Source organism: Caulobacter sp. 10L414 (assembly GCF_056395525.1).
Map to the genome: position 1 here is coordinate 1 of NZ_JBFTJR010000032.1, position 57271 is coordinate 57271.

44 protein-coding genes, 2 tRNA genes and 1 other annotated feature are annotated in these 57271 nt (G+C 70.1%); of the genes, 16 read left to right on the forward strand and 30 right to left on the reverse strand.

The annotated features are described in order from the left end of the window. The 3 genes from AC1DCG_RS14050 to AC1DCG_RS14060 all read right to left on the reverse strand — a co-directional run. A partial coding sequence (locus AC1DCG_RS14050; RefSeq protein WP_477028999.1) for a GTP-binding protein occupies nt 1-148 on the reverse strand: 148 nt, incomplete at its 3' end. Nucleotides 149-203: 55 nt separating this feature from the next. Beyond that, nucleotides 204-277: transfer RNA gene (locus AC1DCG_RS14055), tRNA-Gly, on the reverse strand. Between the two features lie 106 nt (nt 278-383). Continuing rightward, a tRNA-Tyr gene (locus tag AC1DCG_RS14060) sits at nt 384-467 on the reverse strand. 175 nt (nt 468-642) lie between these two features. Here AC1DCG_RS14060 and rlmB point away from each other — a divergent pair. The 5 genes from rlmB (at nt 643) to AC1DCG_RS14085 (ending at nt 5607) form a co-directional block, all read left to right on the forward strand. Next, on the forward strand, nt 643-1479 hold the full coding sequence (gene rlmB / locus AC1DCG_RS14065) for a 23S rRNA (guanosine(2251)-2'-O)-methyltransferase RlmB (RefSeq protein WP_165260266.1): 837 nt from the start codon (nt 643-645) through the stop codon (nt 1477-1479). Nucleotides 1480-1570: 91 nt separating this feature from the next. Continuing rightward, nucleotides 1571-3154 (forward strand): stalk-specific protein StpX, encoded by a 1584-nt coding sequence (stpX, locus tag AC1DCG_RS14070; RefSeq protein ID WP_477028910.1) that lies wholly within the window; start codon nt 1571-1573, stop codon nt 3152-3154. A 115-nt stretch (nt 3155-3269) separates the two neighbouring features. Continuing rightward, the gene (locus AC1DCG_RS14075; protein ID WP_477028911.1) at nt 3270-3998 is read left to right on the forward strand and encodes a TerC family protein; all 729 of its coding nucleotides are present in this window, start codon (nt 3270-3272) and stop codon (nt 3996-3998) included. Nucleotides 3999-4002: 4 nt separating this feature from the next. Next, nucleotides 4003-4386 (forward strand): DUF423 domain-containing protein, encoded by a 384-nt coding sequence (locus AC1DCG_RS14080; RefSeq protein ID WP_477028912.1) that lies wholly within the window; start codon nt 4003-4005, stop codon nt 4384-4386. A gap of 78 nt (nt 4387-4464) precedes the next feature. Then, a complete protein-coding gene (locus AC1DCG_RS14085) occupies nt 4465-5607 on the forward strand; it encodes a hypothetical protein (protein WP_477028913.1) in 1143 nt (380 codons plus the stop codon). 165 nt (nt 5608-5772) lie between these two features. Here AC1DCG_RS14085 and AC1DCG_RS14090 read toward each other — a convergent pair whose 3' ends face one another. After that, a complete protein-coding gene (locus tag AC1DCG_RS14090) occupies nt 5773-6987 on the reverse strand; it encodes a multidrug effflux MFS transporter (protein ID WP_477028914.1) in 1215 nt (404 codons plus the stop codon). Between the two features lie 105 nt (nt 6988-7092). Here AC1DCG_RS14090 and AC1DCG_RS14095 point away from each other — a divergent pair, with 105 nt between their 5' ends. Beyond that, nucleotides 7093-8076: an alpha/beta fold hydrolase gene (locus AC1DCG_RS14095; protein ID WP_477028915.1), complete on the forward strand. Its 984-nt coding sequence runs from the start codon at nt 7093-7095 to the stop codon at nt 8074-8076. A gap of 167 nt (nt 8077-8243) precedes the next feature. Here AC1DCG_RS14095 and AC1DCG_RS14100 read toward each other — a convergent pair whose 3' ends face one another. After that, nucleotides 8244-10496 (reverse strand): TonB-dependent receptor, encoded by a 2253-nt coding sequence (locus AC1DCG_RS14100; RefSeq protein WP_477028916.1) that lies wholly within the window; start codon nt 10494-10496, stop codon nt 8244-8246. A gap of 148 nt (nt 10497-10644) precedes the next feature. Here AC1DCG_RS14100 and AC1DCG_RS14105 point away from each other — a divergent pair, with 148 nt between their 5' ends. Next, nucleotides 10645-12864 (forward strand): S9 family peptidase, encoded by a 2220-nt coding sequence (locus tag AC1DCG_RS14105; RefSeq protein WP_477041526.1) that lies wholly within the window; start codon nt 10645-10647, stop codon nt 12862-12864. Nucleotides 12865-12931: 67 nt separating this feature from the next. Continuing rightward, nucleotides 12932-14563 carry an amidase gene (locus AC1DCG_RS14110; protein ID WP_477028918.1) on the forward strand — a complete coding sequence of 544 codons (1632 nt, stop codon included), beginning with the start codon at nt 12932-12934 and terminating at the stop codon, nt 14561-14563. A gap of 376 nt (nt 14564-14939) precedes the next feature. Here AC1DCG_RS14110 and AC1DCG_RS14115 read toward each other — a convergent pair whose 3' ends face one another. From AC1DCG_RS14115 to AC1DCG_RS14145, 7 genes are all read right to left on the reverse strand, one after another. Further along, the gene (locus tag AC1DCG_RS14115; RefSeq protein WP_165260284.1) at nt 14940-15089 is read right to left on the reverse strand and encodes a hypothetical protein; all 150 of its coding nucleotides are present in this window, start codon (nt 15087-15089) and stop codon (nt 14940-14942) included. Further along, a complete protein-coding gene (locus AC1DCG_RS14120) occupies nt 15083-15574 on the reverse strand; it encodes a hypothetical protein (RefSeq protein ID WP_477028919.1) in 492 nt (163 codons plus the stop codon). Before AC1DCG_RS14120 ends, AC1DCG_RS14115 begins: the two co-directional genes overlap by 7 nt. After that, complete coding sequence (locus AC1DCG_RS14125) at nt 15571-16992, reverse strand: hypothetical protein (protein ID WP_477036973.1); 1422 nt, start codon at nt 16990-16992, stop codon at nt 15571-15573. The genes AC1DCG_RS14120 and AC1DCG_RS14125 overlap by 4 nt, the downstream gene beginning before the upstream one ends. Next, nucleotides 16989-18584: a tetratricopeptide repeat protein gene (locus tag AC1DCG_RS14130; RefSeq protein WP_477028921.1), complete on the reverse strand. Its 1596-nt coding sequence runs from the start codon at nt 18582-18584 to the stop codon at nt 16989-16991. The genes AC1DCG_RS14125 and AC1DCG_RS14130 overlap by 4 nt, the downstream gene beginning before the upstream one ends. A 176-nt stretch (nt 18585-18760) precedes the next feature. Beyond that, nucleotides 18761-19228 (reverse strand): hypothetical protein, encoded by a 468-nt coding sequence (locus AC1DCG_RS14135; protein WP_477028922.1) that lies wholly within the window; start codon nt 19226-19228, stop codon nt 18761-18763. Nucleotides 19229-19246: 18 nt separating this feature from the next. Continuing rightward, entirely contained in the window at nt 19247-20467 is a 1221-nt protein-coding gene (locus tag AC1DCG_RS14140) for an acyl-CoA dehydrogenase family protein (RefSeq protein ID WP_477028923.1), read from the reverse strand. A 14-nt stretch (nt 20468-20481) separates the two neighbouring features. Next, nucleotides 20482-21597 carry an acyl-CoA dehydrogenase family protein gene (locus AC1DCG_RS14145; protein WP_477028924.1) on the reverse strand — a complete coding sequence of 372 codons (1116 nt, stop codon included), beginning with the start codon at nt 21595-21597 and terminating at the stop codon, nt 20482-20484. Nucleotides 21598-21743: 146 nt separating this feature from the next. Between AC1DCG_RS14145 and AC1DCG_RS14150 the strand changes: the two genes are divergently transcribed. After that, nucleotides 21744-22295: a hypothetical protein gene (locus AC1DCG_RS14150; protein ID WP_165260298.1), complete on the forward strand. Its 552-nt coding sequence runs from the start codon at nt 21744-21746 to the stop codon at nt 22293-22295. Nucleotides 22296-22310: 15 nt separating this feature from the next. On the opposite strand, the gene AC1DCG_RS14155 is transcribed toward AC1DCG_RS14150, so the two are convergent. The 3 genes from AC1DCG_RS14155 to AC1DCG_RS14165 form a co-directional block, all read right to left on the reverse strand. Beyond that, on the reverse strand, nt 22311-22964 hold the full coding sequence (locus AC1DCG_RS14155; protein WP_477028925.1) for an OmpW/AlkL family protein: 654 nt from the start codon (nt 22962-22964) through the stop codon (nt 22311-22313). Nucleotides 22965-23048: 84 nt separating this feature from the next. Beyond that, entirely contained in the window at nt 23049-23885 is an 837-nt protein-coding gene (locus tag AC1DCG_RS14160; RefSeq protein WP_477028926.1) for a hypothetical protein, read from the reverse strand. A gap of 17 nt (nt 23886-23902) precedes the next feature. After that, nucleotides 23903-24739, reverse strand: coding sequence for a hypothetical protein (locus AC1DCG_RS14165; RefSeq protein WP_477028927.1), 837 nt, complete (start codon nt 24737-24739; stop codon nt 23903-23905). Between the two features lie 179 nt (nt 24740-24918). Between AC1DCG_RS14165 and pepN the strand changes: the two genes are divergently transcribed. The 3 genes from pepN (at nt 24919) to AC1DCG_RS14180 (ending at nt 30773) form a co-directional block, all read left to right on the forward strand. Beyond that, nucleotides 24919-27510, forward strand: a complete 2592-nt coding sequence (pepN, locus tag AC1DCG_RS14170; protein WP_477028928.1) for an aminopeptidase N — start codon at nt 24919-24921, stop codon at nt 27508-27510. Nucleotides 27511-27806: 296 nt separating this feature from the next. After that, nucleotides 27807-30344, forward strand: coding sequence for a cell cycle histidine kinase PleC (gene pleC, locus AC1DCG_RS14175; RefSeq protein ID WP_165260308.1), 2538 nt, complete (start codon nt 27807-27809; stop codon nt 30342-30344). Between the two features lie 51 nt (nt 30345-30395). Further along, entirely contained in the window at nt 30396-30773 is a 378-nt protein-coding gene (locus AC1DCG_RS14180; RefSeq protein ID WP_477028930.1) for a VOC family protein, read from the forward strand. A gap of 7 nt (nt 30774-30780) precedes the next feature. On the opposite strand, the gene AC1DCG_RS14185 is transcribed toward AC1DCG_RS14180, so the two are convergent. Further along, nucleotides 30781-32229 carry a SulP family inorganic anion transporter gene (locus AC1DCG_RS14185; protein WP_477036959.1) on the reverse strand — a complete coding sequence of 483 codons (1449 nt, stop codon included), beginning with the start codon at nt 32227-32229 and terminating at the stop codon, nt 30781-30783. Between the two features lie 45 nt (nt 32230-32274). Beyond that, nucleotides 32275-32328: a sequence feature (sul1 is cis-regulatory element that is thought to sense ions involved in sulfur or methionine metabolism; They are found in Alphaproteobacteria), on the reverse strand. 150 nt (nt 32329-32478) lie between these two features. Here AC1DCG_RS14185 and AC1DCG_RS14190 point away from each other — a divergent pair. Then, nucleotides 32479-35262, forward strand: coding sequence for a M14 family metallopeptidase (locus tag AC1DCG_RS14190; protein ID WP_477041527.1), 2784 nt, complete (start codon nt 32479-32481; stop codon nt 35260-35262). A gap of 180 nt (nt 35263-35442) precedes the next feature. On the opposite strand, the gene AC1DCG_RS14195 is transcribed toward AC1DCG_RS14190, so the two are convergent. The 7 genes from AC1DCG_RS14195 to AC1DCG_RS14225 all read right to left on the reverse strand — a co-directional run bounded on the left by AC1DCG_RS14195 (nt 35443) and on the right by AC1DCG_RS14225 (nt 45118). After that, complete coding sequence (locus AC1DCG_RS14195; RefSeq protein WP_477028933.1) at nt 35443-36549, reverse strand: PfkB family carbohydrate kinase; 1107 nt, start codon at nt 36547-36549, stop codon at nt 35443-35445. Beyond that, nucleotides 36549-37223: a bifunctional 4-hydroxy-2-oxoglutarate aldolase/2-dehydro-3-deoxy-phosphogluconate aldolase gene (locus tag AC1DCG_RS14200; RefSeq protein WP_058348668.1), complete on the reverse strand. Its 675-nt coding sequence runs from the start codon at nt 37221-37223 to the stop codon at nt 36549-36551. The genes AC1DCG_RS14195 and AC1DCG_RS14200 overlap by 1 nt, the downstream gene beginning before the upstream one ends. 473 nt (nt 37224-37696) lie before the next feature. Beyond that, the gene (ppc, locus tag AC1DCG_RS14205; RefSeq protein WP_477028934.1) at nt 37697-40423 is read right to left on the reverse strand and encodes a phosphoenolpyruvate carboxylase; all 2727 of its coding nucleotides are present in this window, start codon (nt 40421-40423) and stop codon (nt 37697-37699) included. Between the two features lie 286 nt (nt 40424-40709). After that, entirely contained in the window at nt 40710-41465 is a 756-nt protein-coding gene (gene kduD / locus AC1DCG_RS14210; RefSeq protein WP_165260320.1) for a 2-dehydro-3-deoxy-D-gluconate 5-dehydrogenase KduD, read from the reverse strand. A gap of 142 nt (nt 41466-41607) precedes the next feature. Further along, nucleotides 41608-42450, reverse strand: a complete 843-nt coding sequence (kduI, locus tag AC1DCG_RS14215; protein ID WP_477041528.1) for a 5-dehydro-4-deoxy-D-glucuronate isomerase — start codon at nt 42448-42450, stop codon at nt 41608-41610. A 25-nt stretch (nt 42451-42475) separates the two neighbouring features. Next, nucleotides 42476-43930, reverse strand: coding sequence for a glucuronate isomerase (gene uxaC, locus AC1DCG_RS14220; protein WP_477028935.1), 1455 nt, complete (start codon nt 43928-43930; stop codon nt 42476-42478). Nucleotides 43931-44035: 105 nt separating this feature from the next. Continuing rightward, nucleotides 44036-45118, reverse strand: a complete 1083-nt coding sequence (locus tag AC1DCG_RS14225; RefSeq protein ID WP_165260326.1) for a substrate-binding domain-containing protein — start codon at nt 45116-45118, stop codon at nt 44036-44038. A gap of 162 nt (nt 45119-45280) precedes the next feature. On the opposite strand from AC1DCG_RS14225, the gene AC1DCG_RS14230 reads away from it, so the two are divergent. After that, nucleotides 45281-46789, forward strand: coding sequence for a UxaA family hydrolase (locus AC1DCG_RS14230; protein WP_477028936.1), 1509 nt, complete (start codon nt 45281-45283; stop codon nt 46787-46789). Here AC1DCG_RS14230 and AC1DCG_RS14235 read toward each other — a convergent pair whose 3' ends face one another. The 4 genes from AC1DCG_RS14235 to AC1DCG_RS14250 all read right to left on the reverse strand — a co-directional run bounded on the left by AC1DCG_RS14235 (nt 46790) and on the right by AC1DCG_RS14250 (nt 51781). Next, entirely contained in the window at nt 46790-48181 is a 1392-nt protein-coding gene (locus tag AC1DCG_RS14235; RefSeq protein WP_477028937.1) for a serine hydrolase, read from the reverse strand. Continuing rightward, nucleotides 48178-49710, reverse strand: coding sequence for a M20/M25/M40 family metallo-hydrolase (locus tag AC1DCG_RS14240; RefSeq protein WP_477028938.1), 1533 nt, complete (start codon nt 49708-49710; stop codon nt 48178-48180). Before AC1DCG_RS14240 ends, AC1DCG_RS14235 begins: the two co-directional genes overlap by 4 nt. 67 nt (nt 49711-49777) lie before the next feature. Then, nucleotides 49778-51379, reverse strand: coding sequence for an FAD-binding oxidoreductase (locus AC1DCG_RS14245; RefSeq protein WP_477041529.1), 1602 nt, complete (start codon nt 51377-51379; stop codon nt 49778-49780). 51 nt (nt 51380-51430) lie between these two features. Continuing rightward, nucleotides 51431-51781: a hypothetical protein gene (locus AC1DCG_RS14250; protein ID WP_477028940.1), complete on the reverse strand. Its 351-nt coding sequence runs from the start codon at nt 51779-51781 to the stop codon at nt 51431-51433. 200 nt (nt 51782-51981) lie between these two features. Between AC1DCG_RS14250 and AC1DCG_RS14255 the strand changes: the two genes are divergently transcribed. Continuing rightward, nucleotides 51982-53430, forward strand: a complete 1449-nt coding sequence (locus AC1DCG_RS14255) for a mannitol dehydrogenase family protein (RefSeq protein ID WP_477028941.1) — start codon at nt 51982-51984, stop codon at nt 53428-53430. A gap of 29 nt (nt 53431-53459) precedes the next feature. Here AC1DCG_RS14255 and AC1DCG_RS14260 read toward each other — a convergent pair whose 3' ends face one another. After that, entirely contained in the window at nt 53460-53828 is a 369-nt protein-coding gene (locus tag AC1DCG_RS14260; protein ID WP_477028942.1) for a PRC-barrel domain-containing protein, read from the reverse strand. A gap of 165 nt (nt 53829-53993) precedes the next feature. Here AC1DCG_RS14260 and AC1DCG_RS14265 point away from each other — a divergent pair, with 165 nt between their 5' ends. Further along, complete coding sequence (locus AC1DCG_RS14265; RefSeq protein WP_477041530.1) at nt 53994-54266, forward strand: hypothetical protein; 273 nt, start codon at nt 53994-53996, stop codon at nt 54264-54266. Here AC1DCG_RS14265 and AC1DCG_RS14270 read toward each other — a convergent pair. Together AC1DCG_RS14270 and AC1DCG_RS14275 are read right to left on the reverse strand one after the other, a co-directional pair. Next, entirely contained in the window at nt 54263-54823 is a 561-nt protein-coding gene (locus AC1DCG_RS14270; RefSeq protein WP_165260579.1) for a sugar transferase, read from the reverse strand. The genes AC1DCG_RS14265 and AC1DCG_RS14270 overlap by 4 nt on opposite strands. A 7-nt stretch (nt 54824-54830) precedes the next feature. Continuing rightward, a partial coding sequence (locus AC1DCG_RS14275) for a coiled-coil domain-containing protein (RefSeq protein ID WP_477041531.1) occupies nt 54831-57271 on the reverse strand: 2441 nt, incomplete at its 5' end.

Genomic DNA, 57271 nt, shown 5'->3' on the forward strand with positions numbered 1-57271 from the left:
TGTCGGCGTAGTTCTTGGCGGTCGCGCCGCCCGACTTCGCCAGCGTGATCGTGATCGCGGCCGTCAGCGTCGTCTTGCCATGGTCAACGTGACCGATGGTGCCGATGTTGCAGTGCGGCTTAGTGCGTTCGAACTTTTCCTTGGCCATCGTCTCTACCTTCGCGCCGGCGGCTGATTGATTACGTCTAACTTTTCGGGGGAGCTGGAGCGGGTAGCGGGAATCGAACCCGCATCCTCAGCTTGGAAGGCTGCTGCACTACCATTGTGCTATACCCGCCCTGGTAAGCTAGACTTGGGCCTAGCTGTAACTGGCAGCGGGGTCGCGTCGGCTCCCGTCTCTTGGCTCGGGGGCCTCAAGCCCTCCTTCCGGTGTTCATCGCGCGTGGTGGGGGAAGAAGGACTCGAACCTTCGAAGCTTTCGCAGCGGATTTACAGTCCGCCCCCTTTGCCGCTCGGGACATTCCCCCACGGCGCGATGTGAACTACCGGAAGAGGCGGCCATATCTTCGATCTTCGCGGCCGTGTCAAACGGCTACTGTGGATCGAGGAACAAAAGCTCTTTGAGCAGGAACGGACTGTGCTTAAGCACCGCCGGACCGGCTCGCGGAACCTCGTGGCCCCCAAATCGGAGCGCGTCTTATAGTGTCCTCTCATTCTGAACGCAACGACCGTAGAAGGCCAAAAGCGCCAGAACGTGAAAATCGCTCCAAGCCTCAGAAAACCAAGACCTTTTCCAAGCCGGCCGGCGACGACAAGGAATGGATCTGGGGGAATCACGCGGTCGAAGCGGCGCTTTCGAACCCCGCCAGGCCGCCCGCCAAGCGCCTTTTGGTGACGCCGGAGCGGGCCAAGCGACTCGCGCCGAATCTCCAGCGCCACCCCGCGCTGCAGATCCTGGAGACGGGCGACATCGCCAGGCTTCTGCCGCAGGGCGCGGTGCACCAGGGCATCGCCATGAAGGTCGCCGAGCCCGAACCGCTGTCGCTGGCCGAACTGGGCACGCCGGCCCAGGGCGTGATCGTCATGCTCGACCAGATCACCGACCCGCAGAACGTCGGCGCGATCTTCCGCTCGGCCGCCGCGTTCGGCGTGAAGGGCGCGGTGCTGCAGGACCGCCACGCCCCCGCCCTCTCCGGCGTGCTGGCCAAGACCGCCGTCGGCGCGGTCGACAAGGTGCCCTACGCGCGCGTGGTCAATCTTTCGCGGGCTCTCGAGGAACTGGCGGACCTGGGCTGGCGGGCCGTGGCCCTGGCCGGCGAGGCCGAGGCCAGCTTGGAGGAGGTGCTGGACGGCGGTCCGACCGTGCTGGTGCTGGGTTCGGAAGGCGAAGGCGTGCGCCGCCTGGTGGCCGAGCACTGCGACGCGATGGGAAAAATCCCCATGCCGGGCGGCTTCGAGAGCCTGAACGTGTCCGCCGCGGCGGCGATCGCGCTCTATGAAACGTCACGAGTTCGCCTGAAGGGGGAAATCGGTTCGTGAATCCCGATTAACCGTTTTGATTTCGTCGCAACGACGTGTTTTCCTCGCGGACGAGTAACTTCGCGAGCCTTGCCCGCGAAGGATTTGAAGCATGGGATCGGGGGACCCGATGTTGCAGATGAAGTTCCGGACGGCGGCCCTGGCCTCGTCCGCCGTTGTCGTGCTGGCGCTGGCAGGGTGCGGCGCCAAGCAGCCGGCCGACACGTCGTCGGCCTTGAACGAGCCGGCGCCGCCGCCGCCCGTCGAGAAATCCGAACTGCTGGGCGCGCCGCCGGCGATGGCCGAGGCCCCGCCGGCCGACGGCCTGCTTGGCGGTCCGATCGCCCAGCCCAAGCCGGTCGCGGTCACCAGCGGCGATTCGCGCCTGAAGACCTGGCGCCGGCCCGACGGCACGCTGGTCACCGCCATGCGCCCGATCGCCAATCCGCGTGAGGGCAAGCCGGCGGCCCGTCCGCATCCCAAGCCGCACCACCCCCGTCCGGCCCAGGTCGCCGCCGCGCGTCCCGCGCCGGTCGCGGCCAAGCCGGCTCCGATCGCAGCCAAGCCCGCGCCCAAGCCCGCCGTCGTCGCCGCAAAGCCGGCGCCGGTGAAGGCCGCGCCCGTCGCGCCGGCGCCCAAGGCCGTGGCCCAGGCCCCGGCGCTGAAGCCGGTCGCGCCGCCGGCCAAGCCGGAGAAGCTGGCCAAGGCCCCGACGCCCGTCGTCGTCCCGGCCGCGCCCGCCGCCGCCAAGCTGTCGCCCAAGGTCGAGAAGCTGCAGGCCGCCGTCGCCCCCGCCGCCACCAGCGGCGCGGTGCTGGCCACCGCCGAAAGCCTGAAGACCGGCAAGGAAGGCCAGGTCACCCTGTCGCTGCCGGCCACGCTGGGCGACATGATCAAGCAGCAGGCCGCCAAGCTGGGCATCGGCAAGCCGGCCAAGAAGGTCAGCGCCTATGCCGACCTCGAGGGCAAGGGCTACGAGATCACCCCGAACGGCCGCCAGACCGCGACCGTCAAGCCGGGCGAGCCGACCACCTTCGCCTGGCAGGTCAAGCCGACGCCCGAGGCCAACGGCCAACTGACCACCTCGTTCGGCGCCTCGCTGGACGGCGCCAAGCCCGCCCAGCCGTTCTCGCTGGGCACGATCAGCAAGCAGGTCGCCGCCGCGCCCGCGAAGGCCAAGGAAGCGGTCGAGGGCTTCAAGCTGCCGGCCTTCCTGGACACCCAGTACGAGGTGCCGGGCATCGGCAAGATTCCGGGCAAGTCGCTGCTGGGCGCGGGCCTGGTTCTGCTGGCGCTGATCATCCTGGTGGCGATCTCGCGCAACGCGGCCAAGGCCAAGGAACGGGCCGAGCGTCGCCGCAAGTTCCGCACCCTGACCGACTACGGCCGCAACGAGCCGGAGTTCGACACGCCCAAGTCGCAGGACGTGGCCTATGTGAACCCGATGGTGGCCGCCGCCGGCGGCGCGATCGCCGGGGCCGCGGCCACGGCGATGTTCAACCACAACCAGGAAGCCAAGGCCGAGGAGGCCGCCGCCCAGGCGACCGAGCACGAGCCCTTCCCCGCCCCCGCCGACGACAGCCCGCAGGTGCAGCACGTCAGCGAACAGGCCCATGTCGAGCCGGCGGCCGAACCGGTCGTCCACGCCGAGCCGGCCAGCGAGGAAACCCATCGCGAGCCCGAGCCGGTCCACTAGGATCGGCGCTTTCGACGGCTTCAGCGGCGCGTCCCTGACCGGGGCGCGCCGCTTTCGTTTCCGGCCCCTTTTTCCAACCCTTGCCAGGGCGCGCCGCCTGCCCCATTGAGACCGCATGCTCGAAACGCTCTTCACGCCCGACGGCCCCGCCGCCGCCTTCCTCCAGGTCCTGATGATCGACCTCGTCCTGGCCGGCGACAACGCCGTGGCCGTGGGCCTGGCCGCCGGCGGCCTGCCGGTGAAGGACCGCAAGAAGGTCATCCTCTACGGGCTGGGCGCGGCCGTGGTGCTGCGCATCGGTTTCGCGCTGATCACCACCTGGCTGCTGGGCGTGGTGGGCCTGCTGCTGGCCGGCGGCTTCCTGCTCTTGTGGGTGTGCTGGAAGATGTGGCGCGAGATGCGCGACCAGGCGCACCACGACGAGGCCGACGCGGCCGCCGTGCTCGACAGCGACCCGACCACCGAACCACGCGCCAGGCCGGCCAAGAGCTTCAAGAGCGCCTTCCTGCAGGTGCTGATCGCCGACGTCTCGATGTCGCTGGACAACGTGCTGGCCGTGGCCGGCGCCGCCCGCGAGCACCCGGGCATCCTGGTGTTCGGCCTCCTGCTGTCGATCGCCCTGATGGGCCTGGCCGCCAACGCCATCGCCAAGCTGCTGCACAAGCACCGCTGGATCGGCTTCGTGGGCCTGGCCATCGTGCTGTACGTCGCCCTGCACATGATCTGGGAAGGCCACCGCAGCGTCGTCATGGACCTGCACAAGACCGAGCAATACAACGCCGTCGCGCCGAGCGTGATCGACATCAAGCCCGACGAAGTGACCCAGCACGAGAAGCACCGCTAGGCCCATGGCGAAGATCTGGACCCCGAAGCTGTACCTGCGCCTGGCCGCCCTCAGCGGCTTCGTCTCGGTGGCCGTCGGGGCCTTCGCCGCCCATGGCGTGCACGAGGCGCGCCCCGCCGAACTGCTGAAGACCGGCGCGCTCTACGAGATGACCCACGCGCTGGCGGTGTTCGCCGCCTTCGCCGTGGCGCGGGCCACGGGACGCTGCGGCGGCCTGGTCGCCGGCCTCTTCCTGCTGGGGACGCTGGTGTTCTCGGGCACGCTGTACGCCATGGCCTTCGGCGGCCCGCGCATCCTGGGGGCGATCACGCCGATCGGGGGCGTGGCCTTCCTGGCCGGCTGGCTGGCCCTGGCCTGGAGCGCCGGCAAGGTCGCCGACCAGGCCTAGCCACGCTTGCAAAGGCGCGGATAGATCATTCTAAGTTGCACGAGGCGACGTGAACTCCACCCAGGGAGGACAGGCTTCATGCGACCGATCCGGACACTCCAGGGCTGCGCCGCCCTTCTGCTGGCCTCGACCACGCTGACCACCCAGGCCTGTTCGCAGGCGGGGCCGGACCTTCAGGCCTACGACCAGGGCCGCTTCATCCCCTTCACGCCCTGGGCGGCCGGGCCGTTCGACGGCCCGCCGACCGTGTCGCTGCGGCTGGACGGACCGCTGGGCGCCTATGCCCCGCCGCCGGTGGTGATGGACACCGGCTCGACAGGGGTGGTGATCTCGGCCATCGACCTGCCCGGCTGGTCGGCCGACAAGGCCAAGGCCTATCCGCGCGGCTGGGAGTTCCTGAGCAGCAGCAAGCGGCTGTGGGTGGGCCACTGGGTCCCCACCAGCGTCGCCTTCGTCGACGCGGCGGGAGCGGAGCTGGCGCGGGCGCAGGTTCCGATCCTGGTGGTCGACACCGAACACGACTGCCCCGGCTACGACGTGAAGACCTCGCCGGGAACCTGCGCGGCGCCGAAGGCCACGATCACCATGCCCAGGGGCATCGCCTATATGGGCGTCGGTTTCGGGCGCGAGGGCAACGGCCAGACCCAGGGCACGCCGCAGAAGAACCCGCTGCTGAACCTCGTGGCCATCGACGGCCGGCCCATCGCGCCGAAGACCTATCGCCGGGGCTATGTGGTGACCCAGGGCGGCGTGCACGTGGGCCTGACCCCGGCCAACACCGGCGGCTTCCGGTTCGTGAAGCTGGGCAGGCAGGGTCCCAACGGCGCCATGGACTGGCCGCAGGCGCCGATGCAGGTGGCGGCCGGCGGCCTGCCCGCCCAGCCCGGCGCGCTGCTGATCGATACCGGCATCCCGACCATGTACCTGGGCGTGGCCGATCCCGCCGCCCTGCAGACGCGCACCCAGACCAACAACAACGACAAGGCCCAGTCGACGGTGCTGGCGGACGGCCAGACGGTGACCATCACCGTGCCCACCGCCCCGGCCACGACCCTGGCCTTCACGACGGGCCAGGGCGACGCGATCGCGCCGACCCAGGTGCTGGTCAATTCGCCGATGCCGACGGCGTTCGTGAACACCGGCCGCCACGCGCTGCGCCGCATCGATGTGCTTTTCGACGCCGACGGCGGCTGGTTCGGGTTGCGGCCGACGGGGCCTTAGGGATCATCGCCCCGCCCCAACTCCGAGCATCCCCGCGAAGGCGGGGACCCAAGCTGGCTTTCAGGAAACGGCGCAGCCGTGGACAGTCCGCCGACTCGGCTTGGTTCCCCGCCTTCGCGGGGATGCTCGCTGAAGAGAAGCCGAAGTGAGTGAGAAGCGGCTCGCCTAAACCGCCGCCTTCTTCGGCACGGCCAGCAGGAAGATCGCCAGGCTGGAGCCCACGAGGCAGGCGAACATCACGATCGCCACCGGGCGCGGGGTGCCGTCGTGCAGCAGGCCGCCGGCCCAGGCGGCCACGGCGCCGGCGCCGAACGAGGTGCCGCCCATCAGGGCCGAGATCGAGCCGGCCCGGCGCGGGTCGACGCTGAGCGCGCCGGCCATGGTGTTGCCCGACATCAGGCCGTAGGTCGACAGCGCCAGGAACAGGACCGGCAGCACCGTCCACTCGCCGCCTAGGCCCGTCCAGGCGAAGAAACTCAGCACCAGGGCCAGGGTCGTGGAGGCCAGGCTGGCGCGGGTCAGCACCTCGTCGGGCTTGAAGCGGCGCAGCAGCAGGCGGTTGACCTGGCTGGCGCCGATGATGCCCACGGCGTTCAGCGCGAAGACGATGTTGAAGACCAGCGGCGAGTGGCCGTAGGTGCCCATCACCAGGTCGGGCGAGGTCGAGATGTAGGTGAACAGCACCGAGCCGTTCAGCGCCCCGGCGATGCCGTAGCCCAGGAGGCGCTTTTCGCGCAGCAGCAGGGCGAAGGCGCGCAGCGGGTTCTCGGCGCGGGCCTGGGCGGCGGTCTCTTCGGAGCGCGACTCCTTGAGGCCCAGAAGCACCCACAGGCCGATGGCCAGGCCGAACAGCGCCATCACCCCGAACACCGCCCGCCAGCCGGCCAGGGCGAAGATCAGGCCGCCCAGCTGCGGCGCCAGCACCGGCGCCAGGCCCATGATCAGGGTCATCAGCGACAGCACCCGGGCCGTCTCGGCATGGTCGAAGCGGTCACGCACTACCGCGCGGGCCACCACCGCCCCGGCGCAGCCGCCCAGGGCCTGGACGAAGCGTGCGCCCAGCAGCACCTCGATGTTCGGCGCGAGCGCGCAGGTCACCGAGGCGACGGTGTAGATGACCACGCCCAGCAGGATCGGCGCGCGCCGGCCCAGGCGGTCGGACGCCGGGCCATAGAGGAACTGGCCGATGGCCATGCCGGCGAAGAAGGTCGCCAGGGTCAGCTGAACCTGCTCGGGACCCGCCTTCAGCGTCTGGCCGATGGCCGGGAAGCTGGACAGGTACATGTCGATCGACATCGGCGCGAAGGCCGTCAGCGCCCCCAAAAGCAGGACGAGCCGCCAGGGCGTGGCGGAGGGGGAAGCGGAAGCGGCGGAAGTCATGGGCGCCTTCTACTCCCGTCCGCCGCGACGGAAACCCTTTATCGCTTGCCCGGTCGATCACGCCCCCGCAATCTGACCGCTGATAACATAACAAGGGAGACGCCGATGGCCGCCGCGCAGACCTGGCCGCAGCCGCAGTTCGCCGACATCAACGGCTTGCGGATGGCCTATTACGAGGCCGGATCGCGCCAGGGCGTTCCCATCGTCTTCTCCCACGGCTTTCCCGAACTGGCCTATTCGTGGCGACATCAGGTCGCAGCCCTCGCGCAGGCCGGATACTGGGTGATCGCCCCCGACCAGCGCGGTTACGGCCTGACGGGCAAGCCCGACGCCGTCACCGACTACGACATGGAGCACCTGACGGGCGACCTCGTCGGCCTGCTCGATCACCTGGGCGTGGAGAAGGCGGTGTTCTGCGGCCACGACTGGGGCGGCATCGTCGTCTGGGCCATGCCGCTGCTGCATCCGACGCGCGTGGCCGGGATCATCGGGCTGAACACCCCGTTCGTGCCGCGCCTGCCGATCGACCCCATCGAGATGTTCAAGGCCGCCTACGGGCCGGACATGTACATCGTGCACTTCCAGACGCCCGGCGCGGCCGACGCCCTGTTCGCCCAGGACGTCGACAAGACCATGCGCTTCTTCATGCGCCTGCCCGGCGACAGCGTGGTCGGCTTCTCCTCGCGCCCAGCCGAGCGGCGCTCGCTGGCCCTGCAGCTGGCGCTGGAGCACTACGATCCCGCGACCGACGACAAGCAGTTCCTCAGCGACGAGGAACGGGGCGTCTATGTGGAGGCGTTTGAGGCGGGCGGCTTCACCGGACCGATCAACTGGTACCGCAACTTCACCCGCAACTGGGAGCGGTCCGAGCCCCTGCCCCGCCGCATCGACGGCGTTCCCTGCCTGATGATCATGGCCGAGCACGACGTGGTGCTGCCGCCGAGCCTGGCCGACCGCATGGGCGACCAGATCGACGACCTGGAGAAGGTGCTGGTCGAGGGCAGCGGCCACTGGACCCAGCAGGAAAAGCCGGAGGCGGTGAACGCGGCGATCATCGACTGGCTGGGACGGCGGTTTGCGAGGGGGTGAGGGGCGCCGTGGGTTCAATCTCACGTCCCTTTACGGTGTCATCCCGGCCGAAGGAGCGCATAGCGCTCCGTAGAGCCGGGATCTCCCGCGCCGCCCCCTCGCAACCGTAGGAGATCCCGGCGCTCCGCTTCGCTACGGCCGGGATGACAATGGTTTAGGTCAGGACGTCAGAACCGCGCTCTCAGCCCCACGCGCGCCGCCCGGCCCGCCATCGGCGCCCGGTAGCGCAGGAACGAGTTGTGGGCCCGGGCCTCCTCGTCGAGCAGGTTGGTCGCGTCGACGAAGGCCTCCCACTTGGCGCCGCGCGCTTCGAAGGCGTAGGCGGCGTGGGCGTCGACCAGGGTGTAGGCGGCGCTCGGCGCCTCGCTCTTGGCGACCCGGTCCTGCTTCTCGTAGCGGACGGCGCCCAGGCTGGCGCTCCAGACGCCCCGCGACCATGACACGTCGCCGCCGAAGCGCGAGACCGGCATCCGCGGCAGGTAGTCGCCGTCGAGGTTGCGGCGGAAATACTCCTTGTCCCACTCGGCCGTGGTCTTGGACGAGGTGAAGGGGCTGTAGCCGTCCGGCAGGGTGAAGCGGGGCTTGCTGCGCACCCGGTCGACGAAGCCGCCGAGCACGACGTCGCCGACGGGCGTGCCGCGGAAGGCGACCGAGCCCTCGATCTCCAGTCCCTCGATCCGGGTGTCGCCCTGGCGCCATTCGCGCACCGGCAGGGTTCGCGAGACCCCGGTGTTCCCGAGATAGAGGTAGTTGTCGTAGTCGGTGCGGTAAGCCGCCGCCGTCAGGCGATAGCGGCCGCGCTGGAAGCCCGCGCCCAGCTCGGCGGTCTTGGCCCGCTCGACCTTCAGACGGGCGTCGCCCTGCTCTTCGGTGAGGATGCCGAAGTGGTCGCCGTTGGCGTAGAGCTCGATCAGCGACGGCGCGCGCTCGGTCTCGTCGTAGCGAGCCTCGACGAACAGGCCCTCGATCACGTCGTAGCGCAGCGAGCCCGACAGGTCGGTCGTCGAGTAGTCGCGATCCTTGGCCAGCGAGCCCAGGCCGCGGCCCGGACGGATGGAGGCCTCGTCGACGTCGTAGCGCGTGCGGCCCGCGCGAGCGCCGGCCTTCACGGTCAGGGCGCGCCAGGCGAACTGCTCGGTCCAGTAGATGGCGTCCTCGCGGGTGGCGACCGACGGCAGGTAGGCCTTGGCCCCGTCGGTGACCAGATCGCGCTGGCTGGCCTGCACGCCGACCAAACCAGAGAAGCCCGCGAAGGGCTTGTGGGTCACGTCGATGCGCAGGTCGTCGGCCGTGGTGCGAAGGCGGGTGTGGGGCTGGCCATCGATCACCTCGCGATCGTCGCCTTCGGTGCGGGCCAGGGCGAAATCGATCCGCGCCACGCCCAGGGCGTCGGGCGTCAGGCCGCCCTTGACGTCGAACCGCGTCGAGCGGACCTGCAGGGCGATCGGCGACGGCTGCGGATGGCTGGAGGTGATGTAGGCGAAGCCCGGCACGCCGTAGTCGCTGACATAGCGCTGCACGGCCGCGCCGAAATAGCCGTCGGCAGTGATGCGGCTGGCGCCCAGCGTGGCGACCTTCGTCGTCAGGCCGCTGTTGGACAGCCGCCCCTCTGCGCCGGGATAGCGGTCGGTGATCACCTGGCGCTCGGGCGGGGTGGCGTCGACCCAGAGGCCCGTGGCCGGATCGCGCACCCAGGTCGGGTTGGACAGGCGCACCTGGCACAGGGTCTGGGCGTAGACATTGGACACCAGCGTCTTCCAGGTGCGGCAGGCCGCGTCCTTGGAGCCGCCGGGAATGCGCAGGTCGGGAACGTCGCGATAGAGGGCGTCGAAATGCCAGGCCCACTCGCCCTGGCCCCCGTCTAGCCTGGCCATGGCGGCCGAGCCGGTGTTGTAGCCGCCGCTGATCTCGGCCCGGCCCGAGAAGGCCTGGGCCGGAACGCTGGCGGGGATGCGGCCGTCGCTCACATCGACCGCGCCGCCGACCGCCTGACCACCGTTCAGCACCGAAGCCGGGCCCTTGGAGACGACAATGCGGTCGGCCAGGAACGGCTCGATCGGGGCGGCGTGATCGCCCGACAGGGTCGAGGCGTCGCGCGAGGGCATGCCGTTGACCAGCAGCGCCACGCGCGGCCCCGACTGGCCGCGGATCTCGGGGCGTCCGGCGGCCGGGCCGAAGGCGCTGTTCTGCACGCCCGGGGTCTTGGCCAGGGTCTCGCCCAGGCTCGCGGCGCGCACGCGGGCCAGCGTCTCGCCGGCCAGAACCGAGCGCGAGGCGGTCAGGACGGGGCCCAGCTCGTCCTGGGCGCCCTCGACGAGGACGGGCTCAACGGCGGTGGGGCTCTCGCCCCCCTCCTCGGCATGGGCGGGGACGGCCGCGAGCGGCAGGAGCGAGGCGAAGGCGAGCAGAAATCTACGCATGGGGGCACGCTGTCCGGGATGGAAATGACGATGGGGGACGCGGCAGGTCGGTGAGACCGATCCGCGCTGCGCATTTCTGTTATGTTATATTGTAACGATTCTCAAGCGGAGCTTGGCAACGCACGTGCGGGGCTCTAGCGTCCGCGCCATGATCCGTCCCTCGCTCATGGCCCTCTCGGCCTGTCTCGCCCTGGCCTCTCCCGTGATGGCCGAAAAACTCACCCCCGAGCGCCTGTTCTCCGATCCGGACATCAACGGGCCGACCGCCAAGGGCGTGGCGCTGTCGCCGGACGGCAAGCGGGTGACCTACCTGAAGGCCAAGGCCGAGGCCGCCAACGTGCAGGACCTGTGGGCGGTGGACGTGAAAGGCGGCGAGCCCTACCGGCTGATCGACGCCACCGCCCTGTCGTCGGGCGACAAGGCGCTGTCGGAAGCCGAGATCGCCCGTCGCGAGCGCGCCCGGGTGCTGGCCCGCGGCGTCGTCGAATACAGCTGGGACAGCGAGGGCCGCTTCGTGCTCGTGCCGCTGGACGGCGACCTCTATGTCGACAGCGTCGCCGACGGCAAGGTGACCCGCCTGACCCAGACCCCGGGCGACGAGGTCGACGCCAAGGTCTCGCCCAAGGGCAGGTTCGTCTCCTATGTCCGCGACCAGAACCTCTATGTGCGCCCGCTGACCGGCGGCGAGGAGACGGCGGTGACCGCCGAGGGCAAGGGCGCCCTGTCGTTCGGCGTGGCCGAGTTCATCGCCCAGGAGGAGATGGACCGCAACACCGGCTACTGGTGGTCGCCGGACGAACGCCTGATCGCCTACACCCGCGTCGACGAGAGCGGCGTCGACATCGTGCCGCGCGCCGACATCGGCCCGGCCGGCGCGACCGTGATCGACCAGCGCTATCCCCGCGCCGGCCGTCCGAACGCCGTCGTCGACCTGTTCGTCAAGGACCTGGCCTCGGGCAAGGTGGTGCAGATCGACCTGGGCGCCGACAAGGACATCTACCTGGCCCGCGTGGCCTGGGCCAAGGACGGCAAGACCCTCTACGTCCAGCGCCAGAGCCGCGACCAGAAKACCCTCGACCTGATCGCCTTCGACCCGGCCAAGGGCTCGGGCAAGACGATCCTGACCGAGACGGACCCGCACTGGGTGGAGCTGCACGACGACTTCCGCCCGCTGAAGGACGGCAGTTTCCTTTGGTCGTCGGAGAAGTCGGGCAACAAGCACCTCTACCACTACGCCGCCGACGGCAAGCTGCTGGCGCAGGTGACCAAGGGCGACTGGCCGGTCGACAAGATCGAGGCTGTCAACGACGTCGACGAGAAGCGCGGCCTGGTGTTCTTCAGCGCCTCGATCGAAACGCCGATCGAGCGCCGGCTCTATTCGGTCTCCTACATCAAGCCCGCCGCGCCCAAGGCCCTGACCCCGGCCGGCGGCTGGTGGACGACCAAGGTCGCCGCCACCGGCGCCTTCGTCGGCTCGTACTCGGATCCGAAGACCCCGCCGCAGACGGCGCTGTACGACCCGACCGGAAAGCGCGTGCGCTGGATCGAGGAGAACAGGCTCGACGCCGCCCACCCCTACGCGCCCTACGCCGCCAACCACCTGGTTCCGGAGTTCGGCACGCTGAAGGCCGCCGACGGCCAGGTGCTGCACTACTCACTGCTGAAGCCGGCGAACTTCGACGCGGCCAGGAAGTATCCGGTGATCGTCTCTGTGTATGGCGGCCCGCACGCCCAGCGCGTGACCAAGAGCTGGGGCGTCAACGACGAGGCCTTCGCCAACGCCGGCTACGTGGTGTTCAAGCTGGACAACCGCGGCTCGTCCAACCGCTCGACGGCGTTCAAGACGGCGCTGGACCGCCGCATGGGCACGGTCGAGGTCGAGGACCAGTTCGTCGGCGCGGCCTTCCTGAAGACCCTGCCCTATGTCGATCCCGAGCGCCTGGGCGTGATGGGCTGGTCGTACGGCGGCTTCATGACCCTGATGATGCTGACCGCCGAGGGCACGCCCTTCAAGGCCGGCGTCTCGGGCGCGCCGCCGACCGAGTGGGGCCTCTACGACACCCACTACACCGAGCAGTTCATGGGCAAGCCCGACGAGAACAAGGCCGGCTATGCGGCCTCGGACTTCCTGGGCCGCGTCGACAAGCTCAAGCCCGACAGCCTGATGCTGATCCACGGCATGGCCGACGACAACGTGATCTTCGAGAACAGCACCCGCGTGCTGGCGGCGCTGCAGAAGAAGGGGATCGCCTTCGAGACCATGCTGTACCCGGGCGAGCGCCACAGCGTCATCCGCAGCCGCTCCAAGGGCCTGCACGTGATGAAGACGCACCTCGACTTCTTCGACCGCAAGCTCAAGGGCGAGTGATCGATCAGCGGCCCCGACTTCACGGTCGGGGCCGTTTCTGCATGTGACAGGGGGACGGATCGTGGGGATGAAGCGTCTGTTGCTGGCCGGCGGGGCCGCGTTGCTGCTGGCCGGTCCGGCCCTGGCCGCGCCGGAGGCGGCAAGGCCGCAGACGCCGGCCGAGTACCTCGCCTCGCTTTCGAAGGACGCCGAGGACGAGGTCGCGCACGTCGCCTTCGTCGGCCCGCAGATCACCCTCGCCGACGAACAGGCCCTGCAGGCCTCCGGCGAGCTGACCGCCGAGGACGCCGTACTGGGCCGCCTGACCGTGCAGCACTACTTCGGCGACCGGACCAACGCCGTGCTGGCCTTCAATCCCGACGCCCTGAAGATCGCCCGCGCCCTCGACGCCGAGCGCAAGGCGGGCAAGACGCGCGGCCCGCTGCACGGCCTGCCGATCCTGATCAAGGACAACATCGAGACCGCCGACCCGATGGCCACCACCGCCGGCTCGCTGGCGCTGAAGGACAATATCACCGGCCGCGACGCCCCGCTGGTCGCCCGGCTGCGCGCGGCCGGCATGGTGGTGCTGGGCAAGGCCAACCTGTCGGAATGGGCCAACATCCGCTCGTCGCGCTCGACCAGCGGCTGGAGCGCCGTGGGCGGCCTGACCCGCAATCCCTACGCGCTGGACCGCAGCGCCTGCGGCTCGTCCAGCGGTTCGGGCGCGGCGGTGGCGTCGGGCCTGGCGACGGCCGCGATCGGCACCGAGACCGACGGCTCGATCACCTGCCCCGCCGCCATGAACGGCCTGGTGGGCCTGAAGCCGACGGTGGGCCTGGTTTCGCGCACCCACGTCGTGCCGATCAGCCACAGCCAGGACACGGCCGGCCCGATGACCACCACGGTGCGCGACGCGGCCTTGCTGCTGACCGCCATGGCCGGCTCGGATCCCGCCGATCCGGCGACCCTGGAGGCCGACGCCCGCAGGAGCGACTACGCCGCGGGCCTGTCGAAGACGTCGCTGAAGGGCGTCACCCTGGCGGTGGCGCGGTTCTACACCGGAGATTCCCCCAGGACCGACGCGGTGTTCGAGCAGGCGCTGAAGGACCTGTCGGCCCAGGGCGCCAAGCTGGTCGAGGTGAAGGCCTTCGACGAGGGCCCGGTCGGCAAGGCCGAGGGGCTGGTGCTGTTCACCGAGTTCAAGGCCGATATCGCCGCCTACCTGGCCTCGACCGACCCGAAGAAGGTTCAGGCCCGCACCCTGGCCGACCTGATCGCCTTCAACGCCGCCAGCCCGGAGGAACTGCGCTGGTTCGGCCAGGAGACCTTCGAGCGGGCGCAGGCGACCAAGGGCCTGGATGATCCCGACTACCTGAAGGCCAAGGCCGACGCCAAGCGCTTGGCGGGGCCGGAAGGGATCGACCGGATCCTCAAGGAAACCGGCGCGGTCGCCATCGTCGCCCCGACCACCGGGCCAGCCTGGACCATCGATCCTGTCAACGGCGACCACTACGGCGCCTCGGCCACCACCCTGCCCGCGGTGGCCGGCTATCCGCACCTGACCGTGCCCATGGGCCAGGTCGAGGGCCTGCCGGTGGGGCTGTCGTTCATCGGCCCGGCCTGGAGCGAAGCCCGCCTGCTGAGCCTGGGTTACGCCTACGAGCAGGCGACGATGCGCAGGCGGCCGCCGGAAATGAAGGCGACGGTGGGGCCTTGAAGGAAACCCTCTCTCTTTGAGAGAGGGAGGGACCCATGGCGCAGCCATGGGAGGGTGAGAGGTGACAAACTCACCGAATGTAGCGCGGCTGGCCCCGCCTCGAAACTCAACGCGCCTCCCGTCGTCATCCCGGAAAGTGCGTAGCGCTTATCCGGGACCTAGGGGACTGGGCTCAGTCGACGACGCGGCAACTTGGCGGCGGCAAACGCGATGCGGCGGCTCCTGGGTCCCGGCTCTACGCGCTATGCGCTTCGGCCGGGATGACGACACGGGGGAGCGGAAAAGCCCGAGGTCAGCCGGCCAGCGGTGAAACCTCTCACCCTCCCACCGCTTCGCGGCGGGCCCCTCCCTCTCTCGAAGAGAGAGGGATTTCTGATCACACCTTCGGGCGGATCGCCTCGATCGGCGGGGGCGGCGGCGTGACTTGCGAGGGATGCGGCGGCGGGGGCGGACGGTGGCCGTGCGGCGTGGCGCAGGCGGTCAGGACGACAGCGGCCAGGCCCAGCAGCGAAAGCCGGCTCAGCATCCGCGCGCGCCGGGGAAGATGCCCAGGCTGCCGCGGAAGCAGCGGTGCTCGCCGCGCGGATCCCAGTATTCGGTCGTGCCGTCCGAGCGCTTGATCGCCCAGCGCTCGCCGGTCTGGCCGTCCCGGCCGACCACGGCGATGTCGCCCGGCCCGCGCGAGGTCACCGCATAGCCGTCGCCGGTCAGGGCGTCGGAGGCGCAGGCCTCGGTCACGCCGGGCTTGGAGAGATCGCCCCGCATCCCCGCCGACGAGCCGGTGCGCTGGTTGAAGGCCGACACCTCGGTCCCGCCCTGGCCGCTGACGAACACCTGGGTGCCGCTGGCGCGGTCATAGGTCATGACATCGGGCGCCTGGCCGGTCAGGGGCGCGCCGCAAGGGCCGCCGCGACCGCCCGGTCCGGGCCGCTTGCCGGCCGTCGGCTGGGCCTGGACCGCGCCGGCGACAAGCGCCAGGGCCAGGACGCTGGATGCGAACAGGCGGATCATCGCGGACCTCCTTGCGGGCGGATGGGCGTGCCGGTGGACGGACCAACCGGACCGCCGGCGGCAGCCGAGGCCTCGTAGGGATCGGCGGGGCCGCCGGCCAGGGCGCCCGACGGCGGTCCCGAGAGCACCGCCACCGCGCCGGCCGGCCAGTAGCTGTCGTAGTCGACGCGGGCCCGGTCGCGCGGCGTGCGGAACAGCTCCGGCGCCTCGAACCACGGACGGCAGGTCAGCGCGCCGTCGAAATAGCCGGTGACCAGGGCCTCGCAGCCGCCCGGATGGGCGAAGACCCGGTTGTCGCGGGCGCGGATCTGGGCCCCGCTGTCGGCGAACAGCCCCGCGCGCATCACCCCGGCGATGGCGTTGTCCGAGGCGTAGACCACGCCCGAGGCGGCGTAGATGCCGACGTCGGCGGCTTCGAGCCGGCCGTCCAGCACGCGCAGGTCGGCGCCTTCCAGCACCACCGCCCAGTCGCTGTCGCGCACGACGGGGCGCTGCAGGGTGGTTTCGCCGCCGCTGATGTAGATGCCGCGCGAGAAGCCGTCGGTCGACAGGCCGTCGATCTGCACCAGCTGGTCGCGGTTGACGCCTGTCAGCACGAAGCCGGCCGAGTTGCGGGTGCGCGAGGAGCCGCTCCAGTCGCCCAGGCGCACCACACGAATGTCGCGCAGGCGGCTGTCGCGGCCGGTCTCGACGGCCATGCCGATGGCGGTGGCGGCCACGTCGATGTCCTGGGCCTGCAGGCTGCCCGACAGCTTGACCACCGGCGCGCGAGTGCGGCCGACGAAGGCCGTTTCGATCATCTCCACCCGACTGTCGGCGACGTCGATGGCCGAGGCCTCGCCGTCGTAGCGCACGACCACGCCCTTCAAGGCCAGCTCGGTGGCGCGGCCGACGATGCAGGAGGCCGAACCGCCGCGCGAGGCTTCCAGGCCCAGGTTCTGCAGCACCACGAAGGCCACGCCCGGAGCGATGCGGATGCACGGCTGGTCGGCCGGCGCGATCAGGATCGGCCGGGTGCGCGAGGGGCTGTAGTCACGGGCGGTGATCACCACCGAGCGGGTGACGCTGAGCGACTCCAGGCAGGCTCCGCCGTTGCGCGAGACCAGGGTCAGGGTGTCGCCGTCATAGAGACGCGACAGCACCTCGTTCACCTCGCCCGGATAGGCGACGTCACAGTCGACCACCGTGCGGTACGGCCCGTAGCCGCCGCCGGGATAGTAGGGCCGGCGCGGCGGCTTGCGCTTGATCGGCCGGCGCACGCCGCAACCCTTCGACAGGTTGGGCTCGAGCAGCAGGCCAAAGCACGGACGGATCTGCTGGTCGACCTTGGCGTCGGGCGAGGCCAGGGCGACCTGCGGCGCGGCGCCCGCCAGGCCCAGGACGACGAGGGCCGCCGCGAAGGGGGCGAGGCGCTTCATCGATAGTCCCTTTCAGCATCGGGGCGGGCGGCGTCGCCGCGAGGGGCGTTAATGGGCACGGCCTCGACCGGTCCGGCGCTGGCCGGGGCCACATAGGCCCGCGCCGCATAGGGCTGGGGCCGCTCGCCCGGGCCGCGCGGCGGGCGCGAGACCTGGGCCAGCAACTGCTGCAGCCTCCAGGCCGACGGCTTGAAGCCGGCCAGGGCCGCGTCCAGCTGGTAGACCACCGCCTTGGCCCGGTCCTGGTCGGCCACGCCCTGCAGGCCCAGCGAGAAGAAGGTCGACATGGCGTACTTGGCCTCGGGCGAACCCTGGCGCTCGGCCTCCTCGTACCAGTGATAGGCCCGGGCGTAGTCGCGCGGCACGCCGACGCCCTCGGAGTACATCACCGCCAGAACGAGCTGGGCCTTGGACGAGCCGTTGACGGCCGCGTACTGCACCGCCCTCACCTTCTCGATCGGCGTCAGGCGGCCGGTCGTGGGCCGGCCGATCGAGGCCTGGAAGGTCTGGGCGTCGTTGAGCGACAGCAGCCGCTCGTCGAGCAGCGGCGCGGGGATGATCCTAAGGTACGACAGCGCCTCGCCGATGTGCACGAACGGCAGTTCGTGCAGGCGGGCCAGCGCGGCTTCCTTGGCCTCGCCGGCCGGATCGCTCTCGTCGGAATGCGGCACGCCGGAATCGGGCGAATCCGGCGGATAGAACTCGTAAGGCGGGATCCAGCGCTTGGCCTTGGTCTCGACGAAACCGCCGTACGAGGCCCGCTGCGGCGAGGAACGCTCGAAGTCCTTGAGCATCACATAGGCCGACACGTCGCCGGTCTGCACCGCCAGGTAGTTGTAGAGATAGGCGTCGATGTCGTTGCGGCGGAACAGGTCCAACGCCGCCGGCGCGCCGATGCGCTTGCGGTCGCCATAGGCCTCGACGGCCTGCAGGTTGTCGGACGGCTCGCCATAGGGTCCGAAATAGCCGTCGTGCATCCGCGCCAGGGTGCGATAGCCGTCGGCCCCCTGGGTCGACAGGATGTAGATCACCCGGTTCCTGACCTGCTCGCGCTCCTCGGTCGACATCCGCGACAGCTGGCGGTCGAGCGCGCCATAGGCGGCGTGGCGCTCGAAGGCGCGGCAGTCGTCGAAGCGCGACAGCGCCTTGCCCGGCTTGCCGCGCGGCTCGTAGGCGGCGATCGGCGCGTAGCCGGACGGATTGGCCAGCGCCATGGCGTACCAGGCGGCCGCCTCGACCGGATCGTCGAGGTTCTTGTCGCTGGTCCGCTGGCCCTCGTAGCGGCGGGCCAGCTCCAGCTGGGCGAAGAAGTCGCCGCGAAAGCCGCCCTGGCGCAGGTTGCGGATCTCGATCTGCTGCTGGTTGAACTGGCCCGAGGCGCCTTGCGCCACCTGCGGGCGCGGACAGGCCGTCGCCCGCTTGGCGAACAGCTGCGGCGCGGAGAAGTCGCAGCCGAACAACGGCAGCACGGCCACGGCCGCCACCGCGCCCAGCGGAACCCGGCGGATCAGACGACGCCTGTTTTCGAGGAGGTGGGCGCTCGCGCGCCTCAGCCTGCGGAGGAGCGCAACAGCATCGCCGGCCTCGTGCATCGCTCCCCCTCCCGCACGCCGTTAACCATGATCGGAGAGTCGTTCATGAGCCGCCCGCCCCGAGACTGTCAAGCTCGCCGACCGACGTTCATCAACTCTTGTTTGACGTGCCTGAAATGGAACGGGTTTTGGCAGGCGGAAGGTGGCGAAGTCCGTGTATTTTCACGGTTTCTAGTTCAACCGCGCTCGCGTCTCACCCGCTCGACGGCCCGCAGGATGTCGTCCCGATTCTTCGCCGACTTGGCCCAGGCCGGCAGCCGCGAGACGACAGTCCGGTTGCGCGGCCCGGCGGCATCGGCCGGCCTCTGCTCCACCCTGATGCGGCCCGACAGGTAGGTTTCGAGATAGTCGAGATGATCCTCGTTCCAGGCCACGAGGTCGCCATGACGGGTCACCGCGCGGAAGCGGGGCGCCAGGCCCATGAACGGGTCGATCGGCGCGCCGTTCGGCGTCTGCGGCCGTTCCCGCGTCGCCCCGCAGTCGCGACAGACCATCCGGCGCGCGGCGGACGCCTGCACGTCGGACGGATCGCGCGGCAGGATAACCGCGAACCCGCCGCATGCCGGGCAGTCGACGACAAGCCGCCCCAGAAAGTCGTCGGGCAGCCGGGCGGGAACCACCGAACGTCCGTCGCCGCCCGCCATGCCTGCTCCTGTCGCCCCTTACCTTCCCGTCGGCATATCCTTGAACGCCACGTCCTTGTCGACCCGCACGTCGCCGGGCAGGCCCAGCACCCGTTCGGCGATGATGTTCTTGAGGATCTCGTCGGTGCCGCCGGCGATGCGCAGGCCCGGCGCCCACATCAGGCTTTGCTGGAAGGCCGCGCCGGCGGCGGCTTCGGGGCCGGTGAGGATGCCGTACTCGCCCTGCATCTCGACGGCGGTGTTGGCCAGATCCTGCAGCTGGTTGGCCGAGATGATCTTGCCGATCGAGCTTTCCGGCCCCGGCGTCTGGCCGCGCGACAGGGCGGTCATGGTGCGGAAACGGGTGAACTTCAGCCCCTGCGAGGCCACGAACCAGTCGGCCAGCTTCTCGCGGAAGGCGTCGTTGGACAGCGCCGGACCGTCCTCGCCCGGCAGGGCGCGGGCCAACTCCATGACCTCGCGGTAGTTGGGGCCGGCCGAACCGCCGACGGCCAGGCGCTCGTTCATCAGGGTGACCAGGGCCACCTGCCAGCCCTGGCCGACCTCGCCCAGGCGCTGGCTGTCCTTGACCCGCAGGTCGCTGAAATAGACCTCGTTGAACTCGCGCCCGCCCGACATCTGGTGGATCGGCCGGCACTCCACGGCCGGATCGCGCATGTCGATCCAGAACATGGTCAGGCCCTTGTGCTTGGGCACGTCGGGATCCGTCCGGGTAAGGAGGATGCCGAAGTCGCTGTAGTGGGCGCCGGTGGTCCAGACCTTCTGGCCGTTGATCACCCAGTCCTCGCCGTCACGTACCGCCCGCGTGCGCAGGGCCGCGACGTCGGAGCCGCCGGCCGGCTCGGAGAACAGCTGGCACCAGATCTCCTGGCCCTTCACGGCCGGCGAGACGAAGCGCTTCTTGGTGTCGGTGTCGGAGAAGGCCATGACCGTCGGCACGCACATGCCAAGGCCGATGGTGAAGTAGCCATAGGCGACGCCGGCCTTGCCTTCTTCCTGGCCGAAGATGACGGATTCGATCGGCGTGCCGCCGCCCCCGCCCACGGCCGCGGGCCAGGTGATGCAGGCGTAGCCGGCGGCGGCCTTGCGGGCCTGCCAGGCCTTGGCGGCGGCCATGTGCTCGGGCGTGTTGGCCTTGGGCTCGCCATGCTCGGCGCGATGAGCGGCGGCGGCCTCTTCCAGCCAGGCGCGGGCCTTTTCGCGATAGGCGGCTTCGGCGGGGGAGTCGTTGAAGTCCATTGTCCTGTTCTCCCTTAAGCCGCGTTCTTCTTCTCGAGCTCGCTGACCAGCCGCTCCTTCCAGAGCCTCGGCGAGCCGGCGACCAGGGAGAGCTGCCGCGAGCGGCGGTAGTAGAGGTGGCAGTCCACCTCCCAGGTGAAGCCCATGCCGCCGTGCACCTGGACGCTTTCCTTGCTGGCGAACCAGAACGCCTCGGAGGCGGCGATGCGGGCGGCGGCGGCGGCCGTGGGCAGCTCGGGAGCGTCGTCGTTGAGCGCCCAGGCGCCGTAATAGGCGTTGGAGCGGGCGACCTCGTTCTTGACGTACATGTCGGCCAGCTTGTGCTTGATGGCCTGGTAGCCGGCGATCACGCGCCCGAAGGCGTAGCGGCCCAGGGCGTACTCCTTGGCCATCTCCAGGCAGCGATCTGCGCCGCCCAGTTGTTCGAAGGCCAGCAGCACGGCGGCGCGGTCGAGAATGGCCTGCACGAGGTCGAAGCCCTCGCCCGCCCCGCCCAGCCGCTCGGCGGCCGCGCCGTCGAAGGTGAGCCGGGCCACGCTGCGGGTGGGGTCCAGGCTCTCCAGGGTCTCGCGCTTCACGCCGGGGCCGGTCAGGTCGACCAGGAAGAGGCCGGGCTTGCCGCCCTCGCCGGCCAGGACGATGGCGGTGTGGGCGACGTCGCCGTCGGTGACGGGAATCTTCACGCCCGAAAGCCTGCCGCCCTCTACCCGGGCCGACAGGGCCGAGGGGGTGAGCACGCCGGGGCCCTCGCTGACGGCCAGAGCCCCGATCAGCTCGCCCGCGGCGACGCGGGGCAGGATGGCGGCCTTCTGGGCGGCGGCGCCGTGGGCCATGACGGCCTCGGCCAGGATGTAGACGGTGGAGGCGAAGGGGATCGGAGCGACGGCGCGCCCCAGCTCCTCGGCGATGGCGCAAAGCTCGACCCGGCCAAGGCCCAGGCCGCCGTGCTCCTCGGGAATGGCCGCGCCCAGCCAGCCCTGCTCGGCCACCGCGGCCCACAGAGGCGCATCATAGCTCCTGGCCGGATCGTCGAGCACGCCGCGCACCACCGCGGGCGGACAGCGGCCGCCCAGGAACTTGCGGGCCTCGTCCTTGAGGAACTTCTGGTCGTCGGAATAGTCGAAATCCACGGCCGTTTCTCCCTGCGGCCGCTCTTGGCGACGGCCGTTGAAGAGACGATGACCCAGGTCGAAACGCCTGGAAAGATTGACCCGGCGTCAAGGATTTCGAGATTTTATAGCCGCTTATCGCGAGTCAGCCGCCGTTTCGGAGTCCCATGGCCAAGACCGTCTTCCAGCGGAACCAGAAGGTGTGGGTCGAGAGCGTCGGCGCCTGGGCGACGATCGAGAAGATCGTGCCCATCTGGGCCAAGGGCTTCGACGAGCCGGTGCGGGTGACCTACGACGTGGGTCTGGGCCGCGAATTCCTGGCCCATGAACTCAAGCCCGAAGACAGGATGGACCCGCAGGAAGGCGGCGTGCTGTCGAACTGGCGCGTGCTGCGGGCCCGCAACAAGTGGCAGCAGGAGGGCGACTGCCTGCACCACCCCTTCCCCGGCACCTATCCGGTCGTGGTCACCGACACCAACGACTGGGGCGGCTGGCGCACGCCCGGGGCCGAGTACGACCGCGACCCGCGCAAGATCGAGTTCCAAGCCAAGCTGATCGCCGCCGCCCCGCGCCTGCACGCCCTTTCGCGCGAGATCATGACGCTGGTCGGCGACCATCCCGAAGACGCCCCCCCCGCCCTGCTGGCCCTGGCCCAGAAGGCTGCGGCCATCGAGCGGGAACTGCACGAGACCCCGGCGGCGGGAACGGTGGAGGGCTGAGGCCCGGAGCGTCCGCTAGAACCGCCGCCCCACGCCCACCGACACCACCATCGGATCCAGGTTCACCTTCGACTTCAGCGCGCCGCCGTTGATCTTGGCGTCGGTCTCGAACCACACCTTCTTGACGTCGACATTGATGACGTAGGGGCCCTTCACGGCGATGTCGGCGCCCGCCTGCAGCGCGTAGCCGAAGCCGTCGTCGAGATCGACGGTGAAGCCGTTACGGTCCTTGCCGCTGTAGAAGATCATGTAGTTCAGCCCCGCGCCGACATAGGGGTTGAAACGGGCCTTGGGCGCGAAATGGTACTGGGCCGAGACCACCGGCGGCAGCACCCAGGTCTTGTGCACCACCACGTCGGTCCCAGGCCCCACGGCCTTGACGGTGTGCTGGGTCGTGCCGGCGATCACCTCGACGGCGAGTTTGTCGGTCAGGAAGTAGGAGACCCCCAGCGTCGGCTTGACGTCATCCTTGACGTCGGCCTTCAGGCCGCTGGCGACCCCGGCCGAGGTAACGATCGGGTCGCCCGCGTCGGGCGCGACGCTGGTGGCGCGCAGGTTGAACTGCCAGGTCCCCTTGGCGGCGGGCGTGAAGGCCTCCTGGGCGTGGGCGCCGGTCGCGGCGGCGGCGAGCGTCAGGCCGGCGGCGAGAGCGAGGCGGAGGGCGGTCATTGGTCTTATCCCCTTGGATCGGCGACGCATCGAGGCGTCGACAGGGGTGATGCGCCCGCCCGCGCATCCGGACATTGATCCGCCTCAAGCCCTCGAGAAGCGGCCCTCCTTCCAGGCGCGCCAGGTCAGCCAGACGACGGCCAGGACGCAGCCCGCCAGCAGGGGGACCGAGCTTTCCGGGCCGCCCTCGCCTCTCAGCCAGGCGATCAGCACGCCTCGCCCCGGCTCGTAGATGAAGGCCTCGGTAGAGTCGTAGCCGCACTGCAGCGAATAACCGCCGATGACCGCGCCCACCAGCGCGCCCCAGCCCATGAACAGGCCCAGCCCCAGCCACAACCGCCGGCGTCGCAGCCAGACGAGGGCGAGGATCGCCCCGCCCAGGGCCGCGTTCGCGCGCTGGATCGGCGGATGCTCCACGTCAAACGAAAGGATCCAGAAAGCGGCGAGCGCCGCGAGCACGACGCCCACGGCCGGTCCCAGCGCCTGCGAGCCCAGCCGCGCGATCCCACCCTGCACCACCAGGCCCAGCAACAGCCCCCCGAACGCTCCCTGGGAAAGGCCGGTGGCCAGCGCCCAGCGCCAGTCGACGAGAGGCGGCGGCCGCCAGACCACGCCGCCGCTCAGGGTGAGCACGCCCATCAACAGGCCGAAGGCGAGCACGGCCAAGGCGATCCCACGCCCCAGCTCGGGAAGCGCCGAGGCCAGGGCCAGCTCGGACGGCCAGCGCCTTTCGGCCAGCCGAACCAGCAGGACATAGGCTCCGACCGCGGCCGCGATCGACGCCAGGACGGCCAGGGGCCCCGCAACCAGGTCGATGTAGAACCTGGCGCCGGAAACAGGGCTGAAGGCCAGGTCGATCCCGACATCAACGGCCCCCATGGTGGCGAACCCCACGATGCCGGGCGCCGCCATCAGGATCATCGTCCGCCCTCGTCGCCTCAAGCGCGCGTAAAGCGGCCTTCCTTGAAGGCCCTCCAGGCCAGGAAGCCGGCCACCAGCGCCCCGCCGACCAGCGCCGGGACCGAGGCGTCGGGTCCGCCGGGCCCGCGCAGCCACGAGATCAGCGGCCCTTGCTCCGGCGCGAAGATGAACGCTCGCGCGGCGTTGCCGCCGTCCCCGTGGTAGAAGCCGCCCCTGACGACGGTCATAAGCCCGTCCCAGGTCGCGACCACGCCCATGCCGAGCCAAAGGCGTTCGCGGCGCAGAAAGATCAGGGCCAGCGTCAGCCCGTCGATCAGTGCGCCGAGTTGCGCGTTGACGTGCACGCTTCCACCGGTCCACCAGGCCGCCGCGAAGGCGGCCGCGACGACGCCGAACACCGGCCCCTGCGTCTGGGCCAGCAGCCGGGTCAGCACGCCCTGAAGCACGATGGCCGTCAGCACGCCGGAAGCGATCCCGAAGGCCAGGCCGGCGGAGATGTGGCCGAGCCAGGCCTCCAAAGGCGGCGGGCGCCACGCGATCGCGCCGGCCGACGTCAGGACGACCATCAACAGGAGGAAGGCCGCAGCGGCCAGGCCCACGCCTCGCGCGGCCTCGATCCAGGCGCCGCGCGGCGCGAGCTCGACGACCGCGCGTCGCTCGACCAGACGCACCAGCAGCCAGTAGACGCCAACGAAAGCGATCCCGGCGAGCGGCGAGGCGAGCGACATGTACAGGCGCAGGGCCTCGTCGCTCAGCGATGCTTCCGGCCGCAGGATGACGAACAGGCCGACCACGAGCGGGCTGACGCTCTTGTAGACGCCGAAGCCCCCGATGAAGACGGCCGCGGCCAGCACGGGCGCCCAGACCAAAGCCCCCAGGACGCGGAATGGCGACCCCTCCGGCGCAGGCTCGGAATTGGCGATCTCTGACACTTGCAAACACCCCCGGTTACATCGCCAACTTAACCGATAAATCGACAAGCCGCGCAACCGGCGGCCTCGCCCCCGACCCGACGGGCGACTACATTGGCCGGATGCGCACCGAAACGCCCCAGCCGATCCGGCTCTCCGACTACCGCCCGTTCCCGTTCGAGATCGAGACGACGCACCTGTCGTTCCAGCTGGCGCCGTCCGCCACGCGCGTGACCGCCACGCTGAAGGTGCGCCGCACGGGCCAGGCCGGCGAGGCCCTGGCGCTGAACGGCGAGCGGCTGGCGCTGAAGTCGATCGCCATCGACGGCCAGGCCCTGAGCGCCAACCAGTACCTGCTGGACGACGAACGGCTGGTGATCGCCGAGGTCCCCGACGCCTTCGAACTGACCACCGAGGTCGAGATCGATCCGTCGGCCAACAAGGCGCTGATGGGCCTCTACATGTCCGGCGGCCGGTTCTGCACCCAGTGCGAGGCCGAGGGCTTCCGCACCATCACCTTCTTTCCCGACCGGCCGGACGTGCTGTCGCGCTACACCGTGCGGATCGAGGCCGATCGGGCGTTCGAGCATCTGCTGAGCAACGGCAACCTGATGGAGGCCGGCGAGCTCGACGCCGGCCGTCACTACGCCGTCTGGAACGACCCCTTCCCCAAGCCGGCCTATCTGTTCGCCCTGGTGGCCGGGCGGCTGGACGTGCTGGAAGACAGCTTCGTCACCATGAGCGGCCGCACCGTGACCCTGAAGGTCTTCGTCGATCCTGGCCAGGCCTCGCGCGCGGCCTACGCCCTGGACGCCCTCAAGCGCTCGATGAAGTGGGACGAGGAGGCCTTCGGCCGCGAGTACGACCTCGACCTCTTCATGATCGTCGCCGTGCGCGACTTCAACTTCGGGGCCATGGAGAACAAGGGGCTGAACATCTTCAACTCCTCGCTGCTGCTGGCCGAGCCGGAGACGGCGACCGACTTCGACTACGAGCGCATCGAAAGCGTGGTCGCCCACGAGTATTTCCACAACTGGACCGGCAACCGCATCACCTGCCGCGACTGGTTCCAGCTGTGCCTGAAGGAAGGCCTGACGGTCTTCCGCGACCAGAGCTTCAGCGCCGACATGCGCGGCGCGGCCGTGCAGCGGATCAAGGACGTCAAGGCCCTGCGCGCCCGCCAGTTCGCCGAGGACGCCGGCCCGCTGGCCCACGCGGTGCGGCCGTCGAGCTATCTGAAGATCGACAACTTCTACACCGCGACCATCTATGAGAAGGGCGCGGAGATCATCCGCATGCTGAAGACCATCCTGGGCGTCGACGCGTTCCGGGCCGGCCTTGATCTCTATTTCGAGCGCCACGACGGCGAGGCCACGACGGTCGAGGCCTTCATCGCCTGCTTCGCCGAGGCTTCAGGGCGGGACCTGACCTCGTTCTTCTCCTGGTACGAACAGGCCGGCACCCCCGCCGTGTCGCTGACCCACGCCTATGACGCCGCCGCCAAGGCGCTGTCGATCACCCTGACCCAGAAGACCGCCCCCACCAGCGGCCAGCCGGTCAAGAAGGCCCTGCCGATCCCGGTGACCATCGGCCTGCTGGCCCAGGACGGCCAGGCGATCCGCGACAGCGAGGTGGTGCTGCTGGAGGGCGAAAGCCTGACGGTGCGCTGGGAAGGCGTTGCGGAAGCCCCCGTGATCTCGGCCCTGCGCGGCTTCTCGGCGCCGGTGACCCTGACCACCGACGCGCGCGCCGCCGACGCCTACGTGCAGTTCGCCGCCGACCCGGACCTGTTCAATCGCTGGGAGGCCGGCCAGGGCCTGGCCCGCGACCTGATCCTGGCCCGCGCGGGCGGGACCCCCGACGAGGTGGGCGAAGAGCGCTACGCCCAGGCCCTGGGCCGGGCGCTGGACGACGCCGCCGCCGATCCGGCCTTCAAGGCGCTGCTGCTGGCCCTGCCCAGCGAAGGCGACCTGGCGCTGGCCGTCGAGCCGGCCGATCCGGCCGCGATCCACGACGCCCGCGGCCTGCTGCGAGCCCGCATCGCCGTACACCTGGGCGAGCAGCTGGGCCGCATCCACGGCGCCATGCAGGGCGACGGCGAGTTCTCGCCCGACGCGGCCTCGGCCGGTCGCCGGGCGCTGCGCAACGCCTGCGTCGACCTGCTGGCGGCCGATCCCCACGCCGACAACGTGCAGCGCATCGTCGGCCACTTCGAGGCCGCGGCCGCGCTGACCGACGCCATGGGCGGCCTCTCGGCGCTGCTGGCCGTGGGCGGCGAGCCCTGCGAGCAGGCGCTGGCGGCCTTCCACGCCAAGTGGCGGCACGAGCCGCTGGTGCTGGACAAGTGGTTCTCGGTGCAGGCCCGCGATCCGTCGGAGAACGCGCTTTCGCGCGTGCTGGCCCTGACCGGGCACGCCGACTTCGACGCCGGCAATCCCAACCGCTTCCGCGCCCTGGTGCAGGGCTTCGCCAGCGCCAATCCCGCCCGCTTCCACGATCCCAGCGGCGCGGGCTACCGCTTCCTGGCCGACCAGATCCTGGCCGTCGACGGCTTCAACCCGATGACGGCCGCCCGCCTGGTCGAGCCCCTGGGAAGCTGGCGGCGCTACGTGCCCGCCCTTGGCGACCTGATGCGGCGCGAACTGGAACGGGTGAAGTCCGCCCCGGGCCTGTCGAAGAACGTGCTGGAGCTGGCGAGCCGGGCGCTGGAGTAGAAACCTCCCCCTCTGGAGGAGGCGGCCGAAGGCCGGTGGGGGGCCGTTTTCAGCTTCCGATGCATCGGGCCAGGGCCCAGATCACTCCCCCCACCGATCGCTTCGCGATCACCTCCCCCACGGGGGGAGGTCCCTTGGGCGGCGAGCCTGAGGTGATTCCTCCGCGCAACGGTTGCGACCAAAGCGCTCATCCCCCGCTTATTCGCCTCTCCCCCGGGTGACGGCGCAGCAGCGGGTACGGTAGATTCACCATGTCGGCGAACTGACTCGCCTGGGGTGCTTCGGAGCTTTTAGCGTTGCGGATCGGCGGGGCGAAACCCGGAAGACCGGCGAAGGCCGGACTTTCGGCTGCGGGCGTGGCTCGCATACGCGCCGCCCGGTCGTCGCAGGCCTATGTCCGCATCGTCATTCTGGCCGCGCTGCTGCTGCTGGCCGTCTACACCGCCCTTGGCCTGCACAGCCTGCAGAAGGAAGCCTCCGCCCCGCCAGGCGGCGCGGCCCTGGCGGCCCAGGCCCAGATCCTGGCCGGCAAGGTCGAAACCAACCTGGCGGCCCAGCGCGCGGGCCTCTCGGCCGCCGCCGACCTGCTGGAACGCGATCCGACCTCGGCCATCGACGCGGCCGAGACCGCCCTGCGCGCCGCCGGCGGCGAGGCCATGGCCGTGGCCGTGACCACCAACGCCGAGGTCCTGGCCGTCGCGGGCCGCGATCCCTCCGCCGACTGGCGCCTGGCCGCCCGCGCGGCCGCCTCCTCGGGCCGCAGCGTCTGGGTCGGCGGCGTCGGCCGCAGCGGCCGCCTCTACGTGGCCATGGCCGCCCAGACCAGCGCCGGCCGCGGCTACGTCATCGCCGCCGGCGATCCTTCGCGCCTGCTGGGCGAGCCGGGCAAGGAGCGCTCGGTCGCCCTGTTCCTGGCCGACGGCGGCCTGCTGGTCGGCGCCGGGCGCGCCGTGCAGGGCGCGGCCAGCCTCAGCCAGGCCTACACCCTCTCGGTCGAGGACCTGCAGGGCGGCGCGGCCGCCCTGACCGGGCGCGGCGTCGACGGCTCCAGCCTCGACGTCTCCTTCGAGCCGCTGGCCCAGGGCGCGCTGATCGCCGCCGTCAGCACCCCCAGCCACACCGTGGCCAACATCAATCGCCAGGTCATGGAAGGCGTGCTGACGCTGACCATTCCGCTGGCCGCCGGCATCGCCCTGGCCTTGATCCTGATGCTGCAGAGCCGCCGCGCCGAAGCCGCCCAGCGGGAGTTCATCGACAGCGAGCAGCGCTTCCGCCTTGCCGTCGAGGCCGCGCGCTGCGGCATCTGGGAATGGGACCTGCGCTCGGACGAGGTCTACATGTCCGACGTGACCGGCGCGATGTTCGGCTGGGGCGGCGGCGGCGTGGCCCCCGGCCAGGACCTGGTCGAGCGGATCTCGGCCGATCATCGCGACCGCGTGCGCCAGGCGCTGGCCAACGCCGCCCAGTTCGGCGCCTTCGACGTCTCGTTCCGCATCCCGGCCCGCGAGCACGGCGGCCGCTCGATCTGGGTGGACGCCCGCGGCCAGGGCTTCGGCAAGCCGGGCGAGGACGGCTATTCGCGCATCATCGGCGTGGCGCTGGACGTCACCGAGGAACGCCTGGCGCAGGCCCGCGCCCAGGCCGCCGAGAACCGCCTGCGCGACGCCATCGAGAGCGTGTCGGAAGCGTTCGTGCTCTGGGACCGCCAGGGCCGCCTGCTGATGTGCAACAGGAACTACCGCAACGTCTTCTCGCTGGAGCCCAAGCTGCTGAAGCCCGGCGCGGCCCGCGCCGAGGTCAACCGCTTCGCCGCCCTGGCCGTGCGCCAGGAAATCCCCGACCCGACCGGCGCCAAGGGCGTGCGCGAGGCCGAGCTGAACGACGGCCGCTGGATCCAGATCAGCGAGCGGCGCACGGCCGAGGGCGGCCTGGTGATGACCGCCGCCGACATCACGGCCATCAAGACCCAGGAAGAGGCCCGCCGCCGCAACGAGGAGCAGCTGCAGAACGCCGTCGCCGGCCTGGAGCGCAGCCAGGAGCAGTTGGCTGAGCTGGCCCGCAAGTACGAGATGGAGAAGGTCAAGGCCGAGGGCGCCAACAAGGCCAAGAGCGAGTTCCTGGCCAACATGTCCCACGAGCTGCGCACGCCGCTGAACGCCATCAACGGCTTCTCCGAGATCATGATGAACGAGATGTTCGGCCCGCTCGGCGACCAGCGCTACAAGGGCTACAGCCTCGACATCCACAACAGCGGCCAGCACCTGCTGGCCCTGATCAACGACATCCTCGACATGTCGAAGATCGAGGCCGGCAAGATGGCCCTGAAGTTCGAGCCGCTGCACCTGGAGGACGTCACCGAGGACGCCGTGCGCCTGGTGCGCAACCGCGCCGAGGCCGCCGGCCTGAAGCTCGAGGTCGACTTCCCGCCCCTGCCCGAGATCGAGGCCGACTATCGCGCGGTCAAGCAGGTGCTGCTGAACCTCCTGAGCAACGCCATCAAGTTCACCCCCCGCCAGGGCCGGGTCGTCGTGCGCGCCGAGATCCGCCGCGACCCGCTGGGCGAGCGCGTGAAGGTGTCGGTGACCGACACCGGCATCGGCATCGCCGCCGAGGACCTGGCGCGCCTGGCCCGCCCGTTCGAGCAGGTGGAAAGCCAGCACTCCAAGACCACGCAAGGCACGGGCCTTGGCCTGGCGCTGACCAAGTCGCTGGTCGAGATGCACGACGGCGCGCTGGAGATGGTCTCGACCCCCGGCGACGGCACCACGGTCAGCTTCACCCTGCCGATCAGCCAGAGCAGCCCGATGCAGGTGCGCGACTACGCGGTGGCGTAAGCGCCCCGTTTGGCGCCAAGCTGCCCGGATCGCCAATCCGGGGTTTGGGCCATGTCAGCCATCGCAGGCGTTCCCGTCGCCTTCGTCCATGTCAGCGACCGCCAGCGCGCGCTCGACTTCTATGCCGGCAAGCTGGGCCTTGCGGTGCGCAGCTCCGACCCGTTCGGCGACTTTCTCGAAGCGGGCGAGGCGCTGATCCGCCTGACCGCCCTGCCTGACTACAACGCCGGCGCCCACCCGGTGTTCGGCTGGCACGTCGAGGACATCGAGGCCGGCGTGCGGGTGCTGACCGGGCGCGGCGTGGTCTTTACGATCTACGAGGGCTTCGGCCAGGACGCCCTGGGAATCTGGACCGCCCCCGGCGGCGGCGCCAAGGTCGCCTGGTTCGCCGATCCCGACGGCAATGTGCTGAGCCTGTCGCAGGGCTGAGAGGGTCTCAGGCCGTCCCCAGCCTGGCCACCAGCGCTGAACCCGCCTCGTCCAGCCCCACGACCTCCACCGCCGCGCCCTGGCGGCGATAGCGCGCCGCCACCTTGTCTAGCGCGCCGACGGCGGTGAGGTCCCACAGGCGCACGCCGGTCATGTCGATCTCGACGCGCTCGGGATGGCCGTGGAACTCGAAACCGGCGACGAACAGTTCGGCCGAGACGAAGAACAGCTGGCCATCGACGACATAGCGGCGGGCGGTTTCAGTGCTGTCCTCGCGCTCGGCAACGCTGATCATCTTGCCCACCTTGCGGGCGAAGAACAGCACGCTGAGCAGCACGCCCAGCACGACGCCCTTGGCCAGGTCGTGGGTAATCAGCACCGTCACCGTCGTCGCCAGCATGACGATAGTCGACTGCAGGGGCGTGGAGCGCAGCTTGCGCACCGAGTTCCAGTCGAAGGTGGTGAAGGCGACCATGATCATCACCGCCACCAGGGCGGCCATGGGGATCTTCGCCACCCAGTCGCGCAGCACCAGGATCAGGATCAGCAGGAAGAGGCCCGCCCAGAAGGTCGACAGCCGCGAGCGGCCGCCGGACTTCACGTTGATGATCGACTGGCCGATCAGGGCGCAGCCGGCCATGCCGCCCAGCAGGGGCGAGACGATGTTGGCGATGCCCTGGCCGCGGGTCTCGCGGTCCTTGTCGGACGGGCTGTCGGTCAGGTCGTCGAGCAGGTTGGCGGTCAGAAGGCTTTCCAGCAGGCCCACGAAGGCCAGGGTCAGCGACACCGGGGCGATGATCTTCAAGGTCTCCAGCGTCAGCGGGACCGCCGGCAGGTGGAAGCCGGGCAAGGCCGTGGGCAGCTGGCCCATGTCGCCGACGGTGCGCACCGGCAGGTTCAGGGCGATGGCGACGGCGCTGAGCGCCAGGATCGCCACCAGCGACGACGGAACCGCCTTCGTCAGGCGCGGGAAGAGATAGATGATCGCCAGGCCCGCCCCGACCAGGGCGAAGGTCTGCCAGTTGCCGCCGATCAGCTGGGGCAGTTGCGCCATGAAGATCAGGATCGCCAGCGAATTGACGAAACCGCTCATCACCGAGCGCGAGACGAACTTCACGTAGCGGCCCAGGCGCAGCAGGCCGATGACGATCTGGATGACGCCGGTCAGCAGGCTGGCGGCGAACAGGTACTCGATGCCGTGGTCGCGCACGAGGCCGCCCATCAGCAGCGACATGGCCCCGGTGGCGGCCGAGATCATCGCCGGCCGGCCGCCGACGAAGGCGATGGTCATGGCGATGACGAACGAGGCGTACAGCGTCACGGCCGGATCGACGCCGGCGATGAAGGCGAAGGCCAGCGCCTCGGGGATCAGGGCCAGGGCGACGACCGTGCCGGCCAGCAGGTCGCGGCCAGGATTGGCGAGCCATTGCTGGCGCGTCTTGGCGAGGAAGCTCATGGGATCGGTCTTGCGTGGTGCGGCGGCGCGCGATCGCGCCGCGAAGGTTTCCCGAGGGATCGGCGCCCGGGGTAGCCATCCGGCGAGGCCGGATCCGTTGTGCGGCTTGGTGATGCCGCATCCGACCGCGCGGGGCAAGCACCCCGTCGGCGAACTATTTTTGCGCGTCGGCTGGTCCAACTTGCGGTTTCGTGCTCCGCCTGCGTCAAGCTTAGGGGGCCGGCGAAAAAGCGCGCCCCGCTTTGGTGGATGGGGAGTGCGATGACGCGACACGTAGCGATGGCCGGGGCCGCCCTGGCGCTGGTGATGACCCTTGGCGGGCAAGCCGCCTACTCTGCAGAGATCACCCCGCCCGCCCAGGCCTTCGCCCAGGACCCGGGCAGCGACTACTTCCTGGCCGACTACACCGCCTACGAGGCCTATCTGAAGACCCTGGCCGGCCAGTCCGACCGCATGAAGCTGGTCGATATCGGCAAGTCCGAGGAAGGCCGCACCCAGTGGGTGGCGATCGTCTCCTCGCCGGCCAACCTCGCCAAGCTGGACGAGTACAAGGCCATCGCCCGCAAGCTGGCCAAGGGCGAAGTCGGCAAGGAAGAGGCCGAAAAGCTGGCCGCGACCGGCAAGGCCGTGGTCTGGATCGACGCGGGCATGCACGCCACCGAGACGGTGACCTCGCAAGGCCAGATCCAGGTGCTGTACCGGATGCTGACCAAGACCGATCCTGAGACGCTGCGCATCCTCGACGACGTCATCGTGCTGTTCGGCCACGACAATCCCGACGGCATGGAGCTGGTCTCGGACTGGTACATGCGCAACGCCGATCCGCAGAAGCGCGAGTTCAACTCGATCCCGCGCCTCTATCAGAAGTACGTCGGCCACGATAACAACCGCGACAGCTTCATGTCGCAGATGTCGGAAACCACCAACGTCAACAAGGTGCTGTTCCGCGACTGGTATCCGCAGATCATCTACAACCAGCACCAGCCAGCCCCGAACGGCATGGTGGTGTTCGTTCCGCCGTTCCGCGACCCGTTCAACTACAACTACGACCCGCTGGTCATGACCTCTCTGCAGGAAGTCGGCATGGCCATGCACAGCCGCCTGGTGGCCGAGGACAAGCCGGGCTCGGGCGCCCGCAGCGCCGCGCCCTACTCGACCTGGCACAACGGCATGGAACGCTCCATCGCCTACTTCCACAACGCCGTGGGCCTGCTGACCGAGATCACCGGCTCGCCGACGCCGATGCCGCTGAACCTGGTGCCGGACGTGCAGCTGCCCAACGGCGACCGCCCGATGCCCGCCCCGCCGCAGACCTGGCATCTGGCCCAGACGGTCGAGTACCAGTGGAGCCTGGACCGCGCGGTGATGGACTACGCCTCGCGCAACCGCGAGCGCATGCTGTTCAACATCTGGAAGATGGCCAGCAACTCGATCGCCAAGGGCAACAAGGACAGCTGGACGATCACGCCGACCGAGATCGACGACCTGAAGGCCGCCGGCGCCAAGGTGAAGTTCGAGGGCCGCGTCACCGGCTCGCCGACCTCGGCCTCGGTCGATCCGTCGCTCTACAAGACCATCCTGCAGGCCCCCGAAAAGCGTGATCCGCGCGGCTACATCCTGACCGCCGACCAGGCCGACAAGCCGACCGTGGTCGCCTTCCTGAACGCGCTGATCAAGGCCGGCGTCGACGTCGACGAGGCCACCAAGCCCTTCACCGTGGCCGGCAAGACCTATCCGGCCGGCTCCTATGTGGTGAAGACCGCCCAGGCTTATCGCCCGCACATCCTCGACATGTTCGAGCCGCAGGACCACCCGCACGACGCCGAGTATCCGGGCGGCCCGCCCAAGGCCCCCTACGACGTCACCGGCTACACCCTGGCCTACCAGACGGGCGTGAAGTTCGACCGCGTGCTCGACGGCTTCGACGGTCCGTTCCAGCGCGTGCCCGACCTGATCGCCGTCAAGCCGGGCGCCGTGAAGGGCTCGGGCAAGGCCGGCTGGCTGATCGACCACGCGCCCAACAACGCCTTCACCCTGACCAACCGCCTGCTGAAGGCCGGCGCCCAGGTCTCGTGGCTGAAGGACGGGGCCAAGGCCGGCAAGCAGAGCTTCGCCGCCGGGGCCATCTTCGTCCCCTACTCGCCCGCCGCCGCCGGCGTGATCGAGGCCGGGGTCAAGGAGCTGGGCATCGACGCCTGGGCCGTCGGTTCGAAGCCGGGCGGCTCGGCCCTGCCGCTGAAGCCGATCCGCGTGGGCCTGGTGGACGTCTACGGCGGCTCGATGCCCTCGGGCTGGAACCGCTGGATGTTCGAGAAGTTCGAAGCGCCCTTCCAGGTGGTCTACCCGCAGCGCCTGGACGCCGGCGACCTGGCCAAGGACTTCGACGTGCTGGTGTTCRCCGACGGCGTGGTGCCTGCCCCCGCTGGCGGTCCGTTCCGGGCCGGCCGCGGCTATCCGCAGCCCAAGGCCGAGGACATCCCGGCCGAGTACCACGGCTGGCTGGGCACGGTGACCGACGAGACCACCATCCCGCAGCTCAAGGCCTTCGCCGAGAACGGCGGCACGGTGATCGCCATCGGCGCCTCCACCCGCCTGGCCACCGCCTTCGGCGCGCCGGTCGAGGTGGCCACGGCCAAGACCGAGAACGGCAAGCTGGTGGGCCTGTCGACCAAGGAGCTCTACATCCCCGGTTCGGTGCTGCGGGCCAAGGTCGACGTCACCCAGCCGCTGRCCTACGGCATCCCGGCCGACGTCGACATCTTCTACGACCGCTCGCCGACCTTCACCCTGAAGTCGGACGTCAAGGGGGTGTCGAAGGTCTCGTGGTTCGACACCGACAAGCCGCTGCGCAGCGGCTGGGCCGTCGGCCAGGAACGCCTGAAGGACACCACGGCGATCCTCGACGTCGATATCGGCAAGGGCAAGCTGTTCGTCATGGGCCCGGAGATCACCCAGCGGGCGCAGTCGTACGGAACCTTCAAGTTCCTGTTCAACGGCATGCTCTACGGGCCGGCGGTCAGCGCGGGGAAGTAGGCCCCTAAGACCCTTCTCCCCTTGCGGGAGAAGGTGTCGCCGAAAGGCGACGGATGAGGGGTCGCCCCCACGAAAAAACGCCGCGACAGCCGATCAGCTGTCGCGGCGTTTCTGTACGTGCAACCCCTCACCCGACCCGCTATGCGGGCCACCCTCTCCCGCAAGGGGAGAGGGATAAGGTCAGCGAATAACCCGCGCCCCGGCGCCCTTCACCAGGGCCTCGACCTCCTTCAGGCGGACCATCGAGGTGTCGCCGGGGGTGGTCATGGCCAAGGCCGCGTGGGCCGCGCCGTAGTCGACGGCGGCCTGGGGGCCCAGGTTCTCCATCAGGGCGTAGGCCAGGCCCGAGGCGAAGCCGTCGCCGCCGCCGATGCGGTCGTAGATGGCTAGGCCATCGCGCATCGGGGCCTCGTAGAAGGCTCCGTCGGCCCACAGGATGGCGCCGAAATCGTTGACGCTGGCCGAGCGCACGGCCCGCAGGGTGGTGGCCAGCACCTTCAGGTTCGGGAAAGCCTTCACCGCCTGCGGGGCCAGGGTCTTGAAGTTGGCCGGGTCGGTGGGCGGCAGCCCCTTCACCAGGCCGTCGATCGCCATGCCCAGGCACACGACGAAGTCATGATCGTTGCCGATCATCACGTCGGTCATGGCGGCGATCTTGCGGTTCAGGGCCTGGGCGGCGTCGAGGCCGCCGCGGTCCTTCCACAGCGAGGCGCGGTAGTTCTGGTCGAAGCTGACGATCACGCCGTGCTTCTTGGCGACTTCCAGAGCCTCCAGCACCACCTCGGCGGTGTTGGACGCCAGGGCGGTGAACACACCGCCGGTGTGGAACCAGCGCACGCCTTCCTCGCCGAACAGCCGCTCCCAGTCGATCTCGCCGGGACGCAGCTGCGAAGCGGCCGAGTTGGCGCGATCCGAAACGCCCAGCGCCGGACGCACGCCGAAGCCGCGCTCGGTGAAGTTCAGGCCGACCCGGGTGTTGCGACCCAGGCCGTCGAACTCGCGCCAGACCACGTGCGACATGTCCACGCCGCCCTGGCCGATCAGGTCCTGGACCAGCCAGCCCAGGTCGCTGTCGGGCAGGGCCGTGGCGACGGTGGCGCGCTTGCCCCAGCACTTGCTCATGCCGCGGGCGAAGTTGTACTCGCCGCCGCCTTCCCAGACCTGGAACTGGCGGGCGTTGCGCACCCGCCCATCGCCCGGATCGAGCCTCAGCATCACCTCGCCGAGGGCCGCGCAGTCCCAGCGGGTCTCGGACGCCGGGCGAAGCTTAAGGATCGGATCGCTCATCAGGCCTTGCCGCGCACCTTGGCGATCAGGTCGACCGTCTCGCGCACCTTCTTGGAGATGCCGGCGTAGTCCTTGGCGTCGAGGGCTTCCTGGGTGATCAGCTTGGAGCCCATGCCGGCGGCGACGATGCCCGCGCCGAACCACTTCTTGATCGAGGCCTCGTCCGGATCGACGCCGCCCGTCGGCATGATCTTGGTCCAGGGCATAGGGCCCATCACGGCCTTGATGAAGTCCGGACCGCCGACCGACGAACCGGGGAACACCTTGACGATCTCGCAGCCCAGTTCCTGGGCGTAGGAGATCTCGGTCGCCGAGCCGCAGCCGGGGCTGTAGGGGATCATGCGGCGATTGCAGAGCTTGGCCACGTCGGCGTTGACGATCGGGCTGACCATGAACTTGGCGCCGTTGGCGATGTAGAGGCCGGCGGTCGGCGCATCGACGATCGAGCCGACGCCCATGATCACGCGCGGATCGGCCGAGGCGAAGTGCTTGGTGACTTCGTAGAAGACGTTGGCGGCGAAGTCGCCGCGGTTGGTGAACTCGATGCAGGGTGCGCCGCCGTCGGCGCAGGCCTGGATGACGTTCTTACAGATCTCGACGTCCGGGTGATAGAACACCGGCACCACGCCTTGGGTCTCAAGGGCCTGCAGCACCGCCATACGGTTCTTCAGCATTCTCGTACTCCTCCCGGAAAGGGCCGTTCTTGCGCGAGGCGCCGCCGTGGCGCGCCGCGCGTGGAAGATCTGTTCGGGCGATCCCTTAGCCCGCGCGCGCGACTTGCGCCACAGGGCGTGGCTGCCGCCGCGTCACTTTCCGCGAGCCCCCCGCCCCCAGCGAAATAAAGGGCGCCGCGCCAAAGCCCGACGCGCACCCCCAAGGTAAAATGAAGGGCGTCGAGCTAAAGCCCGACGCCCTGGAAAGTTTGCGCAGGAGCGAACTCAAAGAGCCGCAGGACGCCGGGTCGGGGGAGCCGACCCAAAACGTCATGACACCGGTAGCAACAAGAGCTCGGCTCGTTTTGTCACCGGTGTCATAGACAGATAAGCGCAGTTTCGGCATTTGAGCAAGCCTGTAGAAAACGTCGCTCGGGGACCGTTGGCGTTTTTGACGGGCGCGCCGATTCAAGCGGCGGCGCGCCCCTCCCGGATCAGCCGGTGTTGCGCAGGCCCGCCGCGATGCCGGCCACGGTCAGTTGGATGGCCAGGCGCACGTCCTCGGCCTGTTCGCCGCCGCGACGGCGGGCCAGCAGTTCCAGTTGCAGATGGTTCAGCGGGTCGACCGAGTGGCCGGCCAGGGCCACCGACTCGGCCAGGTCCGGCTGGTTGTCGAGCAGGCTGGAGCCGCCGCGGATGGCCAGGGCGATCTCGGCGGCCTTGTCATGCTCGCGCTTGATGGTCTCGAAGATCCGCTGGGCGTTGTCCTGGTCGGGCGACAGGGCCACGTAGCGGGCGGCGATGCCCATGTGGCTCTGGGCCAGGGCCAGCTCCATGTTCGACAGCAGCGAGGCGAAGAAGTCGAAGTCGCCGGCCAGGTCCTGCAGTTGGCCGGTCGACAGACCCGCGCGCTCGACGCCCGAGGCGAAGCCGTACCAGCCCGGCAGCATGAAGCGGGCCTGCGACCAGCTGAACACCCACGGGATGGCGCGCAGATCCTCGATCTTGCGGCTGGCGGTGCGGCTGGCCGGGCGGCTGCCGATGTTGAGGCCCACGATCTCGCCGATCGGGGTGGCCGACCAGAAGAAGTCCTCGAAGGCCGGGTCGTCATAGACGAGGGCGCGATAGCCCTCGAACGAGGCCTGGGCCAGGGCGGTCATGGCGCTCTCGACCTTGGGGTCGGGGCGATTGACGTCGCGCTGGCTGGACTGGACCACGGCGGCGGCCAGGCCGTCGAGGTTGCGGCGGGCGGTGGGCTGGTCGCCGAAGCGGCGGGCGATCATCTCGCCCTGCTCGGTCATGCGGATGCGGCCCTGGACGGTGCCGGCCGGCTGGGCCAGCACGGCCTCGGCGGCCGGCCCGCCGCCCCGCCCGACGCTGCCGCCGCGACCGTGGAACAGCTGGATGCCCACGCCCATGCGGTCGGCCTCGAACGCCAGGGCCGAGGCCCCGCGCGCCACGCCCCGACGGCTGGCGACATAGCCGCCGTCCTTGTTGCTGTCGGAGTAACCGAGCATGATCTCCTGCACCGGCCGGTCGCCCAGGATGGTGCGGCTGATCGGCAGCTCCAGCCACTGGCGCAGCACGCGCGGGCCGTTCTCCAGGTCTTCGATGGTCTCGAACAGGGGCGCGATCTTCAGCGACGAGCGCGGCGCAGCCCCGCCCCAGACCAGGCCCACCTGCTTGAGCAGCACCAGCGGCTCGAGGATGTCCGACAGGGTGGCCGACTTGGAGATGATGTAGGCGCCGATGCAGGCGTGGCCGTAGTCGCGCACGGCCTGGGCGGCGGCCTGCATGGTGGCCAGTTCCTTGGCCGTCTCCTCGCCATAGGCGGTGAAGGGCGAGACCAGCGGCCGCTGGTGCGACAGCTCTTCGATCAGCAGCTTGGAGCGAGCTTCCTCGTCGAGCTCCAGATAGCGCACGCCGGTGCCGGCGCGCTGATAGAGCTCGTGGATGGTGCGCTCGTGGACGTCGGCGTTCTGGCGCAGGTCCAGGCTCATCAGGTGGAAGCCGCAGGCCTTGGCCACTGCGACCAGGGTGCGCAGCGAGGCCCCGACCAGACGCTCGCCGCCGCTGGCCTCCAGCGACTCGACGATGATCTGCAGGTCGGCGACGAAGGCGTCGGGGTGGGCGTAGGGCTCGACGTCGGTGCGGCTCGTCGCATAGGCCACCCACTGGCCGGTCAGCTTCTGCGACACGGCCGTGAGGCGGTCGAAGATCAGCTCCAGGGCCAGGCGGTAGGGCTCGTCCAGGCGGTGCACCGACGGGTCCTTGGCCTGGGCCGCCAGGGCCAGCAGTTCGTCGGACACCGGCGTGTAGGCGGTCGAGACGGCCAGGTTCGACCACAGCTTGCGCACCTCGCCGGCATACCAGTCGAGGATCACCCGCGACTGCGACGAGAGGGCCAGCTTCAGGGTGTCGCCGTTGACGCCGGGGTGGCCGTCGCGGTCGCCGCCCAGCCACGAACCCATCTTCAGCAGCGGCGCGATGTGGCCGTGGCTGCCGATCTTGCCCGACCATTCCTCGTAGAGGTCGACCAGGGCGGGCAGGATCGAGGTGCGGACGATCGACAGGGCGTTGCGGATCTCGTCCTTCACCGTGATCCGCTCGGGCCGGTAGAGGCGCGTGCGCCACATCAGGGCGATCTCGCGGAACAGGCGCTCGCGGATGTCGGCTTCCAGGTCGGCCGGCAGGTGGTGGCGGCGCAGGGTCATCAGGCGCGAGATCTCGGTCTCGCGGTCGACCATGCTGCGGCGGCGCACTTCGGTCGGGTGGGCGGTCAGCACCGGCACCACGTTCATCGCGGCGAAGACCTTGGCCAGGTCCGCGTCGGTCTTGCCCGAGGCCTTCAGGGCCGCGACGGCGTCGACCAGGGTGCGGGCGCGCTCGTCGCCGGGACGGGCGTCTGCCTCGGCATGGCGACGGCGGCCGGCGACGTCCTCGCCGATGTTGGCCAGCAGCGAGTGGCTGGCGAAAGCCCGCGCCAGGAACACGGCCTGGTCGTTGGAAAGGCCTTCGAACAGGTGGTCGAGCCCGGGGGCCTCGCCCTCCTCGCTCTCGTGCGCGGCGGCCTTGCGGGCTTTGCTGACCAGGCCGGCGGCCTCCTCCCCTTCCAGATAGCCGATGGCCTCGATCAGCAGGTCGCCAAGCAGGTTGGCGTTCTGCCGGACATCACGGCTGGTGGGACGGCTGGCGCCGAGGGAGAGGGCCGAGTCGCGCATGCGCATGCTCCATCACCACCGCCAGGGAGAGCGGTGGACGTCGGGACTGTAAGAACTGAATCTAACGGTTCTCGCGTCCAACCCGGCCCGGACGAACGCTGTGCGGGCTCTACAGCCCTTCTTCGCCCGGGGGAAGCCGGGCGGCCAAATGGTTGCGCTACCATCGTTCACCGGCGCACTTTTTGTGCTTGAGGCGGGCCGGTCTCCGCCTCCTGAAACGAAAATCCCCGCGAAGTCGCCTTCGCGGGGATCGTTCGGTCTGATGTCGGCCGAAGGGCCGGCGGCCTTAGCGGGCCAGCCAGCCGCCGTCGACCGGCAGGGTGACGCCCTGCACGTAGTCGGCGGCCGACGAGGCCAGGAACACCGCGGCGCCGCCCAGGTCTTCCGGACGACCCCAGCGGCCGGCCGGGATGCGGGCCAGGATCGAGGCGTTGCGGTCGGCGTCGGCCCGCAGGGCCTCGGTGTTGTTGGTGTCGAAATAGCCCGGCGCGATGGCGTTGACGTTGATGCCCTTGGTCGCCCACTCGTTGGCCAGGATCTTGGTCAGGCCGGCCAGGCCCGACTTGGCGGCCGTGTACGACGGCACGCGGATGCCGCCCTGGAACGAGAGCAAGGAGGCGATGTTGATCACCTTGCCGCCGCCCTGGGTCAGGGCCTGCTTGGCGAAGGCCTGGGTCAGGAAGAAGACGACCTTCAGGTTGGTGTCGATCACCGCGTCCCAGTCGGCTTCGGAGAATTCGATGGAGTCGGCGCGGCGGATGATGCCGGCGTTGTTGACCAGGATGTCGACCTTGCCGAAGGCGGCGACGGTTTCGTCGACCACGCGCTGCACGGGCTCGGTGGTCGAGAAGTCGGCCTTGATCGACAGGAACTTGCGGCCCAGCGCCTCGACGGCGGCCTTGGTCTCGGTCGGTTCGCTGCGACCCGCGGCGGCGATGTCGGCGCCGGCCTGGGCGAGCGCGATGGCGATCCCCTGCCCGATGCCGGTGTTGGCGCCGGTGACGAGCGCGACCTTGCCTTCGAGGCTGAACGGATTGGCCATGGTGTTCCTCAAACTTCTTCTGTCATCCCGGCCATAGCGCGGCGCGCGGAGAGCCGGGACCTCCCACGTCGGCGGGAGATCCCGGATCGGCCTTCGGCCGTCCGGGATGACAGCCGAAGGGATCGGATGGAGCGCTTGGCTCCTACTTCAGCTGGCAGATGTCCAGCACGTTCATGTCGGTGTAGTCGAGGTTCTCGCCGCCCATCGCMCAGATGAAGGTGTAGTTGGCGGTGCCCGAACCCATGTGGATCGACCACGGCGGGCTCATGACGGCTTCTTCGTTGGCCATCACGATGTGACGCATCTCGTCCGGCTCGCCCATGTAGTGGAACACGCGGTCGTTCTCGCCCAGGCCGAAGTAGAAATAGGCTTCCGAGCGGCGGTCGTGCAGGTGGGGCGGCATGGTGTTCCAGACGCTGCCCGGCTTCAGGACGGTCATGCCCAGCAGCAGCTGAGCCGACTTGCAGGTGGTCGGGACGATGTACTGGTAGATGGTGCGCTCGTTGCTGGTTTCGAGAGCACCGCGCTCCAGCGGGATGGCGTCGGCGAAGGCCAGCTTCTTGGTTTCGAAGGCGGCGTGGGCCGGCAGGCTGACCAGGTAGAAGCGAGCGGCTTCGCCGTTCACGCCTTCGAAGGTCACGTCCTTGGCGCCCATGGTGACGTACAGGCCGTCACGCGGAACGATGTCGTAGACGACGCCGTCGACGGTGATCTTGCCGGTGGTTTCGCCGACGTTGATCACGCCCAGCTCGCGGCGCTCCAGGAACGGGTGGCCGGCGGCCGAGGCGGGCTCGGTCTGGTCGGGCAGCTTCACGGCGGCCGAGGCGACGACGCCGCCGATCACGAAGCGTTCGGCGTGGTTGTAGTTCAGGACGATCTCGCCTTCGACGAAGAGGTCCTGCATCAGGTAGCGGTCACGCAGGTCGTCGTTGCTGACAGCGAACATCATGTCCGGATGAGTGGCGTGGTAGGTCTTGGCGAACATCGTGTTTACTCCGGAAGTGGTGTTCTTATTCGGCGGCAAGCGCCGGGGCCGGGAGGGGCCGCGGCTGGTCGAGCTTGTAGGCCTTCTTAGGCAGATTGTACGTCAGGTCTACGATCAGCTCCTGAGCTTCCACCAAATCCATGCGGTGCTCGCTCACCATGCGCGCCAGGAAGGCGCTGTCGACGCGACGGGCGACATCGTGGCGGGCGGGGATCGACAGGAAGGCCCGGGTGTCGTCGTTGAAGCCGACCGTGTTGTAGAAGCCGGCCGTCTCGGTGACCTGCTCGCGGAAGCGCATCATGCCTTCCGGGCTGTCGTGGAACCACCAGGACGGACCCAGCTTCAGCACCGGATAGTGACCGGCCAGCGGGGCCAGTTCGCGGCTGTAGGTCGTCTCGTCCAGGGTGAACAGGATGATCGACAGGCCCGGGTCGCCGCCCAGGCGGCCCAGCAGCGGCTTCAGCGCGTCGACATATTCCGTACGCATCGGAATGTCGGCGCCCTTGTCGCGGCCGTGGCTGGCCAGCAGACCCAGGTTGTGGTTGCGGTGCGAGCCGGGATGGATCTGCATCACCAGGCCGTCCTCGAGGCTCATCTTGGCCATCTCGGTCAGCATTTGGGCACGGAACAGCTCGGCCTTCTCCGGCGTCACGTTCCCCTTCACCAGGTCGGCGAACAGGGCCTCGGACTCGGCGTCGGTCAGGTCGGCCGTGGCGGCGGTCGGGTGGCCGTGGTCGGACGAGGTGGCGCCGGCCTCGATGAAGGCCTTGCGGCGCAGGCGGTGGGCTTCGAGATAGCCCTTCCAGCTGTAGACGTCCTGGCCCGAGATCTCGGCGAAGCGCTCGAAGGCGCGGGGACCGCGCTCATCCTCGAAGTCGATGACCGCGTCGGGGCGATAGGCGGTGATGACGTGACCGCCCCACCCGCTTTCGCGGATCGCCTTGTGGTGCTTCAGCGGATCGTGCGGCCCCTCGGTGGTGGCCAGGGTCTCGATGTTGAAGCGGTCGAACAGGGCGCGCGGACGGAAGGCGTCGGTGGCCAGCGCTTCGTTGATGCCGTCGAAATAAGCGTCGGCGTTGTCTTCGCCGAGGAACTCGGTGAAGCCGAACACCTTGGAGAACACGTGGTTCAGCCAGATCCACGACGGCGTGCCGCGGAAGAGGTGGAAGTTCTTGGCGAACAGCTTCCAGGCCGCGCGCGGGTCGGTGGCCGGCACGCCGGCCTTGGACGGCACCTTCAGGTCGTCCAGCGCCACGCCCTGGCTGTAGAGCATGCGGAAGATGTAGTGGTCGGGCGCCAGCAGCAGGTCGGTGGCGTCGCGGAACGGCTCGTTGGTGGCGAACCAGGCCGGGTCGGTGTGGCCGTGCGGGCTGATGATCGGCAGGTTCGCGACGGTCGAATAGAGCTCGCGGGCGATGCCGCGGACGGTCGGATCGGCCGGGAACAGGCGATCCTCGTGCAAATTCAGGGGCCGGGCCATGGCGTGTCTCCTCGTCCCTTCGCCGGCGGCTGCTAGATGGCCGCTTCGTGGCGCTTGGTAACCGGTGTCAAAGTTCGGTGCAAGGTGCAGGGCGCGGCGCGCACCCTACACTTTCTTCGGAGCAGCGGAAGATTCGCGCGTCACCAGATAGGGGATGGTCTTGGCCGGATCGCCCGGCTCGTAGCCCTCGCGGGCGATCAGCTTCTCGGCGGCCATGCGGCCCACTTCCCGCGTCGGGATGTGGATCGTGGTCAGCGGCGGCCAGACGGCCTGGGCGATCTGGAAGTCGTCGAAGCCCACCACGGTCAGGTCTTCGGGCACCGTCAGCCCGGCCCGGCGGGCGGCCTGCAGCACGCCGGCGGCCATTTCGTCGTTGCCGGCGAAGATGGCGGTCGGGCGCGGGGTCTTGGCCAGCAGCGCCTCGCCGCAGGCCAGGCCCGATTCGAAGGTGTAGGCGCCCTGCACCACATAGTCGGGATCGAGCTTCACGCCGGCCTTGGTTAGCGCGTCCTCGAAGCCCCCTCGCCGCTCGTGCGACGACCGGAAGCTGGGCAGGCCGGTGATGAAGCCGATGCGCTCGTGGCCCAGTCCGACCAGGTGCTCGCCCATGGCCTGGGCGCCCAGCCGGTCGTGGCCGACGATCATGTGCTCCTCCTCGTCGAGGGGCACCGAGGCGATGCGGATGTATTCGCAGCCGATGTCGCGCAGCAGGTCGGCGACGCGTTCGTCTTCCGACACCGACGGCGGCAGGATCACGCCGAACAGCTTCTGCCGCTCGATGAACATCCGCACGTCCTGCAGGAAGGTGGGGCTGGAACGGTCGCAAGGGTGGACCACCAGCTCGAAGCCCGAGCCGCGCATGCCGTCCAGCAGGCCAAGCTGCATGTTCACGACGTACTGCGGGTTGGGGTTGTCGTAGATCATGCCGATCAGGAACGAGCGGCGGAAGGCCAGGCCCCGGGCCTGGGGATCGGGAGCATAGCCCCACTCGGCGATCACCGCCTCGATACGCTGGCGGGTCTCCTCGCGGACGAACGGCGACTGGTTGATCACCCGCGAGACGGTCTTCTTGGAGACCCCCGCCAGACGGGCGATGTCGTTGATGGTGGCGCGGCGGCGGCCGCTTTCCAGCGCGGCGTTCACATCCGACTCGTCGGCGGACTTGTTGGGCGTCTTTGACGAGGTCACAGCGTTTCCATGCGGCGGGCGTTCTTTTCTTTTGTCATACTCCAGCGTCGAAAGCGTCGCCAATCGTGCGGCTAAAAGCGCGTCGGCGAAGCTCTTGACACCGGTTTCCACTCCCTTAGGACCGGATGGCAACACAAAAAGTCGCAAAGACAAAGACCCCAGATGAGCGAAACGGCCACTCTTCCCGGCGAATCGATCCACGGCGTCGATCCGCGCGACCACGTCGCCACCGCCCTGCGCCCGCTCGTCGCCGGCGAGACGGTCGACCTGCACGGCCAGCCGATCCGCGTGCGCAGCGACATTCCCAAGGGCCACAAGATCGCCGTGCGGCCGGCCGCCAAGGGCGAGGACGTGCTGAAGTACGGCTGGCCGATCGGCCGGGCCACGACCGACATCGCCGTCGGCGATCACGTGCACGTCCACAATGTCGAGACCCGGCTCGAAGGCGTCGAGGGCTATGCCTACGCCCCAGCCGCCATCGACAACACCGAGGTGGTCGGCGAGCGCAGCTTCCTCGGCTACCGCCGCAAGAACGGCCGGGTCGGCACGCGCAACGAGATCTGGGTGCTGTGCACCGTCGGCTGCGTGGCCAACACCGCCCGCCGCATCGCCGAGAACGCCAACGCCCGCTTCGCCGGTCGCGTCGACGGCGTCTTCGCCTTCCCCCATCCGTTCGGCTGCTCGCAGCTGGGCGATGACCTTTCCCACACCCGCCAGCTGATCGCGGGCCTTGCCGCCCACCCCAACGCCGGCGGCGTGCTGATTCTGGGCCTGGGCTGCGAGAACAACCAGCTCAAGGCCCTGCTGGAAAGCGCCCCGGACCTGGATCCCGAGCGCCTGCGCTCGTTCACCACCCAGTTCGTCGAGGACGAGTACGAGCAGGGCCTGGAGGCCATTGAGGCGCTAGTCGAGATCGCCGAGAACGACCGCCGCGAACCCGCGCCGATCTCCGAACTGGTGGTGGGCCTGAAGTGCGGCGGCTCGGACGGCTTTTCGGGGGTGACCGCCAACCCGCTGGTCGGCCGCATCGCCGACAAGGTGGCCGCGGCCGGCGGCACGCCGGTGCTGACCGAGATCCCCGAGGTGTTCGGCGCCGAGAACGTGCTGCTGCAAAGGGCTGCAAGCCGGCAGGTCTTCGACGAGGCCGTCGAGGTGATCGACGACTTCAAGCGCTACTTCATCGACAACCACCAGCCCATCTACGAGAACCCCTCGCCCGGCAACATCGCCGGCGGCATCACCACCCTGGAGGAGAAGTCGCTGGGCGCGGTGCAGAAGGGCGGTCGCGCGCCGCTGGTCGAGGTGCTGCGCTATGGCCAGCGGGTGGGTCCGCACGGCCTGACCCTGCTCGAGGCGCCGGGCAACGATGCGGTGTCGTCCACCGCCCTGACGGCGGCCGGCGCGACGGTGATCCTGTTCACCACCGGCCGGGGCACGCCGCTGGGCTTCCCCGCCCCGACCCTGAAGATCGCGTCGAACAGCGCCCTGGCGGCCCGCAAGCCGTCGTGGATCGACTTCGACGCCGGGGTCGTGCTGGACGGCCAGACCATGGACCAGGCGGCGGACTCGCTGCTCGACCTGGTGGTCGCCACCGCGTCGGGCCAGGAGACCAAGGCCGAGCGCAACGGCGAACGCGAGATCGCCATCTGGAAGTCGGGCGTGACGCTCTAGCTAGGGGACGCGGGGCGCCGGCGTGTTCTGGCCGTTCTGGTGCAGGGTCAAGGCGCTGGCGCGCCCGTCAGCGCCGACGGTGAAGGTCAGCTGCGCGTCCACTACCCTGGCGAACAAGGCCGTCGGCCCTTCGGCGAAGATTTCTATGCGCGGCTGGCCGGTCAGTTGGCCGAACATCCGCTGGCCCTCGCGGGTGATGGTCAGCACCGCGTCCGGCGCCAGCGCATAGCGGCCGGTCAGCCCGTCCAGCACGGCCGGCGGCAGGGTCTTGGCCTCGCGGACCTTGACCTTGGGCGCGGTCTTCAGCGGCGCGCCGGTCAGCAGGTGCTGGCCCAGGTCCTCGACACCCATGACAGCGGCGGTGTTGCTCAGCACCACGACGCCCAGCCCGGTCGCGCGGTCGAACCCAACGAAGGACTGGAAGCCCATGGTGCCGCCGCCATGGCTGACGATCTCGCCCCCGGGAACCTTGGCGACATGCCAGCCCAGGGCCACCTGCACGTTGCGGCCCACGATGCGCCGGGGAGCCAGTTGGTCGGCCATCGCCGCCTTCAGCGGCGTGTCGACATGGCCAAGCTCGGCGGCCAGCAGGGTCAGCAGGTCGTCGGCCGAGCATCGCAGGCCGCCGGCGCCGGCCAGGGTCGTCAAATCCCAGTGCGGCGTGACCGCCAGATCGGCGGTGTGGCCCGGCGAGAAGCGGGCCTCGAGCGGCGGCGAAAGCTTGATCGCGGCGCCGGACATGCCCAGCGGCGCGAGCACGCGCCTGCGCAGCACCGTCTCGTAATCGCCGCCGGCGCGCTGGGCCAGCGCCCAGCCCAGCAGCCCGACGCCCAGGTTGGAGTACTCGTAGGCCGCGCCGATGTCGCGAGGCAGGCTGTAGCGCCGCAGGAAGGCCTCCAACAACTCGGGCCCGTAGTCGGCGTAGGGGTTGAGCGGGTCGGCCATCGGCATGTTGTCCGCCAGCCGGGGCAGGCCCGAGGTGTGTGTGGCCAGGTCGATCAGAGTGATCGCCCTGCCGTTGCGCTCGGGCGCGACCCAGCCGGCGGGCAGTAGGGCGACGACGGGCTCGTCGAGCCTGACCTCGCCGCGCCGGACCATGTCGGCCAGCAGCAGGCCGGTGAAGGCCTTGGTCACCGAGCCGATCTCGAACAGGGTCTCGCCGTCGACGGGACGAGGATCGGCCGCGTCGTAGACGCCGCGGGCGATCACCCGCCGCCCCCTGGCGTCGATGACGCCGACGACCATGCCCACGGCCTGCTTGTCGACGTCGACCCGCTGGACCAGCACCTGGCGGATGGCCGCCTCCGACAGGCGCCCCTCGCTCGTGGTCTGCGCCACGGCAGGCGCGGCGATCAGCAGTCCGATGACGACGGCGAAGACCGCGCCCCTCACTTGGCCTCGGCGATTTCGTACATCAGGTCGACATAGCTCATCGTGCCGCCAACCAGGCCCTGGACCTTCGGGTTGCTGCTCTCGATCACGTAGTACTCGTTGGGCGCGTGGGCGCCGCTGCCGTGACCCAGGCCGAACTGGCCGGCGGGCAGGCTGACCGGCGGCGAGGTGAACACCGTGCCCGGCCACGAGCCGGCCAAGCGAGGATACAGCGTCGCCGGCGCGCCCAGGCGCTTGTAGCTGGCCAGTTGGGCGCGGATCAGGCGGCTGTCCTCGGGCGTCTCGGTCGGGTCATAGCCGCCGCTGACCTTGATCTCGACATCGTTGAAGCCGCGCTTGTCGAGGTGGGCGCGGATCTTGGCCACGGCGTCGTCCATGGTCATGTTCGGCACCAGCCGCAGGTCGATCTTGGCGACGGCGCGGCCCGGCAGCACGGTCTTGCCGCCCGGACCGGTATAGCCCGAGACCAGCCCCTCGATGTTGATGGTCGGCTGCGAGGCCAGCCGCTCCAGCGCCTTCTCCCACGGCAGGTCGTCGATCCAGCGGTCGACGCCCAGGGCCTTCTTGGCGTCGGCCTCGGTCATGCGCTGGGCGGCCAGCGAGATCAGCTCCTTCTCGCGGGCGGTCAGGGGGCGGACCTTCTCGAAATAGCCGTCGACGGCGGGCGTGTTGCCGTCGGGCGTGACCAGGGTGGTCAGGGCCTGGACCAGACGCCAGGCCGGGCTGTCGACCCGGGCCTTCTCGCTGGAGTGGATGTCGGTCTTGGGACCCCTGCCCCACTTCTCGCCGCTGGCGACCAGTTCGAACTCCACCACGCCCTTGGCGCCCAGGTTGACGCTGACGCCGCCGTTGCTGGGGCTCTGCCAGCCGGCCGGGATGATCACGCCTTCGCACTTCTTCAAGGCCGCCAGGACGTTCGGTTTGGTGACGATCTGGCGGAAGTGCGGGCTGCCGATCTCCTCCTCGCCCTCGCAGACCAGGACGAGGTTTACCGGCGGCTTCTTGCCGGCGGCGCGGATGGCGTGCAGCGCGGCCAGCAGCGAGGCCTGCGGCCCCTTCTGGTTCACTGCCCCGCGGCCGACGATCACCTTGCCGAAGCCCGGCTTGTCGACGATGCGCGCCTCCAGCGGCGGCGAGCTCCACTCGGCCGGATCGTACTGCTTGACGTCGTACATGAAGTAGATCGCCAGCCAGCGCTTGGCGCCGACGTCGAGCACGCCGAACACGCCCGGCGCGCCGTCGGTGGAGATCTTCTCGACGCCCGTGAAGCCGGCGTCGCGGGCCAGGGCCGCCATGTAGTCGGCGCCCTTGTCCATGTCGCGGTTCTCGGCGGCGATCGACGGCAAGGCGATCCAGTCCCGGATGCGCTTGACCGAGGCCTCGTAGCCGGCCTCGGCGGCCTTGCGGATCGCCGCCATGTCGGCCTCGCGCACGGAGGGCTTGGCGGCCGCGCCCGCCAGGCCCGGGGCCAGGAGGGTGGCGGCAGCCGCGCCGGTCATCAGCGTGCGGCGGCTAGGAACGTCGGTCATCGTCTTCCCCACGAAACTCTGCGTGGAGAGGATAGGAGGCTACGACTCGGCGGTGAGCAAGGCGCCGCTAGGGCCTGGGGATCGCCTGGTTGAAATTGAACACCCGATCAGGGTCGGCCTTGGCCTTGATCGCCTTCAGCCTGCCGAGGTTGTCGCCGTAATAGGCCGTCGCGAAATAGTCGGCGCTGTCCGGGTCGTGCGACAGCGAGGGGTCGGCGAAGTTCTGGTAGGCGCCGCCGCCGGCGCGCGGCTTCATGGCGGCGTAGAACTCGTCCTGCCAGACGCGGTTGGCGTCGAGCAGGATCTTGTTGTGGCTGTCGCCCTCGCTCCAGTAGAGGCCCACCACCATCAGCCAGCGGCTGTCCCGGTGGACGAAGGCGGTGTCGGCCGGCTTGGGAACATTGATCTCCCCGCCGGTCTGGAAGAAGCGCAGGTCGCAATAGCCGTTGACGCCCGGCCACTGGCGCAGATGCCGGAAGCCCTCGACCAGGTCCTCCAGGCCGAAGCCCTTGCGGTTCACGAAGGCCGAACGCTCCTGGTAGAAGGTGGCGAAACCGTCCTCGTGCAGGAAGTCCTGCGCCGCCCAGTAGGGCAGCTCGTTGATCCCCGCCCCGCCCGTGGGCTGGGCCACGTCGAGCACGGGCTTGAGGATCTTCAGCAACTCATCGCGCGGGCCGGCGTACTGGCCCAGCACGCTGATCGGCACGTCGTAGCCGGCCTTGTACTGCAGCGGCGTGATCGCCCCGAACGACACCCGCGAGCCTAGCTTGCCCGGCGCGGCGTCCAGCACGCCCATCAGCAGCGCCCCCAGCGCCTCGACCGAGACCCTGGGACGGATCTCGGGCGTGCGGCTCCAGGAAAGGTCGAAGACGGTGACCACCGTGCCCTTCACGTCGAAGGTCTGCAGCGCGAACTCGGTGCTGACGCCGAAATTGCCGCCGCCGCCGCCCTGGGAGGCCCAGAACAGGTCCCTGTCGCGCTGGTCGGGCGCGGCCTTCGAGACGCTGCGCTGCGAGCCGTCGGCCAGCACGATCTTGCTGTCGACCAGTTGGTCGCAGCCCAGGCCGTGGCCGCGCATGTTGAAGCCGATGCCGCCGCCCAGCAGGAAGCCCGACGCCCCCACCGACGGGCAGCGGCCGTGGGTCACCRCCCGGTCCTCGGCCCGCAGCAGGCGATAGAGGTCGCGGTTGCGCGCGCCGGCCCCGAAGCGGGCGACGCCGGTCGCCTTGTCGTAGCGGGCGTAGTTGATCAGGCTGGTCTCGATCAGCAGGCCGTCGGTGACCGAATAGCCGGCGTAGGAGTGGCCGCCGCCGCGGATGATCGGCCGGATGTTGTTCTCGCGCGCCCAGCGGACGGCGAAGCCGACCTCGTCGGCCGAGGCGCAGCGGGCCACGCCCTGCGGCAGGGTGTGGGCGTAGCGCAGGTTGTTGGGCAGCGCGATCACCTGATAGTCGGCGTCGCCCAGGCGCAGCAGACGGCCCGAAAGCGCCTTGGCGAGCTGGGCCCAGCGGGCCTCGGACGGACCGCCCGGCGCGGGCGTCGGCGGCAGGGCGGCGACGCGGGGAGACAGCGCCAGGGCCGCCTGCGGGGCCAGGGCGGCGCCGGCCGCCAGGAAGCCGCCCGCGGCCAGGAAGTCGCGCCGGCTGGCGAAATAGCGCTTGGTCTGCATCGTCTCCCCCACTCTCTGTTTGTCGTCTTGCTCTTGTCGTTCAGCGCCTGGTCAGAGGCAGTCGGCCGCCACCTTGCGCAGGTCGGGCGCGCCGGCCGGACGCTTGGGATCCAGCATCAGCTTCTCGTCGCCGCTCAGCCCGGCGCGCGCGGAATCGAAGCCGTCCTGCCGGCCGCGCGCATAGTCCTCCAGCGCCGTCATCGCCTTGGGCGACAGCTGGGCCTGCAGCACGTTGGAGGCGCAGGCGCAGCCCACCCGGTCGAGCTTCAGCCCGAAGGCGGCCAGATCGCCGTCGAGGCACGCCTTGGTCACCGCCGCGCGCTGGGCCGCGGGCGTGTCGGCTTCCACCCGGCTGCACGCGCCAACAGCCAAGACCGCCATGATCGTCAGAATCGTACGCATTCTCTTCCCCTGGGGCGGCCAGGGTGGCGATGCGCGCCTCGGTTTTATGTGAAAATTATAACGCCCAGCGGGTTTCTCGACGGCTGGGGCGCCGTTGCGGAAGCTCTTTGCGAAACCGCCATTGCCACCGGTGTCTTCCTGGCTCATCTAGGCGTCCGGGCGGGCTTCAAGACCCGCCGGATCATTATCGAGGCGCCCCCGTGACCACCGACACCGCCGCCAGCCAGGCCCTGCGCCTTAGCGCCACCAGCTTCCCGGCCGCCCTGCCCGGCGTGGCCCTGCCGTCCTATGCGCGCGACAAGGTGCAGATCGGCGTCGTCCACTTCGGTCCCGGGGCCTTCCACCGCGCCCACCAGGCCTTCTATTTCGACAAGCTGCTGGCCGCCGACCCGCGCTGGGGCATCTGCGCCGTCTCGCTGAAGAGCCCCGGGGTGCGCGACGCCCTGGCCCCGCAGGACGGCCTCTACACCCTGGCCCAGCTGGACCATGAGACCAGCTTCCGCGTCATCGGCTCGATCCTCGAGGTGCTGGTCGCGCCGGAAGATCCCGAAGCCGTGTTCGCCCGCCTGGCCGCGCCCCAGACCCGGATCGTCACCCTGACCGTCACCGAGAAGGGCTACACCCTGACCGGCGAGGGCAAGCTCGACACCGCCCATCCCGACATCGTCCACGACCTGGCTCAGCCCGGCCGCCCGGTCAGCGCCGTCGGCTACATCGTCGAGGGCCTGCGCCGCCGCTTCGCCGCCGGCCTGCCGCCCTACGCCGTGGTGGCCTGCGACAACCTCGCCGACAACGGCTGGCGCCTGAAGGCCGCCACCGTGGCGTTCGCCCAGGCCGTCGACCCGGCCCTGGCCTCGTGGATCGAGGCGAACGGCGCCTTCCCGCGCACCATGGTCGACAGCATCACCCCCGCCACCGACGACGCCCTGCGCGCCCGCGTGCAGGCCGCCACCGGCCTGTTCGACGCCTGGCCGATCCAGCGCGAGGCCTTCACCCAGTGGGTGGTCGAGGACGTGCTGGGCGACGGCGCGCCGGACCTCGCCAGCGTTGGCGTCACCCTGACCGACGACGTGCGCGGCTTCGAGCGGGCCAAGCTGCGCCTGCTGAACGGCGTGCACTCCACCCTGGCCTATGCGGGCCTGCTGAAGGGCCATGAGACGGTGTTCGAGGCGGTGGGCGATCCGGCGCTGGAGGCCCTGGCCCGCGACCTGATGGCCCAGGACATCATCCCCACCCTGACCGCGCCGCGCGGCCTTGACCTTCCCGCCTACGCCGAGGCGATCCTCGACCGCTTCCGCAATCCCGAGATCCGCCACCTGCTGAGCCAGATCGCCTGGGACGGATCGCAGAAGCTGCCGTTCCGCATTCTCGGAACGGTGAAGGACGCCCTGGAGGCCGGCCGAAGCGTCGAGCGCCTGGCCGTGCCGATCGCCGCCTGGTTCCAGTTCCTGAAGCTGCGCGCCGCCGAGGGCGCGGCCGTCACCGATCCCCTGGCCGACCGGCTGCTGGCCGTGGTCCAGGCTTTGCCCGGCGAGGCGAAGGGCGACGTCGCCGCCTTCCTGGCGGTGGAAGCGGTGTTCCCGCCCGAACTGGCGAGCGACGCGCGGTTCGTGGCGGCTGTCGAAAAGGCTTACGGCGAGCTCGCCTGAAGCGCACCCGCTCCTTCCCCCTCCCGTCCCTACGGCTTCCAGTCCGGCAGGTTGGCCAGCTGGTCCTTGGTCAGCTTGGTGCGGACCACGTAGTCGTTGGGGTCGCCAGGCTCGGGCGCGACCGAGACGTCGGCCAAGGCCACGACGACCTTCTTGTCAGGTCCGACGCGGTCGATCTCGATCACCACGGCGGTCGGCTTGCCGGCGGCGTCCAGCAGTACGTGCTCGACTTCGCCGGCCTTGCGGTTGGCCGAGTCGATGACGTCGGCGTCCTCGATCTGGCCGACGGTGAAGCTGCCCTTGGCGCTCAGCGTCTCGTCGCGGGCGATGGTCGATTGGGCGAAGGCCGCGCCGCCCACCAGGGCGAAAGCAACGGCGGTCAGGGCGATCCGCTTCATGGCGTGTCTCCGTGTTGATGCACCGAGCCAACGCTCCGTGCACGGCGCCGTTCCGCCGAGACCGGATCTGCGCTCGACGGCGACGCGCATGGTCTCGCTTCGCTGCGAATTCGCGGCTAGCCTGCGGTCGCCATGATGGTTCTCGGACTTCTCGGATTTCTCGCCGTGGGCGCCGCCGGGGGCGCTCTCGCCCTGCGTGGCGTGAAGATCGTCAACGCCATGGCGGCCGCCCTGCTGGCCACGGACCCGCAACTCGACGCACGCTACAGCCAACGCTGGCATACCAACATCGAGGGCATGCGGATCACCGCCGAGTACAGGCGACGCTTTCCGGGCGGCCCGCTGATCGCCAAGCCGCACCGGACCTACTGGGCGATAGGCGGCTGGCTTACCCTATGCGTGGTCAGCGTCTACGCCCTCCGCGATAGCCTGCCCTAGGCCCGCACGCCCTTGCCCAGCACCACGGGCGCCACGGTGCCCAGCAGGATCTTCAGGTCGAACAGGAACGAGGCGCGGGCCAGGTACTCGGCGTCCAAGGCCACCTTCTCGGGAATGGCCAGCTCGTCGCGACCATTGATCTGGGCCCAGCCGGTGACGCCCGGACGCAAGGCATGGACACCGGCGGCTGTGCGGGCGGCCACCAGGTCGTCCTGGTTGAACAGCGCCGGGCGCGGGCCCACCAGGCTCATGTGGCCGACCAGCACGCTCCACAGTTGCGGCAGTTCGTCGAGGCTGGTCTTGCGCAGGAACGGCCCGACCGGCGTCAGCCAGCGGTGCGGGTCGTCCAGCAGGTGGGTGGCGACCTCGGGGGTGTCGATCCGCATGGTGCGGAACTTGGGCATCGGAAAGAGGCGGTTCTCCCGCCCTACCCGCTGCGACCAGTAGACCGCCGGCCCCGGCGAGGTGGCGCGCACCAGCACCGCCACGACCGCCAGCGGCAGGGCCAGCACGGCAAGGCCCGCCGCGGCGGCGGCGAAGTCGAAGGCGCGCTTCAACACGCGATCAGGCCAGGTCGCTGGCCGCCGCGTCGAGCAGCAGGTAGGCGCGGCCGGCTTCCGAGGCCAGCAGGGCGGCCACCAGGAAGCCCTCGCGATCCTGCTGGGCGGCCTCGCTCACCATGCCGGCGTAGCGGCGCACGAAACGCTCGGCGTTGGCCTTCAGCGTGGCGTCCGAGAACAGGCGGCGCACCAGGCGGCGGATCGCGGCGGGAGCGAGCTTCTTGACCACTTCGCGGGCGCCGGCCTCGTCATGGGTCTGGATGGCGGCGGCGATCTCGTCGATGCGGCCGCGCGGCAGCAGGGCCGACGGGTCGATGCCCATGGCCAGGATCTCGCCGGCCAGCTTCTCGCCCAGGGCCGCGTCGCCCGGCGAACTGCCCTGCATGTCGCCCAGCAGGTTCTTCCAGCTCCAGCCGCCCTCGTCCTGGACGGGCTCGGGCGGAGCCGGCGCCGCGCCGCGACCGCCGGCGGCGTCGAACATGGTGCGGAACTCGTCGTCGGTGGCCGTCGGGGTCAGCTTCAGGCGCTGGCGCGGCGGCGGCTCCAGCGGCGCGAAGTCGTCCGAGGGATAGGCCGGCGGCGGGGTCTGGGCGCGCGGGGGCTGCGGCGCGGGCGGAGGCGGCGGTGGCGGCGCCTGGCGCTGCTGGGGCGGCGGAGCCGGTTGAGGCGCCGGCTGGGGCGACATCTGCGGCGGACGCACCAGGGCCGAGGCGCCACGGCTCGACGGCGCGGCGAAGCTCGGGGTCTGGGCCGCGGCGGCGTTCATCTGGGTCACCGCCTCGCTCAGCATCTCGTAGTTGCGGCGGACGCGATCCTGGAAGGCCTGGTCGATGGCCGCCGTCTCCTCGGCGGTGCGGCGGGCGGCGGCGCGCAGGTCGTCGATGCCCTTCTCGATCTGGGCGCGGACCTCGGCGGCGCGGGCCAGGGCCTCGCCCGGCAAGGCGGCGCTGCTCTGGCCGGCCTCGACCAGCAGGCGTTCCATCTCGGCGATGGCGCTGCGGGCGGTCTCGACGCTTTCGGCCAGCTTCTGGGCGGTGCGGGCGCCGGCCTGTTCGACCACCTGGGCCGAGTTCTCGATCAGGTCGCGGGCTTCCTGCATGCGCGATTCGAACACGGCGTCGGCCTTCTGGCCGGCCGAGAAGGCGATCTCGTTCAGCTGGTCGACGCGGCCGCGAGCGGTTTCGACGCGCAGCTCCACGCCCTCCCCGGCCCGCTGGGCGGCGTCGGTGATGGCGTTCATGGCGCGGGTCAGCTCGGCCTCAAGGTCTCCACGACGGTCGACCGCGGCGGCTTCCAGGCGGGCCAGGGCGGCCTGGGTCTCGGCGGCCAGGGCCTCGCGTTCGGCGCGGGCGGCCTCGGCCATCTCGCGCAGCTGGTCGCCGGACGAGACGATCAGGCCGCGCAGCACCTCGGCGCCCATGGCGGCGATGTCGCCCAGCTCGGAAGCACCGACGCGGGTGTAGGCCACGAACTCGGTGAGCTGGGCGGTGCGGGTCTCGGTCTCGGAGGAGAAGTCCTCCTGGTCGGCGCGCAGGGCCTGGGCGGCGGCCACCAGGGCGGCGCGCTGCGAGGCCAGGCTGCGTTCGACGCTGCCGATCTGGTCGCCGACGCCCTGGCCGGCGGTTTCCAGGCGGGCGATCTGGCGCGACAGGTCCTCGGCCCCGACGCGGGCGGCGTCCGACGCCTCGGCGGCGGCGGCGGCGAGATCGGCGGCGCGGGCGGCAAGCGCCGCCTCGGCCTCGCGCAGCTGGGTTTCGGCCAGGTCGGAGGCCTCGGCGACCATGCGGGCCTGGCTGCCGATGGCGTCGACCACGGCGGTGGACTGGGTGTCGAGGGTGGCCGACAGCGCCTGCATGGCGTTGCGCTCGTGGCCCAGGCCCTCGGCCAGCTGCTTGGCCATGCGGCTCGACGAGTCGGCGGCCTCGACCAGGCGGGCGGTCTCCTCGGCCAGGGCCTGGCGCAGGGTGACGATGCGCTCGCGGGCGGCGTCGGCGGCGCTCGTGGCCGCGTCGATCTGGCCGCTGAGGGCGTCGACCACGCCGGCAGCCCCGGCGGCGGCCAGCGCGGCCGGGGTCAGCAACTGGTCGGTCAGTTGGCGGGTACGGCGCAGCTCGGCCGACACGCCCATGGCCTGGCGCAGCATGTAGGCGGCCAGCAGGATGAAGGCGGCCGGACCGGCGGCGAGGGCCGCGAACACCGCCATGGTCACCGGCATCGGCAGGGTCGGCCCATAGCCCAGGGCGAACATCACCGGCGCCACCGCCCACAGGGCCGCGACGCAGACCGCCATGCTCCAATAGACGCCGCCGGGCATCGGCTTGCGTTCGGCGCGTTCGGCCAGGGCCTGCACCGGACGCTCGGCGACCGGGGGACGCGCGGCCGGATCGGGCTTGGCCGGCGGTTCCGGCTCGGGGCGCGGCGCCGGCGGCTGGGCCGCGGCGGGGG

What these genes read in the sequence shown, in the direction of transcription:
- kduD (WP_165260320.1), bottom strand. Translation starts at nt 41,465, where the DNA reads ATGGCCAATCCGTTCAGCCTCGAAGGCAAGGTCGCGCTCGTCACCGGC.
- AC1DCG_RS14185 (WP_477036959.1), bottom strand. Translation starts at nt 32,229, where the DNA reads ATGAGCTTCCTCGCCAAGACGCGCCAGCAATGGCTCGCCAATCCTGGC.
- AC1DCG_RS14150 (WP_165260298.1), top strand. Translation starts at nt 21,744, where the DNA reads ATGGCCAAGACCGTCTTCCAGCGGAACCAGAAGGTGTGGGTCGAGAGC.
- AC1DCG_RS14135 (WP_477028922.1), bottom strand. Translation starts at nt 19,228, where the DNA reads ATGGCGGGCGGCGACGGACGTTCGGTGGTTCCCGCCCGGCTGCCCGAC.
- AC1DCG_RS14195 (WP_477028933.1), bottom strand. Translation starts at nt 36,549, where the DNA reads ATGAGCGATCCGATCCTTAAGCTTCGCCCGGCGTCCGAGACCCGCTGG.
- AC1DCG_RS14125 (WP_477036973.1), bottom strand. Translation starts at nt 16,992, where the DNA reads ATGAAGCGCCTCGCCCCCTTCGCGGCGGCCCTCGTCGTCCTGGGCCTG.
- AC1DCG_RS14140 (WP_477028923.1), bottom strand. Translation starts at nt 20,467, where the DNA reads ATGGACTTCAACGACTCCCCCGCCGAAGCCGCCTATCGCGAAAAGGCC.
- uxaC (WP_477028935.1), bottom strand. Translation starts at nt 43,930, where the DNA reads ATGGCCCGGCCCCTGAATTTGCACGAGGATCGCCTGTTCCCGGCCGAT.
- AC1DCG_RS14240 (WP_477028938.1), bottom strand. Translation starts at nt 49,710, where the DNA reads ATGACCGACGTTCCTAGCCGCCGCACGCTGATGACCGGCGCGGCTGCC.
- AC1DCG_RS14180 (WP_477028930.1), top strand. Translation starts at nt 30,396, where the DNA reads ATGTCAGCCATCGCAGGCGTTCCCGTCGCCTTCGTCCATGTCAGCGAC.
- AC1DCG_RS14200 (WP_058348668.1), bottom strand. Translation starts at nt 37,223, where the DNA reads ATGCTGAAGAACCGTATGGCGGTGCTGCAGGCCCTTGAGACCCAAGGC.
- AC1DCG_RS14160 (WP_477028926.1), bottom strand. Translation starts at nt 23,885, where the DNA reads ATGATCCTGATGGCGGCGCCCGGCATCGTGGGGTTCGCCACCATGGGG.
- AC1DCG_RS14075 (WP_477028911.1), top strand. Translation starts at nt 3,270, where the DNA reads ATGCTCGAAACGCTCTTCACGCCCGACGGCCCCGCCGCCGCCTTCCTC.
- AC1DCG_RS14115 (WP_165260284.1), bottom strand. Translation starts at nt 15,089, where the DNA reads ATGCTGAGCCGGCTTTCGCTGCTGGGCCTGGCCGCTGTCGTCCTGACC.
- AC1DCG_RS14260 (WP_477028942.1), bottom strand. Translation starts at nt 53,828, where the DNA reads ATGAAGCGGATCGCCCTGACCGCCGTTGCTTTCGCCCTGGTGGGCGGC.
- AC1DCG_RS14095 (WP_477028915.1), top strand. Translation starts at nt 7,093, where the DNA reads ATGGCCGCCGCGCAGACCTGGCCGCAGCCGCAGTTCGCCGACATCAAC.
- AC1DCG_RS14080 (WP_477028912.1), top strand. Translation starts at nt 4,003, where the DNA reads ATGGCGAAGATCTGGACCCCGAAGCTGTACCTGCGCCTGGCCGCCCTC.
- AC1DCG_RS14090 (WP_477028914.1), bottom strand. Translation starts at nt 6,987, where the DNA reads ATGACTTCCGCCGCTTCCGCTTCCCCCTCCGCCACGCCCTGGCGGCTC.
- AC1DCG_RS14130 (WP_477028921.1), bottom strand. Translation starts at nt 18,584, where the DNA reads ATGCACGAGGCCGGCGATGCTGTTGCGCTCCTCCGCAGGCTGAGGCGC.
- AC1DCG_RS14230 (WP_477028936.1), top strand. Translation starts at nt 45,281, where the DNA reads ATGAGCGAAACGGCCACTCTTCCCGGCGAATCGATCCACGGCGTCGAT.
- AC1DCG_RS14110 (WP_477028918.1), top strand. Translation starts at nt 12,932, where the DNA reads ATGAAGCGTCTGTTGCTGGCCGGCGGGGCCGCGTTGCTGCTGGCCGGT.
- ppc (WP_477028934.1), bottom strand. Translation starts at nt 40,423, where the DNA reads ATGCGCGACTCGGCCCTCTCCCTCGGCGCCAGCCGTCCCACCAGCCGT.
- AC1DCG_RS14085 (WP_477028913.1), top strand. Translation starts at nt 4,465, where the DNA reads ATGCGACCGATCCGGACACTCCAGGGCTGCGCCGCCCTTCTGCTGGCC.
- AC1DCG_RS14155 (WP_477028925.1), bottom strand. Translation starts at nt 22,964, where the DNA reads ATGACCGCCCTCCGCCTCGCTCTCGCCGCCGGCCTGACGCTCGCCGCC.
- AC1DCG_RS14250 (WP_477028940.1), bottom strand. Translation starts at nt 51,781, where the DNA reads ATGCGTACGATTCTGACGATCATGGCGGTCTTGGCTGTTGGCGCGTGC.
- pepN (WP_477028928.1), top strand. Translation starts at nt 24,919, where the DNA reads ATGCGCACCGAAACGCCCCAGCCGATCCGGCTCTCCGACTACCGCCCG.
- stpX (WP_477028910.1), top strand. Translation starts at nt 1,571, where the DNA reads ATGGGATCGGGGGACCCGATGTTGCAGATGAAGTTCCGGACGGCGGCC.
- AC1DCG_RS14120 (WP_477028919.1), bottom strand. Translation starts at nt 15,574, where the DNA reads ATGATCCGCCTGTTCGCATCCAGCGTCCTGGCCCTGGCGCTTGTCGCC.
- AC1DCG_RS14100 (WP_477028916.1), bottom strand. Translation starts at nt 10,496, where the DNA reads ATGCGTAGATTTCTGCTCGCCTTCGCCTCGCTCCTGCCGCTCGCGGCC.